The organism is Maribacter orientalis (assembly GCF_900109345.1).
Classification (GTDB): Bacteria; Bacteroidota; Bacteroidia; order Flavobacteriales; family Flavobacteriaceae; genus Maribacter; species Maribacter orientalis.
In genome coordinates this window covers 57,672-106,839 of the sequence record NZ_FNZN01000010.1, presented here as the reverse complement: position 1 = coordinate 106,839, position 49,168 = coordinate 57,672, and the positions used below count along the sequence as shown (strand labels likewise).

Here is a 49,168-nt window from a genome sequence, read left to right as displayed (position 1 = left end):
GGACCGGGTCGGACTGACCGCTGGTGCACCAGTTGTTCCGCCAGGAGCATCGCTGGGTAGCTATGTCGGGATCGGATAAGCGCTGAAAGCATATAAGCGCGAAACCGGCCACAAGATGAAATTTCTTTAAAGGGCCGTGGGAGATGACCACGTTGATAGGCTATAGGTGGAAGGGCAGTAATGTCCGTAGCCGAGTAGTACTAATTGCCCGTCAGGCTTGCGCACACGCCCGTCCCCTTCTTCGGAAGGGGACGGACGACGATCTTTACTTCTTTCTTTTTTATGATACGTTATTTAATACCATACGTGCTTTTTTCCTTTATAGGATCCTGTTCCATTCATGTCAACGATATTGCGGCGGAGGCCGCGATCGGGTACGTCCCGATCCAAAACTTAGGTGGCCATGGCGACGGGGCCCACCCCTTACCATTCCGAACAGGGAAGTTAAGACCGTTTGCGCCGATGGTACTGCTATACCAAGTGGGAGAGTAGGTAGCCGCCTTTTTCGAAAGCCCCTTACAGAAATGTAAGGGGTTTTTTTATGCCGTATTTTCAAATACCCTTTTTCGTATATTTAAGGAAAATCAATAGTATGCTGAAAAAGTTTTCACATTCTTGTTCTATCTGGTTGTAAAGAACAACATCAAATTATTGGACTTACTATATTTAACTGGACATAAGGTTAAGAGCGTGTTAGCCGTTTAAATTAACTTTGAAAAATGTCAAGAGAAAAAAGAAATTACACCGTAGAGTTTAAAGAAAAAGCTGTGGAACTTAGCTACGCACGTGGGAGCGTTGTGGAAATATGCAGGGAATTGGATATACCTACATCCGTATTGAGCCGCTGGCGCAGAGAATCGGATACTTATGGCAGGAACAGTTTTCCCGGCAAGGGAAATCCAAAACTGACGGACGAGCAACGTGAGATTGCCGAGTTGAAGAAAAGATTAAGGGATGCTGAACTGGAACGCGATATCCTAAAAAAGGCGATAGCCATCTTCTCCTAGGGCGACAGGAAAAATATAGGTTCATAAAACACTACAAATTTAAATTTCCAGTTGAGAAGATGTGCAAAATGTTCAAGTTAAGTAAAAGTAGCTATTATGATTGGTTGGTCAGGGGGCCATCCAAAAGATGGTCGGAAAACCAAACGATATCCTCGGTCATCCATGATATTTTCAAAGATAGCTTTGAGAGTTATGGGGCATCAAGGATCAAAGCGGAGCTCTCAAAAAAGGGATATAATGTTTCTAGACCTAGGGTAGCCAGGATAATGAGGGCCAATAATCTGTTTGCCAGAAGAAAGCGCAGGTTCAAGGTTACAACGGACAGCGAACACAACTATCCATTGGCCCGTAATATTTTGAACCAGAACTTTACGGTCTTTAGAAAGAACCAAGTCTGGGTTTCCGATATTACCTATATAGAGACTAAACAGGGATGGATGTATTTAACGGTAATCATAGATCTGTTCCATAGAAAGGTAATCGGATGGTCCATGAGCCAAACCCTAAGCACAGAGGGTACTATAATCCCAGCTTGGAACATGGCCGTTAAATCAAACGAAATCACAAAAGAACTCATATTCCATTCCGATAGGGGATCTCAATATGCCAGTTATAGGTTTACCGATATCCTGAAAAATCACAAGGCCCTTATAAAACAAAGTATGAGCAGAAAGGGTAATTGTTGGGACAATGCGGTGGCAGAATCATTTTTTAAGAGTTTAAAGGTAGAATGGGTCTACAAACATAGCTATAGCCTTAGATCGGAAGCTGAGCTATCTGTCTTTCAATGGATAGAAACTTGGTACAACAGAAGAAGAATGCACTCCACTTTGGGGTATAAAACTATAGAGGAATTTGAAACAGAAATGTACAATCAAAAAATAGCAGCATGACTCTTATCTAATTGTCCACTTTTTTGTTGCAAGTCGAAGATTTTGAGCCCAACCAAGATTGGTGGGAGAGTAAGGCTACAAAAGATAAGCTAATTGAGTTAAATAAAATGATAAGGCCGTCTTACAAGACGGCCTTATCATTTTATTAATTCCCACTGTAAATTACCTCTTCACGATTAAATGATGAAAATTTAGTAATTATTAAATGGGAAGTCCTGGTTTCTTCCATAGAACTTATATTGTGGGCCTTGTGTTGATGAATTTGTAAAAGAGTTAAACCAATCTGAAATATCAAGAATTTCGTTATTCTCTTTCAATACTTTTTGTATGTATGTATTGTAGTCAGCAATGTTTTCATATGTAAATAAAGAAACTGCAAAAATATTCAGAGTATTATTATCTTGCGCTTCTGTGACTGTATGGAATATATTATCCGGAATTTCCGGTATTATTACCTGGTTCAATTTTTTTGTATCATAAGTAATTGTCCAAGTATAGTTTGGGTTAAGATCTGTACTTTGGCAATATATTCGTCCTAATGTAGATTCTGAAAATTGGGTATTGATATACACTTTATTTCCTTCTAATGAATAATTTATTGAAACAGAAGGTATCTCATATGTTTCTATTGGAACTCCTCTTCTCTCCGTGTAAAAATTGTCCCATGCAAAAGTGTGCTTATACTTTAAAAAAGTTGTGTTTAAATCATAAGGTATGTTTTGATCATAGTTGAAAATATTCGGATTTGGGCTATATATTTGATGATAATTATTCATAAGATCATCTTGTAGCGTTGATGCTGCAAATATTTCTAAAATAAAATCATAAAATGTAAAATTTCCACTTGGAACATTTACATAATTACGTTCTATATTCTCGGTTGTAAAACTTGTTTTGTCCAAAAAACTACCTTCCGATATGGGATTGTCGAGCATTTTGTACTTGTATACACCGGAATCATTCATATATAAATAAAATATTTCGAAAGGTGATTGAGGACTCCATTCAGAGGTTGCAATTTCAAATTTTGTTCTCTCCGAATTTAGGTGTCCATAATAGGCTGAAGTCCTGGATGTGTTGTAGGTCTTACCATTAATGTATCTTCCTCCATTCGAAATTATATAATCATTCGAAAGAAAATTACTTGTAGGAATCTCAGATATATAGTCATCCTGTAAGTATTTGGGCGTTGCTAAGTTCAAAATTCCTGGATTAACCCGAGTAAGGTTTTGGTGTGTTGATATATATGCCGTATTGCTATAAGGGTTCTCCTCTAAATAAAAAGAAAGCATAAATTCCTGGTTATCCTCAAACTCTTCCTTAGTATTAAAAATAATTTGTCTGTCGTCCCTTAATATCTCCTTTGACTGTATTAGTGTACCATCCATTCTAGAAACGAATGCCACAGCAATTTTCATCCCATTATCAATTCTATTTTCCGGTATATTAATTGTAACTAATCGGCGGAATATTTGAATAGGTAACTCTAAAATCGACTCATTATCTAAGGAATCCTTAGCCGAAATTTTAATAAGTTTATCCCCTGTATCAAAATTTTCTGGATTAAAGTTCCATTCATAATCATTGCCATTTTCAAACGATAGTTGTTGTTCGTTATCAATGGAAAATGTAACATTTTTTATTGATGAATAATTATCTGTAATTTCAGGTTTAATAATTATGGTTTCATCAATTATTGAATTTACAATGAGGGATTCTATATTGATTTCTGGGCCTGCATTATCAATCAAAAATAGAACCTCAAAAGTCGCTATATTTTCAGCAAGGTCTACTGCCTCTATTTTGAGTATGTTTTCACCATCGGCTAATTCCAGTGTATTAAGATTCGTTTCAAAAACTTCATCGAAAATTTCTGAATACAGAATTTCATTTATATGAACATTGACTTTTAAAAGACCTTCATTATCACTTACATTAAATGTAATAATATTATCACTACCATTGATTAAAGAAGTGTTTTCCAGAGAAACATCTGAAATTAAAGGTAGTTCATTGTCTATATAAATTACTTGTTCTTCTGATGTTTCATTTCCATTGATGTCCGTAACAGTAATTCTAAGTATGTAATCTTTAAACTTAGAAGTTTGTGATATTTTAGAGTTATATCCTGAAACATCCACAATTATATTATATGGTGCAGTACTGTCTTCACCAACTTTTTCATCATTAATAAAGGCTTCTATTTTTGCGATACCACCATTATCCCTTGCATCAATTTTTATTTCAATTTGATTACTAACAACAATTGGTTCATTGGATGTCGAAGTTTTTGGGAATCCAACTATTGAAAACTCAACTTCCGGTGAAATGGTATCCATTTCTGATTCCTCAGTGTCTTGGGACTCGCTGGAACAAGAAATAATTACAAACGGAATTAGGGCAAAATAAAGATATTTCAGCATAGTTGGTGTAGGTTGTTTTAAACAAAGCTATAAATTTTAAAATTTATAGCTTTTATTTTTCGTTGAAGTGTTAATTTATAAACAAAAAAACACCCAATGTGGGTGTTTTACTCTTTATTGAATTATTGTTAAACTCGAGGCAAATCTCCATCCCCTTTTAAAGGTAAAGCAGATTCTCCCATAAGATACTTATCTACATGATATGCAGCTTGTCTTCCTTCTGAGATAGCCCAAACAATTAATGATTGACCTCTTCTTTGGTCTCCAGCAACAAATACACTAGGAATATTGGTTTGGTAATTGGCATCTGAAGCTTTTATGTTAGTTCTTGTATCCATTTCTAAACCAAGTTGTTGTGCTACTGTTTCTTCCGAACCGGTAAAACCTAAGGCTAATAATGCTAAATCACATTTCCATTCTTTCTCAGTCCCTTTTACCTCTTTTAATTGTGGACGCTGCCCTGGGGTTTTAATCCATTCTACTTCTGAGGTAATTAATCCTTTTAAATTTCCAGAAGCATCGCCAATAAATTTTTTAGTTGAAATACTAAAAAACCGTTCAGCTCCTTCTTTATGTGAAGAACTTGTTCGCAATCTCATTGGCCAAAATGGCCAAGGTTGACCTTCAGGTCTATCAACAGTACCCATAGGCATTATTTCGAAATTTGAAACTGATTTTGCTCCATGTCTAAAAGAAGTACCAATACAATCTGAGCCAGTATCTCCGCCACCTATAACAATTACATCTTTATCGGTTGCTTTTATTTCTTCACCTAAATCCTTTATACCATCAACACGTCTATTATTTTGACCTAAAAAATCCATGGCTTGAACCACACCTTTTAAGTCAGAACCTTCAATGGGTAGATTTCTTCTTATAGTCGCCCCTCCTGTTAAAACAATAGCATCAAAGTCGGCTTTTAAAGCATCTGCCTTAATATCTACTCCGATATGAACTCCGCAAGAAAAGATAATTCCTTCTTCTTTAAGTACATCTAATCGTCTATCAATTACACTTTTTTCCATTTTAAAGTCTGGAATACCATAGCGCATTAATCCACCTGGTTTTTCATCACGTTCAAAAACGGTTATAGTATGTCCTGCCCTATTTAATTGTTGGGCAGCTGCTAGTCCGGCAGGTCCAGATCCTACAACGGCAATTCTCTTACCAGTTTTAATTATTGGTGGCTCTGCAGTTATCCAACCATTTTTAAAAGCTGTTTCAACAATATTTTTTTCAATATTCTCAATACTTACCGGATCTTCGTTTATGCCTAGTACACAGGCCTCTTCGCAAGGTGCAGGGCATAGTCTTCCTGTAAATTCTGGAAAATTATTTGTAGAATGTAATATTTCACTTGCTTTTTCCCATTTACCACGATAAACTGCGTCATTAAAATCAGGAATTAAATTACCTAATGGACATCCACTATGGCAAAATGGAATTCCACAATCCATACAACGGGCGCCTTGGTCCTTTAGTTCTTTTTCAGGTATCGGTACGGTAAATTCTTTATAATTTTTTAATCGTTCTTCAACTGGTTGGTAATTTTCAATTTTTCTATCGAATTCCAAAAATCCTGTTATCTTTCCCATATTCCGATTTTAAATAGTTTGTAAATTTTCTTCCTCTAATCTGATCAAAGCCTGCCTGTATTCTTCAGGTAAGACTTTAATGAATTTTGGCAAATAAGATTCCCAATTCTCTAAAATTCGTTGTGCCAAGGGACTTGAGGTTGAGCTATAGTGACTTTCGATTAAATCTTTTAATTGCTTTATATCATTATCCTCGGTAACTTCTAATAGGTTTAAACCTTCAAGGCTGCAACGTTTTTTGAAAGTGTTATTGTTGTCAAGAACAAAGGCGATACCACCACTCATTCCTGCTCCAAAATTTCTTCCAACTTCACCTAAGATAACAGCAACACCGCCGGTCATATACTCACAGCCATGATCGCCAATTCCTTCCACGACAGCTTTTGCACCTGAATTACGCACGCAGAATCGTTCACCAGCTTTTCCATTTATATAAGCTCTACCCGCTGTAGCGCCATAAAGGGTTACATTACCTGTAATAACATTTTCCTCAGGAATAATAGTCGATTTTTCTGGAACTTTAATGACAAGTTTTGCTCCTGATAGACCTTTTCCTAAATAATCATTTGTATTTCCGTTCACGACCATTGTAAGTCCTCTTGTAGCGAAAGCACCAAAACTCTGACCTGCTGATCCAGTGAAATTAAGTCTTAACGTATTTATAGGTAAGCCTTCTGCACCATAGGTTTTTGAAATTTCATTACTTATTATTGCGCCAACAGCACGATCAGTGTTACAAATTGGGTAATCTAACGTTAGTTTTTCTTTTCTAAATAGCGAAGGATTAGCTTTCGCGATGATATCAAACTCAATAGATTTATAAATATCATGCTTTTGGTTTTCTGTATTATAAAATTTTGTTCCTTTTGGCACATCAACTTGATGCAGGATAGGTGTTAGGTCAATACCGGCAGACTTGTAATGGTCAATAGCTTTTTTACGATCTAATTTTTGAACTTGACCTACCATTTCATTAATAGTTCTAAATCCTAATTGAGCCATTATCTCACGTAATTCTTGAGCTACAAAATACATGTAGTTGACAACGTGCTCTGGCTTTCCTTTAAATTTCTTTCTTAGTTCTGGATTCTGAGTTGCAATACCTACTGGGCAAGTGTTGAGATGACAGACTCGCATCATTATACAGCCTGAAGCTACTAATGGTGCCGTTGCAAAACCAAACTCTTCAGCACCTAAAAGGCAAGCTATGGCAACATCTCTTCCTGTTTTTAATTGGCCGTCACATTCTAATACTATTCTATTTCTTAAATCATTAAGTACCAAGGTTTGTTGTGCTTCTGCAATACCAAGTTCCCAAGGTAGACCAGCATGTTTTAATGAGGTTAAAGGTGAAGCACCTGTACCTCCATCAAAACCAGAAACTAAGATAACATCAGCTTTTGCTTTTGCTACACCTGCAGCTACTGTACCAACACCAACTTCTGAGACTAATTTTACATTTATTCTCGCTTTTCTATTTGCTGATTTTAAATCGTAAATAAGTTGAGATAAATCTTCAATAGAATAAATATCGTGATGTGGCGGTGGGGAAATCAATCCAACATAAGGAGTGGAATTACGGGTCTTAGCAATTTCAGGGTTTACTTTTGGTCCAGGTAATTGGCCACCTTCTCCTGGTTTTGCTCCCTGGGCCATTTTTATTTGTATTTCTTTTGCATTGGTCAAATAATTTGAGGTTACACCAAATCTACCAGAGGCAACTTGTTTAATGGCGCTATTTCTCCAATCTCCAGTTGAGTTTTTATAGAATCGATTTTCATCTTCTCCACCTTCGCCAGAATTACTTTTTCCCCCAATTCTATTCATGGCTATAGCCAAGTTTTCATGTGCTTCTTTGCTAATAGATCCATAAGACATTGCGCCGGTTTTAAACCTTTTTACAATTTCTGTCCATGGTTCAACTTCTTCTAATGGTATTGGGTCGTAGTTAGAGAATTCAAATAGGCCTCTTATGGTCATTAAATTATGAGACTGCTCATTAACTAATTTTGAGTACTCCTTATATGTACCAGGTTCGTTATTTCGAACCGCTTTTTGAAGTTTTGCAATTGATACAGGATTGAACATATGTTTTTCTCCATCCCTTCTCCATCTATATTCACCACCAATTTCTAAATCTAAATTACCCGCTATTTCTTTTTTGCTAAATGTCTTATGATGACGAAGTGCAATTTCCTTTTCTATTTGATATAGTCCTATACCTTGTATACGTGTAGGCGTATTTGGGAAGTATTTTTCTACAACTTTGGTATTTATTCCAATACATTCAAAAAGCTGAGATCCACGGTAAGAGTTAAGTGTAGAAATACCAATCTTATTCATCACTTTTAAAATACCCTTGCCAACTGCCTTATTATAGTTTTTAATAGCCTCATCAAAGGTAATATCTGTAATATCGTGTTCTTCAATCTGTTCAGCAATTATTTCATTTACCAAATATGGATTTATTGCACTTGCTCCAAATCCAAATAGAAGAGCAAAATGATGTACCTCTCTTGGTTCTGCAGATTCAATAATTACACTTAATTTTGAACGTTTCCCAAGTTTTTGTAAACCACTATTTACAAAAGAGCATGCAAGAAGTGCAGGTATTGGCGCCATTTCTTCATTAATACTTCTATCTGATAATATGATAATATTAGCACCTTCATCAACAGCTTTCGATGCTTGGTCTAAAACAGATTGCAATGCATCTTCTAATCCATTATGGCCTTGCTTGATGGAGTATAAAATTGCAATAGAAACTACCTTATAATCTGGACTTACATCATAATTTTTAATTTTATCTAAATCTTCCTTTGAGATGACCGGATTTTGGATTTTCAATTTTCTACAATGTAATTCTGAAAATTCAAAAATATTATGATCACTACCTAGTGTTAAACTAATGTCAGTTATCAATTCTTCACGAATACCATCTAATGGTGGGTTGGTTACTTGTGCAAACAGTTGCTTAAAGTAATTATAAATTAATTGGGGTCTTTGTGATAATACAGCAATAGGCGTATCTGACCCCATAGATCCAATTGGTTCTTTTCCGGCTTTTGCCATTGGAAGTACAATGGTGTTTATATCCTCAAGTGTATATCCAAAAACAGATTTTCTTTTTTCTAATGTCTCCTCGCCAAGAAATAACGGGCAGTCATTATATGGTATATCCTTTAAATGAACCAGATTATCTTTTAACCATTTACTGTAAGGGTACTGTTTCGCAATTTTCTCCTTTATTTCTTCATCGTTAATAATTCTACCTTCTTCCATATTAACCAAGAACATTTTTCCTGGTTGTAATCTTCCGTGAAATTCTACATTCTCAGGGGTAATATCAACCACGCCTGTTTCTGAAGACATAACTACGTAATCATCTTTTGTAACTGTATATCTTGAAGGTCTAAGTCCGTTTCTATCCAAAACAGCTCCAATAAAGTTTCCGTCTGTGAAAGGTATAGATGCTGGCCCGTCCCATGGTTCCATCATGCATGAATGATATTCGTAGAAAGCTCTTTTAGCTTCTGACATTTCTGCATTTTTTTCCCAAGCTTCAGGAACCAAAATCATCATGACTTCAGGTAAAGATCTACCTGTCATTAATAATAACTCTACCACCATATCCATTGTTGCAGAATCTGATTTTCCAGGTAGTATAATTGGTAATATGTTTTTTATTTCATCACCGAACATATCGTTCTCTAACAATTCTTCTCTAGAGAACATACGCGAAACATTTCCTCTCAATGTATTTATTTCCCCATTATGACACATGTATCTAAAAGGTTGGGCCAAGTCCCAAGTAGGGAATGTATTTGTAGAGAATCGTTGGTGTACCAATGCCAATCTTGTAACAACTCTAGAATCCATTAAATCTGAATAATAAAGGCTTATGTCTAAAGGCATTAGTAAGCCTTTGAAGATGATTATTTTTGTAGATAAGCTAGGTACATAGAAAAATTTGCTTTCAGATAGTTTTGATTTTATTATCGTGTGCTCAGTAACCTTTCTTGCGATAAAGAGTTTTAGATTGAATTCAAAATAATCTTGCTCAGAATTTTCTTTGGCAACGAATATTTGTTTTACAAAAGGTTCGGTTTCTGCAGCAATTCTACCTGGAACCGAGCGGTTTACGGGAACATCTCTCCAACCCAATAATTTTAACCCTTGTTTTTTTATGTTTTCTTCAAATACCGAGATACAAAAATCACGCTGATTGGATTTTCTAGGAAAGAAAATATTACCCACGGCATAATCGCCGACTTTAGGCAATTCAAAACTGCAAACAGCTTGAAAGAAATCATGAGGAATATCTATTAAAATACCTGCTCCATCCCCAGTTTTACCGTCGGCACTTACAGCACCTCTATGTTCTAAGCGTTCAAGTATTTCTAACGCCTTATGAATAATGTCGTTAGATTTTTTTCCTTTAAGACTGCAAATAAACCCAGCCCCACAGTTATCATGTTCAAATTCCGGTAGATATAATCCTTGCTTCTTCAGTGTCATCTTTTGTGGTATTTCTTCAAAAATATCAATTTTATTGAATTATATTCAATGATTTGTAGTAATTCAAATAAAAAACTCAACGATTTAAATAAAATGCTAAAAAATCACTAATTCCGAATTTTTGAATGGTTCAATTTATCAGATTGATAAATTTAGGTTAAAATGTTTTAAATTTAGGAGTAAAATAGGGGGTGCCGGTGATTCATTTGAAGATTGTAACAATTTCACCCTTACTTATGAAGTGTTTAACAAAAAAATAGCGTCTATTAATTAATATCACCCCTATAATGGATAGGGGTGATTGGTAAAATTATGGTAATTAATTCAATATGCTTCTAGAAATAACAATTTTTTGAATCTCTGAAGTACCTTCATAAATCTGAGTTATTTTGGCATCACGCATTAGTCTTTCAACATGGTAATCTTTAACGAATCCATTTCCGCCATGTATTTGAACAGCTTCAACTGTGGTTTCCATTGCTACTTTAGAGGCGTATAATTTTGCCATTGCGCCGGATAGGTCATAATCTTTCCCATTATCTTTATCCATAGCTGCTTGATATACCAACAATCGTGCGGCTTGTATTTCGGTGTGCATATCGGCTAATTTAAAGGCAATAGCTTGGTGATTGCTGATTTGAGTGCCGAAAGCTTTTCTTTCCTGTGAATATTTCAAAGCTAATTCATATGCGCCTGCTGCTATTCCCAAAGCTTGTGCGGCAATACCTATTCGGCCTCCAGCTAAAGTTTTCATGGCAAATTTGAATCCGAATCCGTCTTCACCAATTCTATTTTCTTTAGGCACTTTAACATCGTTGAACATCAAAGAGTGGGTATCACTACCGCGAATTCCTAATTTATTTTCTTTCGGGCCAATTTCAAAACCTTCAGCACCTCGTTCTACAATAAGTGCGTTTATGCCTCGGTGTTTTTTTTCTTTATCGGTTTGCGCTATAACTATGTAAACACTTGCGGAACTTCCATTGGTTATCCAGTTTTTAGTTCCATTCAAAATATAATGGTCACCTTTATCAATCGCAGTTGTTTTTTGAGATGTTGCGTCGCTGCCGGCTTCAGGTTCAGAAAGGCAAAAAGCGCCAATTATTTCACCAGTAGATAATTTTGTCAAGTATTTTTCTTTCTGTTCTTCGTTGCCATATTGTTCCATTCCCCAACAAACCAATGAATTATTCACTGAAACGACTACCGAGGTAGATGCGTCTATTTTAGAAAGCTCTTCCATTGCCAAAACATATGATAGAGTATCTAATCCACTGCCACCATATTTTGGGTCGACCATCATGCCTAAAAAGCCTAATTCGCCAAGCTTTTCAACTTGTTCTTTTGGAAAACGCTGTGCGTCATCACGTTCTATTACCTCTGGTAATAGTTCTGTTTGTGCGAAATCACGTGCTGCTTGTTGAATAAGTTTTTGTTCTTCAGTTAATGAAAAATCCATGTACTTTGTGTAAAAGGTTATGGTAACAAATATAGAGATATACTAGTGAAATTATAAACTTTAAAATTCACTTTTGTTATATTTCGAACGAAAGTTTAATTGTTGTTGTGACAGTAAATGAATATTTAAGGTTTGGCTAAACGTTAAAATAGGGTCAATAAAATCCTGTTAAATATATAATTGGGTGATTTAAGTATTTGGATGTCAGATAACTTCGGTATTATTGTCAAATCATTAGGAATTCACATACAATTTTAAATATCTTTAGATGATTTAATTTTTTGGAAATTGAACCTATATTTGACACTTTAGTAGTTATTAAATAAACCAACGAACATGGAAACCATTATTATTATTGTTTTTTTGGCAGGATATCTCGCCATTACCCTAGAACACAACCTTAAAATAGATAAGCTTATTCCTGCTTTGGCCATGATGGCCATTCTTTGGGCTTTAATTGCATTAGATATTGATGGTTTTAATAGTTGGTTCGATACTGCCAAACAAGGCCTAGTGGAAGGTTTTGACAAGTTGAACCATGAGGGTAGAATGCATTTGATGGAAGAATCGCTTTTACATCATTTAGGTAAGACGGCCGAAATATTATTTTTCTTATTAGGTGCTATGACTATTGTGGAAATCATTGATTATTTCGATGGTTTTGCCACTATAAAGGGTTTTATTAAAACTAAGCAAAAAGGAAAATTATTGTGGTTATTTTCAATATTGGCTTTCGTGCTTTCGGCAATAATTGATAACCTTACGGCAACTATTGTGTTGATAACCATTCTTCAAAAGGTTATAAAGGATAGAGAAACAAAACTTTGGTTCGCAGGTATAATAGTAATTACAGCAAATGCCGGTGGAGCTTGGTCGCCAATTGGGGATGTTACAACAACAATGTTGTGGATTGCAAATAGGGTGAGTGCTGGTCAGTTGGTACTCCATGTACTTCTACCTTCATTGGTTTGTATGATTGTTCCTGTTATGATTGCAAGTAGGTTCAAAGTTTTTAAAGGTTTAGTGGATGGGGAATTAGATGATGAAAAATCAAAATCTAAATATAGCGGTGTTATGCTATATTTAGGGCTTGGAGCTATATTATTCGTTCCAATTTTCAAAACCATAACGCATTTACCTCCTTATGTAGGAATGATGTTGTCATTAGCAGTTGTAGCTACTTTTGCTGAAATTTATAGTAATAAGAAGTTTAGTATTTCTTCGATAGATCAGGAAGGGCAAGATAGCGAAGGGTATCATAGTCCTGTTCATCACTCTTTATCTAAAATTGAATTACCAAGTATTTTGTTCTTCTTAGGTATTTTATTGGCAGTTGCCGCTATGGAGTCTTTAGGTATTCTGTTTAACGCTGCAGGAGCCCTTAATGAAGCTATACCTAATACCGATATTGTTGTATTGCTATTTGGTTTAGGGTCTGCGGTTATAGACAATGTTCCATTGGTAGCAGCTAGTATGGGTATGTTCAGTGAGCCTTTAGATAGTCCGCTATGGCATTTTATCGCTTATTCTGCTGGTACAGGTGGTAGTATGCTAATTATAGGTTCTGCTGCGGGAGTTGTTGCAATGGGTATGGAAAAAATAGATTTTTTCTGGTATCTTAAGAAGATTGCATGGCTGGCATTTGCAGGTTTTATTAGTGGTGCCGTTGTTTTTATTTTGTTGAGAGATTTTGTGCTTAACGTATAATTTAATTTACTATTCATCGTTATAAAGGCAAATTCAATACTTAAAGAACATTATGTTATTATACCAGGATTTGGCTCAAAATGCGAGCGATGAAATATTGTCAGAAGAGAAAACCCTTTCAGTTATAGACTTAATCTTTAATGGAGGTACAGGTAGTGTAATTATAATTTCGGTGCTCTTCATAATGTTGGGTGTTGCATTGTATATATACTTTGAACGTCTTTTGGCAGTTAATGCAGCATCTAAAATAGATAAGAATTTCATGAACCAAATACGGGATCATGTAACATCAGGTAAATTAGAGGCGGCAAAATTACTTTGCGCCCAGACAGATTCTCCTGTTGCTAGATTGACCGAAAAAGGTATTTCGCGTATAGGAAAGCCACTTGATGATATCAACACGGCTATCGAAAATGCAGGAACTCTTGAGGTATATAAGCTTGAGAAGAACGTAAGTATTTTAGCGACCGTAGCTGGTGCGGCGCCTATGATCGGGTTCTTAGGAACTGTAATCGGTATGATTCTTGCCTTTCATGAAATGGCAAGTAGTGGTGGCCAAGCAGAAATGGGTTCATTGGCATCAGGTATTTACACTGCAATGACAACAACAGTGGCCGGACTTATAGTAGGTATCATTGCGTATGTAGGTTATAATCATTTAGTGAATCGTACCGATAAGGTTATTCATAAGATGGAGGCTAATGCAGTTGATTTTCTAGATTTATTAAACGAACCTCTTTAATTTTAGATTATGAAATTAAAAGGAAGAAATAAAGTCAGTCCTGACTTTAGCATGTCTTCAATGACAGATATTGTATTCTTGTTATTAGTATTTTTCATGCTAACGGCTAACTCGCCCAATGCATTAGATTTATTGTTGCCAAAGGCAAAAGGTAAGTCTACGAATACTCAAAATGTATCGGTAAGTATCGATAAGAATCTTCAATACTTTGTTAACGATCAAAGAATTAATGGGGAGTATATTGAGATTGAATTAAAGAAAGCTTTAGCAGGTCAAGATAATCCTACCATTATTCTAAGAGCAGAAGAGAGTGTAGCGATTAAAGAAGCTGTTAATGTTATGGATATCGCTAATAAAAATAATTATAAAGTTATTTTGGCAGTACGCCCCAATTAAATGGCATTTTTAGATACTAAACATAAGAAAAATTCTTTGACACTTACAACACTGTTGCTAAGTGCTCTTTTGTTGGTCTTGTTTTATATCGGTCTTACGTACATGGACCCTCCTGAAGAAAATGGCATTTCTATTAATTTTGGCACTACTGATTTTGGAAGTGGTCAGGTACAACCAAAAGAAAAAATTCAATCAGAGGCTTTGGATACGCCACCGGTAGAACCAACAAAACAAGAAGTTGCCGAGGCTATTGAAGAACCTGAAGAGATTGAGGAAGCTGCGGAGGAAAAAGAGGCACCAGCTGAAAAACTTTTGACAAAGGAAAGCGAAGAGGCTATAAAAATTAAGCAGGCAAAAGAGGTAAAACGAAAAGCAGATGAAGCTGCTGCTGATGCTAAAAAAAAGGCTGAAGAAGCGGAAAATAAGAAAAAGGTAGAAGCAGCTAAAATCGCTCAACAAAAGAAAGATGCCGAGGATAAGGCAAGACAAGAGCAAGAAGCGAAAAAGAAACGTTTAGACGAAATGATGGGCGGTCTTAATAAATCAGATGGAACGGCTACAGGTAGTGAAGGTGATGATAATAAAGTTGGTGATAAAGGTCAACTAGATGGAGACCCATATGCAACAAGCTATTATGGTAGTCCAGGATCTGGAAGCGGCACAGGAGGCTACGGGTTAAACGGAAGATCTTTGGTCAATAAAGGAAAAGTACAGCAAGAATGTAATGAATCTGGTATTGTAGTAGTTAAAATTGTGGTAGATCGAAATGGGAGAGTAACCAGTGCAACTCCTGGTGTAAGAGGTACTACCAATAATAATCCATGTTTATTGGAGCCTGCAAAGAAAACTGCATTTATGCATAAATGGAATTTAGATAGTAATGCGCCAAGTCAACAAGTTGGTTTTGTCGTTGTAAACTTCAAACTAGGAGAGTGACCTATAAGCAAACGCTAGATTGGATGTTTTTACAACTTCCAATGTATCAAAATAAAGGAAAAGTCGCCTTTAATTCAAAAATGGATGGCATCAATTCGTTAGCCGCCCATTTAAATAATCCACACAAAAAAATAAAGACTATTCATGTGGCAGGAACCAATGGAAAAGGTTCTAGCAGTCATATGTTAGCTTCTATTTTGCAAGAGGCCGGCTATAAGGTTGGTTTGTATACTTCACCGCATTTAAAAGATTTTAGGGAGCGTATTCGGGTTAATGGAAAAAAAGTAGAAAAAAAGTGGGTCGTCGATTTTATTGATGAAAATAAATCCTTCTTCGAAGGAAATAAATTATCCTTTTTTGAAATGACGGTAGGTATGGCTTTTTCATATTTTGCAAATGAAAATGTTGATATAGCGGTCATAGAGGTAGGTTTAGGGGGTAGATTAGATTCTACTAATATAATTACACCAGAAGTAAGTCTAATTACGAATATAGGGTTGGATCATACCGATATGTTAGGGGATACCCTCGCGAAGATAGCTTATGAAAAGGCAGGTATAATTAAAAGGAATATACCTGTAGTGATTAGTGAATTTAATGAGGAAACAGCTCCTGTTTTTAAGGAGACCGCTAGCGCGTTGAATGCTAAAATTGTTTTTGCTCAAGAGAAAACATTTTCTACATATAAAATAGGATTGCTTGGATCTTATCAGCAAAAAAACATCAAAGGGGTTTTGGCTGCCTTAAGGGAGCTTGTAAGTTTTAAAATTGAAGAGAAACATATTGTTAAAGGATTAAAAAAAGTGGTTGAAAACACTCATTTAATGGGTCGTTGGCAGCAAATTGGAACTAAACCAACTATAATTTGTGATACGGCACATAATAAAGAAGGTTTGGCAATAGTATTGGATCAATTACAAGAGCAAGAATATGAAAAGCTTCATGTAGTAATAGGTTTTGTAAAAGATAAAGATATCAGTGCAATTTTGCCCTTATTTCCATCAAATGCTACCTATTATTTTTGCAAGCCTAAAATTTCTAGAGGTCTTGATGAAAAAATATTATTAGACCGTTGTGTTCAGTTTAATCTGAATGGTAAAACATATAAGTCTGTTAATAAGGCTTTTAAAGCAGCGAAAAAACAAGCTTCTAAAAACGATTTCATTTATGTTGGTGGAAGTAATTTTGTGGTGGCAGAAGTTCTTTAATTTTTTATTGATTTTTCTTTTGCAGATTGTAAAACTATTATATATTTGCACTCCTTTTGGGGCTCTTAGCTCAGTTGGTTCAGAGCACCTGCCTTACAAGCAGGGGGTCACTGGTTCGAATCCAGTAGGGCCCACGTAGTAAAGACAAGGCTTCGCAGAAATGCGGGGCCTTTCTTTTTTGGCAGGGGTGAAACAAGGGTGAAACAAATATTTTTTGCATATATCTTCTTATCTTCATAAACGGCTCTCATGCGGTTATGAAATCTTCTACTAAAAATACGATTATTTCGCTTTTCCGGCGCATCGACAAAGCGGTTTTCGATATGCATCGAAAAGGCAGGGCATGGAAAACGAAGAAAGTTCCGCACTGGATCGTACTGGTCTTAGGGTTGGTATTATATCTATTGGTACTTTGGTTGTTGTGGCCGTTCCTGTCCGCTCAGGGAATACCCTACCTCAATTATTTTGGTTTTTTCTTGTTACTGGTTTTTACCATAGTGTTTTTGGTATTGTCTAAAATCTACGTTTCGCAGCTCCTGAACTATAAAAGCCCCTATTCAGTTCGAAAGGAAAGAACAGGCGCGAGGGAGGATGATAGGAGATATAGGGCACCTTTACGATTCGATCAGCTGGTCCATAAGATCGATTATGACAACTCGGACCTTTTTCAGGACTACTTAAAAACGAACCGGGAGGACTTCTCAAAACTCCTGTCGGGAAACCAAGTCTCCGAAAAATTGATCTGGCTTACTTTGACCGATAGGAAACTTCCCAACTTCAGGCTTTTATTCGAGTTTCTGAACCATATCTCCGAAGAGAACCTGGAAGGGTACTACGGGGAGAACCTTTTAAGGCTCTGTAACTACATCAAAACAACGTTCAGGTCAAAGAATAGCGAATGGACGGTAAAACAGCTTCAAAAGTCCCATTCGAGCTGGAAGAACTGTAACCCGAAAAGACGTATGGACCTAAAAATCGATATCGAGAACCAGCTTCTGTCCACGGGTAAAGAATAAAATGTAAATGAAACTAAAGGAAAGGGGAGGAGGGCTTTCCTTTACTTGATTTCATTAATGATTACCTTCAAATTGCTTTCAAATAGTTCCATGTACAAATCATGGAAAACAAGTGAAAACTTAAAGTGAAAGCATTATGAACAAACAGAACTCCTCCCTTGTACGATTACTCCTTGAAAAGATCGACCATCTCGATGAAGCCGCCCTGGTCAAGAAAAGGGTATTTAATGTCACCAACTTACAGATGTATAACGGTTGGAGCCTTTCCAAGATCTATAAGCTCACATCGGCGAGGTTGATCCCCTTTTCAAAGCCGACCAATGGTTCCCTGTTCTTTGAACGGGAGAAAATAGAGGAATGGCTGCTTCAAAATCCTTCCTATGGCGAAGCGGAACTCGAAGAAAAAGTGAATGCCCATTTGAAAAGACACCATCAGGGTAACCCATAAGAAAGCACTATGAAAGCCAGCGATAGAAATTTTCAGGGTATATGGATTCCCAAACGGATCTATTTGAATACAGAGGTCAATTGGTATGCCAAGATCCTATTTCTGGAGATCCACAGTTTTACGGAAGACGGAAAAGAATGCTACATGTCCAACAAGTACATATCCTCATTTCTGAAAATCTCCGAACGACAGGTCTCCAGATACATTAGCGAACTAAAGACAGTCGGCTGGATAGCCGAGGTCTCTTTTGACGGAAGAAGGCGGTTCCTTAAAAGCACATTGGAGTTCAGCTTTCGAACGTGCAAAGGAGATATGACAAAAGTGTCCAGGCAGCATGGACAGTTCTATCGTGTCAGCAACGTCAAAAATGACCATCATATAAAACAAGTAACAAAACAAGACATAAAATCAATTACTTTTTTAAAAGAAAATATTGAAAATAGAAGTCCAATATTAGAATAGGATACATGAAAAAGGAAATATCAGGGCTATTGAAAGAAGAAAAAGAAATAAAGGGGCCGCTTTGCGAGCCCGATGTTTTCAAAAAAGTTTTTTTCAAAATGGCCCAAGAATTTTATGCCAATACTAATCTGGACTTTGAGGTGGATGGTTCAAACAAAAGTTTCTTGCAACACTTCTGCAAATATTGGAACCGGGACATGGCCTTTGAAGTTTTGGAAAACATCTCCTTGAGAAAAGGGCTATTGGTATTCGGTTCTTATGGAACCGGAAAGACAACCAGTTTCAGGATTATCCAAAATTTGGCCAAGCAGTATCAAGTCAAGGAACTTTGGTTTCCTTCCATTTCGACACAGGAGGTAGTCGACAGGTTTAATATGGAAAAAAATAAGGAAGATGTTATACGGTATTTCTCTAAAGGTACCTTCCTGTTCGATGACCTTGGCTCAGAAACAGCGGGAAACAATATCTACCAATATGGCAAGGAAGACGTGTTCGTAAGGATACTGTTGAACCGCTATCGAAATTTTGAGAAACTGGGGACAAAAACACATATCACCACGAATCTTGGCCTAAAGCAGATAGAGGAACGCTACGGTAAACAGTTAGCAGACCGCTTTATTGAAATGTTCAATCTGCTAAAATTGGATGGGCCAAGTAGAAGAAAATAATAGGAAAAGGGAATATCGAATTAGCCTTGAATTTCAGCCTTTTCCTATAAAACGGAACAAGGTATTCCTGCACGAAGTAAAACGAAGAAAAGGAGTAGCAAGAGGGTAACACGCTAAAGCGATGTTACTTTGGTTAGATTGTTGATTATCAATGTATTGAAAATAGTTTTGTTTCGAGTCATCGGCTAAATTTGCGTCAAACGGACTTGCAGCCCCTAATAACGTTGAGATAATTTACAGTAACCGGTTTCTGTAAAACGAAGGCTATCTTCATTAAAGTGTTGAAATTCAATAGGTTGAAGATTATTTTGAATTATTGAGGATTTTCCATTGTGGCAAATTCTATTGAAAAATCTTCCAACTGCCTTTAAACGTTATAAAAAATTACTGTAATGGAAACAAAAACCAAACGAAATAATACTTTTTCGGCCATAAGCATCAATCGGATAACGGCCGAACGATTTCGGGCATACTCCAAGACTGTTTCCAGATCACATTCGGAAACCATTGATACGATGATCGATTTCTTTGAAAAAGCGCGGATATCACCAAAGAGCCAGGTGATGATCAGCTTTATCCGGTTTCAAAACTACATGATGGGGCGGTTCGATTACTTGGAAGAACTATTACGGACCATGGAACGGGAACAGCTAAGACCCACCCATGATATGCTCAAAAGCCTGTTCGAAGGAACGGCATTAAAGAAAAAGGAGCAACCCTTGCTTGTGGACAAAAAGAACCTAAGGATGACCAAAGAGGAATGGGATAGGGAGGACGGAAAAGTTTCGTTCGAGAAATACCATGATGTTATAAAGGCCAGGAGCAAGGACAGACGTATTTTTTCGAAGGTTCTGGACAGTATCGCCAAAGTAGAACCCACCTTTGGCAAACCCTATTTTAAAGTGGAAATGGATGAAACGGAATTGGAGCGTATTCGGCGTGAGCTAAACTGGAAATAGCGAAACAGAATTAGTTCCGAATAAGCAGAATGCGCCCTATTTCGATTTTACTTAACGCTTATCTACCGGAATGCTATAAAATCGAAACAGAATCCATGCGCAAAGTTTTGGGGTAAGTATTTGGGACGAGTTTAAATTTCATTTGACTAACTTCAATTCTTAGAAACACAAGATAACCTCTTTACTAGTTTAAAAATTTTTTAAAGTAAATCATAATTGATACCGAGTACCAACGTTAAAAAGGGTTCAAATATCAGAAGTAAAATAGTTTTATATTTTTCGCCATTTTCCTATTTTAAAATCCGAGAGGGATTCTGCCTTTTTATTAGAAACCTAAACTAGTACGAAATCTAAGAAGATTTCATTTTTAAAGTTTATTGAATGGCTACCATTTATTTTGACTCTATTTAAATGACTTACAATCTAAAAACAAACTATTATACTTAAAATTACTTTTCTACTGACCTATTTTTAGGGGTATACTAAAAAATCAAAGCGCAATTTTCATAGGGTTTTGAACAATCTCTTTTAATTTTTCTGTTTTTAATGGTTTAGATACGAAATCCTTTACGAACTGTGGGAAAGTTTTTGCCAGCCTTTTATCTTCGTCATAAATGGAAGAAGTTACCATCACTACATCAATATTGGTAGGAAACTCTTCAAGCACCATGAATTCTAGAAACTCAAAACCGGTCATTTCCGGCATATTAATATCTAAGAGAATTAGAATAGGTTCCGAATTTGTTTCCTGAAAACGTAAATGGTCCAAAGCCTTTTCTGGATTTGTAAATGAGATTATTTTATCCTCCAATTCCAATTTCCTAAGAAGGACCTGATGCATTAGGTTCACCAATTGAACATCATCAATTAGATAGATTTTTGAGTACATGATTTGTTATTTTGTAGGTTGCTAGTGAAAGTAAATGTTTCCAGCACTAAGTGGTGAAAAATGTTGTGTACTACTTGAATTTGTATGTGAAATACTAAAAAGTCTATGCATAATGTTTATTTGCAAATTCTTTCATTGAAAAAAATCACTTAATATTAGTGAGTTTCTAGAGGCAATACGACAAAATGAACAATTTTGGTTGCAACTATCCGTATTGGCAAAGTAAAGCTAATTGAGTACCTAAAGGTCCATGCTGTTCAATAGCCTGATTCTCTAGTTATGACCGGTACCTAAATATGGGAGGAAATCAAGAAATATAATGCTGTTCTTTCTCGCTAACATCTCCTTGGGTATTGGACATCAGGTCTATGAAACTCATAATCCTAGCTAAAGGAACTCTTACCATATGGGATTCAATCCATGCTATTTCTTTTAACCGTTCATTTTGACCCTTCATTTTTTCGATATATTTCATCATTTCCGAAACATCGTTTATCAAGGAGATTCTAATATTTTGAACAACTAATTTAAATTTCGGCCAATCGAAAACTGAAAGTAATTTGTTTTTATTAAAAGATAAAACGGATGGATAGCTGCTATTAAATGACTAACTTTAAAAATTCTTATCAAGATATTTCTCCTACTTTTTTAGTAGGCAAAATATATAGTATCCGACCGGATTGAGACCGCAAATCACCCATCATTACCATTGTATTTCCTGGTAGCAGCGTGCAAGTTAAAAAAGCATTGAAATATTTCTAAATTCAACAGTACTATTTACTCGCTGAAAATTGGTTACTGATTTTTACAATACCTTATTTTTTGTATCAGATGAAACAAAAATCAAATAGCAATAAAGAATCTCTTTCGATGGAGCTTAGACTGCAGTCTGCAGTCAATGAATTGTTGCTGCAAAAAGAGGCAATAGATAAACGAGCTGCAAAATTTGTCCTTGCCAACAAAGAACTTGCTTTTCAAAATAAAGAGAAAGAAAAACGAGCGGCAGAGTTGGTGATAGCCAACAAAGAACTTGCTTTTCAAAATAAAGAAAAAGATAAACGGGCAGAAGAGTTAATAATTGCAAATAAAGAACTTGCTTTTCAAAATAAGGAAAAAGAAAAAAGAGCAGCAGAATTAATCATTGCCAACAAAGAACTTTTATTTCAAACGGAGCTAAAAGCAAAGCGGGCCGAAGAACTGATCATTGCAAACGAAGAACTTGTTTTCCAAAACCAGGAGAAAGAAAAACGGGCCGCTGAATTAATGGTTGCCAACAAGGAACTGGCATATCAAAATGACGAAAAGGAAAAACGGGCAACAGAGTTGATCATTGCCAACAAAGAACTTAAAATATCAGAGGACCAGGTTAAAGAAGCGAACCAGGAACTGGAGGCGTTTTCCTATTCTGTTTCTCATGATTTACGGGCCCCTCTCCGTGCCATTGACGGGTATACAAAAATGCTTAAGGCAAATTTTGAAACACAGTTGGATCCTGAAGCTAACCGCCTGATGAACAATATTGTTTCAAATGCAAAAAAAATGGGGCTGCTTATTGAAGATCTGCTAACCTTTTCCCGTATTGGGCGCAGGGAATTGGTAAAAGTGAATATCCCCATGCTTACCATTGTAAACGATATATGCACTGAACTGGGAATTGAACAAAGTGATCGTAAGATTGTGTTTCATATCAATACATTGTTACCTGCCCTGGCTGATAACATGGCCATTAAACAGGTTTGGCTGAACCTGGTATCCAATGCTGTTAAATACACGAGGCTTAAGGATACACCCATCATTGAAATAAGTTCTGAAGAAAACGGAGATGAAATCATCTATTGTATTAAAGATAATGGTGCAGGTTTCGACATGCGGTATGCCGGCAAACTTTTTGGTGTATTTCAACGCCTGCATTCAGATGATGAGTTTGAAGGCAACGGCGTAGGGCTGGCACTGGTACATCGCATCATTTCAAAACACGGAGGGCGGGTATGGGCGGAGGCCAAAGTAAACGAAGGTGCAACATTCTTTTTTACATTAAATAAATCATAATAGCATGAACACAGGGATTGAAATATTATTAGCAGAAGACAATACCAGTGACGCAGAAATGACCATTGATGCTTTAAAAAAGAACGGATTAGGCAATAAACTTTTGCATGTTAAAGATGGCGCTGCGGCACTGGATTTCCTTTTTGCCGAAGGAGAATATGCCGGCAGGAATATAGAAAATAAACCGAAAGTAATCCTGCTCGACCTTAAAATGCCAAAGGTTAATGGGATAGAAGTGCTGCAAAGAATAAGAAGTGATGAACGAACTAAATATATTCCGGTTGTGATGCTTACTTCCTCCAGGGAAGATCCGGATATTAAAACCTGTTACGGCCTGGGGGTAAACAGCTATGTTGTGAAGCCGGTGGGATTTGATGAGTTTCAAAAAGCCATCACTGAACTGGGCTTATACTGGATGATTGTGAATCAACAACCTCAATAATGAAAAAACAGAATACTACCATAAAGATATTAATAGCAGAACATGATATACATGACCTGGCTATGATTGATAACGAACTTAAAAAGGGAGGGACTGATTTTGTTTCGGAAATTGTTCAAAATGAGGCGGGCTATCGCAAGGCACTCAAAAATTTTATTCCGGATATCATATTATGTGATTATAAGTTTCCCTCATTCGATGGACCAACTGCTTTTAAAATAAAGGAGCAATTAGCACCGGAAACTCCTTTTATCCTGGTATCGGGAGCAATAGGCGAAGAGTATTCTATTGAACTGATCAAAAATGGCGTAACCGATTTTGTGCTAAAAGATAAAATATTCACTCTTACTACAAAACTGCTAAGGGGATTAAAAGAAGCAAATGAACGAAAAGAGAAAAATAAAATTGAACAGGACTTCAAACAAACCGCAGCCCATTTGGCCGAAGCACAAAGCCTGGCAAAGCTTGGTAGCTGGGATTATGATTTCGCTGATAATAAACTTACTTGGTCAGAACAATTGTACAATGTATTTGATACAGATAAACAAACATTTAATGAAACACATGGCTCATTTCTACACCTGATTGATGAAGCTGATAGGGAATATGTAGAGAAGACCAGCAAACATACCCAGGAAACCGGTGATGCGTTTATAATAGAATACGCTATCACTACGCACAAAGCAGAAAAGCGGGTGATACAGGAGCATGGCTATGGTGTTAAGGATGCGAAAGGAGAAGTCATTCGATTATTTGGTACTGCACAGGATATTACCGAACGAAAAAAAGCAGAAAATGCAGTAAAAGAAAGTGAAGCCAAATACCGTGCTTTTTTTGAGAACAGTATGGACGGCATTTTACTAACTGTAACCGATGGAAATATTTTAGCGGCCAATCCTGCGGCCTGTAAGATATTCAATATGACGGAGCAGGAAATATGTGATGCCGGAAGATTCGGACTGGTTGATCTCTCTGACCCAAGGGTTGAAGATCTTATTAAGGAACGCCAGCTAACGGGTAAAGCACAAGGCGAGCTAACTTTTCTAAGAAAAGACAGAACTACTTTTGCGGGAGAGATCAGTTCAGTACTGTTTACCGATTCCTTTGGGCAGGAAAGAACATCAATGATAATACGGGATATTTCTGCAAGAAAAGAATCAGAAGAAAAACATAAAGAATCTTTTGCGCTGTTGCGCATGGCAGGAAAAATGGCCAAATTAGGTGGATGGAATGTGAATTTAGAGGAAAATCGTGTGTATTGGTCAGACGAAGTTGCCGCAATTCACGAAATGCCTGCCGGCTATGCTCCATTGGTGGAGGATGCTATTGAATTTTACGCACCTGAATGGCGTGATAAGATCACGGAAGTCTTCACCAATTGCATGCAGAAAGGAATTTCTTATGATGAAGATACGGAGATTCTTACCGCTACCGGGAAACGGATATGGGTAAGAACTAATGGGGAAGCCGTAAGGGACCAAAATGGAAAAATAGTTAAAGTTCACGGCACTTTTCAGGATATTACCATAAGAAAAAATATCGAGCTTCAATTAAAGAAATCCAATTCCTCCCTCACAGAAAGAGTTAAAGAGCAGAATTGCTTATATGAGATATCAATCCTAAAGGAACATGAACTTAGTATAGAAGAACTATTACGCAAAGCTGTAGAACTAATTCCACCTGGGTTTCAATTCATTGAAATAGCGAAAGCAAAAATTATTTGGAAAGGGCAGGCCTTTAAAACAGATAAGTTCAGGAATTCAAAAATTAAATTAACAGAAAGCGATGATCGTTTTGGGAAAAAAGCGCTGCAGGTTGCAGTGCATTATGTTGATACTAGTCAATCCATTGAAGGGGTCTCCTTTTTAAAAGAAGAAAAACAGCTGCTCAAAGCCATAATCAATCAGCTTTCTCAAAAAATTGAACTGATTGTTTCTTCCAATGAACGTCAACGCGCCCTAAAGGACCTTACTAAAATAATGGACTCATCACTGGATGTCATTTGTGCGGTTGATGCGAACGGAAATTTTCTGAAGGTAAGTGCTGCAAGCGAAGCCGTTTGGGGCTATAAGCCCGAGGAACTTATTGGCAAACCCCTTATCAATTTTGTTTATCACGAAGACAATGAGAAAACGCAGTTAACAGCCGCTCATGTAATGACAGGTAACAGCCTTAACCATTTTGAAAACCGGTATGTACGTAAAGATGGGTCATTGGTACCGATTGAATGGACTGCTCGCTGGGATGTAAAAGACCAGATAAGATATGGGATTGCAAGAGATATTACCGAGAAAAAAAGATTGGAAAAAGCTTTTGAAATTGAGCGGCAGCAATTCTTCGATTTGTTTTCTGAAGCTCCAACCAGCATGGGCGTATTAAGCGGACCTGATCACAGGTTTGAAATGGCAAACCCTCCTTACTTAAAATTAATTGGCAAAAAGGATATTATTGGCAAATCTGTAAAAGACGTATTGCCCGAAGTTGCAGAGCAAGGATTTATTGACATATTAGATAGCGTTTATCGAACGGGTAAAACGTTTTCGGCTATTGAAATGATCATTAAATTAGATATAAAGAATAGTGGAGAACCTGTTGATAGGTATTTGAATGTTTTGTACCAACCCCACAGAGACAATGACGGAAAAACTGATGGCATTCTTTTCTTTGCGGTGGATGTATCAGAACAAGTGCTGTCGCGAAAAAAGATAGAGGAAAGCGAAGCCAGGTTAAAAGAAGCGCAGGCGCTTTCACATATAGGTAACTGGGGAATAGATTTAACTACGGGAGTAAACACTTGGTCAGATGAGTTTTATAAAATCTGTGGAATTAAACCCGGGGATAAAGAGATTTCTTCTGAAGGGTTTTTATCCTTCATTCATCCGGAAGATGCTGCCTACGTAAAGGAAGCAATCCATAAAACTTTTGAAACGTTCGTAGCATCACATTTCTATTCCAGGATATTCACAAGAGATGGTATTCTAAAATATGTTTATAGTGAATGGAGATTTGAAATGGATGAAAATGATAACCCCATCCGTCTTTATGGAGTATTGCAGGATATTACTGAACGTACTTTGGCAAAGGAGAAGTTGGAATTAACCCAGTTTACTTTTGACCATGCAAGTGATGCCATTTTTTGGATGACCTCTGATGCCCGAATTGTTGATGTTAATGACGCAGCCTGTCATTCACTTGGGTATACTCGTCAGGAATTGCTAAGGCTATCAGTACCAGATATTGACCCGGACTTCAACGTTGAAACGTGGTCTGGTTTTTTTCCGGAACTGCGTAAAAAGCTTACCATCCCCATTGAAGCCAAGCATCTAAGAAAAGACGGCTCTTTGATACCGGTAGAAATTAGGGCCAATTATATAAAATATGGAAATAGAGAACTTAGTTGCGCTTTTGTTCGCGATATTTCTGAGAGAAAGCTTACGGAAGCGGCCCTCATTGAAAGTGAACAGGAAGTAAGAGCTATAGCTGAATCAATGCCTCAAATCGTTTGGGCAACCACAGCAGAGGGCAAAAACATTTATCTCAATCAACAATGGGTGGATTATACCGGCCTTAGCCTGGAAGTAAGCTATGATGACGGATGGTTAATTCCATTTCATGAGGATGATAAACCAATTCCCTGGGAGGCATGGAATAATGCTGTGGCAAATCAGGTGGAATATAATATCGAATGCAGGCTGCGAAAGTATGATGGAACCTATCATTGGTATTTATTAAGAGGTGTGCCAAAGATGAATGAAAAAGGGGAAATCCTTAAGTGGTATGGCACATGCACTGATATTGAAAAAATAAAACAAGCGGAAAACCAAATAAGAAAAAGCGAAGTGTTTAATCGCAGCGTGGTCAACTCATTAAGCGCCCACCTGGCAGTAGTGAATGACAAGGGAGACATTGTCTCGATAAATGAATCCTGGACTAATTTTGCTCTCCAGAATGGAGAAACTTCCATGGAGAGAACAGGCGTAGGAAGTAATTATTTTGAGGTATGTGAAAAAGCGTTTATTGAAGGTGATAAAATCGCCGGGCGGGTATTGCAGGGAATGAAGAATGTTTTAAATAAAAAAATAGAGAATTTCTATTTGGAATATCCATGTCATTCCACATCAGAGCAGAGATGGTTCGGTCTTCGGATTGCTAAATTTGAAGGTGATGAACCCTTGATTCTTTTGGCTCATACCAACCTCACCGATCGAATACTTGCTGAACGTGAGCGGGAAAAAATCACTGACGATCTTATACAACGTAACCAAGAGCTGGAGCAGTTCACCTACATTATATCGCACAACCTTCGTGCACCTGTGGCAAACATTAAGGGGCTTTTGCAGTGGCTGGAAGATGATTCATTATCCAAGGATGATGCGGAGATTGTTGCGAATGGGCTTTCCTCATCCATCAATAAACTTGATACTGTAATCATCGACCTCAATCATATTCTTCAGTTGAAAAATGGTATCAGTGGCGCTAAAGAACGAGTTTTGTTTGCAGAATTGGTCGATAGCATAAAAGAGAGTATTTCTTCGAAGATCTTACAGGAAGACATCAAAATTATAACTCAATTTGACGAAGTACCTGAAATGGTGACGTTAAAAAGCTATATGTATAGTATTTTTTACAATCTTATCAGCAACAGCATTAAGTATAAAAAACAGGATATTTATTCAGTTATTGACATAAAAAGCCATTTAAAAAATGATAAAATCGAATTGATATTTAAAGATAATGGAAGAGGGATTGATTTGAAAAAGAATGTAGACCAGGTATTCGGTTTATACAAGCGCTTTCACCGGGAAATTGACGGCAAAGGTATGGGCTTATTTATGGTTAAGACCCAAGTTGAAGCCCTGGGAGGAAAAATATCTATAGAAAGCGAAGTTGATAAGGGAACAGAATTTAAAATTGTATTTACAAACGATAAAAAACATGGAAACTAATACCTTACATTTTATTATTGTGGATGATGACGACATTAGTAATTTTATTACTAAAAGTGTAATTATGGAAAACAGCCCTCAGGCTGAAGTAATATCATTCACTGAGCCTGAGAAAGGGCTTGAATACGTACTGTCATTATTTAAGAAACAGAAGGAGGGTAAAGCTATACTTCTACTTGATATTAATATGCCTTCTATGACGGGTTGGCAATTTATGGAGGTTCTTGAACAAAAAGAACCTGCAGTTAGCGAAAGGCTATTAGTTTATATATTATCTTCTTCAGTCGAACCTGCAGATCAAGAAAGAGCCAGAGTAAATCTTCAAATCAGGGATTACATCATGAAGCCCTTGACGCATGATGCTATTATTTTCAATTCCCTCAATTAAGGCCTTGTGATTTTTGCTTCATGAAAAAGCTCTGTTCTTTTCTTAAAAGGCATAAGTAGAGCAATAAATAAGAAAGACATAAGGCCTTCTTAATTTTGGCATATACGGATTGCTATGGATTTAAGTACTTTTTCAAAACGGACAATGACGGCAAGGAATTTTTGGCTGATCTGAAGGCATAAATGATTAGTGCGGCTATATCACCTACCAAAACACGAAGGACCTCTCCTGGGTCTACAACTTATGTTCCTATATCAAGTCGGCAATGACTAAGACCCCTTTGCAAAAGTGGACTTGCAATAGAAAATGGTAAAAGGAGATACGATAAATCAGAAAGAATTAATAGGTAACTAACTATTGATCACTAAAAAATTATTTTAATTCCAATAGTTCAACAGTTACATTATCTGTTCCTCCAATAGCTTCATATGATTTAAGTACAACTAGTATTTGTTACCAATGCTTTATTCCATAAGGAACTTAACCTTCACTTTAAAAAGTGAAATATTATTTTACTCCATCCATCACCATAGTAGAACCTCTACAGCCTCATCCAAAACATCTACACCAAATTCACGGACATACGCCTTAGTAGTTAATACACTTTGGTGACCAAGGGTCTCTCCAATTATATCAATGCTAACCCCTTTCTCGCGCAAGCACATGGCAAAACTATGTCTTGCAACATAGCTAGTGACATTTTTTGTTATACCTCCTTGCTCTGCCAGTATTTTTAAGCTTTTATTGTAAAGCCCAAGTGTTTTGTGTTTGCGATTCTCAATTTGCGTAGGTGTCATATAATCATATAACAAAATAGGGAAGACGTAGTTTGTATCTGTCCTGTTCTGATTGTAATAATCCAAAATCTCCTTGACAGGAGGCATAATCTTTATAGAAAAGTTGCCTTGTGTTTTAGCCCTAGCGTAGGTGATTCGTTTCTTGTTAATATCAGACCATTTTAGTCGCATCATGTCTGCAAAGTTCATACCTCTGGTATAAAAGCTGAATAAAAAATAGTTCTTGGCATTTATTAGTTGAGTATCCTCTCCACAATCCAAAGTCTTGAATGTTTCAATTTCTGCCATTGTAAGGGCATGCTTGATTCGTTTACCTTTGAGTTTAGATATTTTATATTTATGGAAAGGGTATAGGTTTTGCTTAATTAAATCTCTACGAATCGCCAAGTTGAAAATCGTACGAAGGCTTCTCATGCGTACAGAGATACCTCCGTTTGAACCACCTCTGCTTCTTAGGAAGACTTCATACTTGTCCAAGAATGTCACATTAACTTCGCGCATATGTAATGTGGGTCTTTTGTGAAAGATTTTTAAAGAGTTTATAGTATCTCTATTTGTACGGGCATAACCCATTCTTCCAGATAATTCTAAATCTCTGACCACGGAATTCCAAAATTCAAACAAATCGATTCTACTTCTTTTTGAACCAAATCGAAAACGGTTTTCAAATTCGTTAAGGGTAAAATCGATATCATCGATTTCAAATTCTGAAATAATATTCCGCGCCTTTATTTTAATGGTGTCCAACAAACGATTGTTCTGCATCGCATTCGGATGTCTTGTTTTGAAACAGTGTTCTTTTTCATCCCAAAATATTTTTTTGACCAAAAGTCCAGTAGCGATAATTTTTTTCTGCCTATCTTTCAGTACTTGTAAAACAATGGAATGTTCACCTTCAGAATTTACTTTTGTTTTAAGTTTTAGTTTAATACTTACCATGCTTTTTTCTTAAGGGGTGAAACATAGGTGAAACAAATCTCACCTTTTTTGAAAACGCATGAAAGCAAGTAAAAATAAAAACCCAATAAATACAAGGGTTTCCAGAGATTGAAGAAAAATGAAAATAAATGAAAAGACAAATATTCGCGCTTACAAGCAGGGGGTCACTGGTTCGAATCCAGTAGGGCCCACAGGTAAAAAGGCTTCCATGTAAATGGGAGCCTTTTTTTAATTTTTAGATGTTTTGGTTATAGATAAAAAGCATCTTTTATCTTATCTTAGTTTTATTGGGATATTAGCTCAGTTGGTTTAGAGCGCTGCCTTGACAGGGCAGAGGTCACCGGTTCGAATCCAGTATATCCCACAAATGAAAGGTTTTAGTGGGCTTATAGGTAATCCAAAACTCTTTCAAGAGCCATGCCTCTTGAGCCTTTTATAAGTATAGTTGAATTGGCTTGTAAATTATTTTGCGATAAATAAGCTTTTAATTCTTCAAAGTTTTTCAACTTAATAGAGCTGGTTTGTGTGCGGTAAAAGTTTTCACCTATGAACAGAACATTTTTAAACTGTAGTGTTTCCGTCAAATCTGTAATGGCTTGATGCTCTTCTTCGGCTGAATTGCCCAATTCGAACATATCCCCTAAAATTAAAACTTTATTAGTTTTTTCTAGTGAATTGAAATTTTCTAAAGCTACTTTCATGCTTGATGGGTTGGCATTGTATGCGTCTAAAATAATATAATGATCATTTTTTTGAATAATCTGTGATCTATTATTTTCGGGAGTATACTTTTCCAGTGCCATTTTAATTTCTGGTAATTCGACGTTGAAATATTTCCCTATCATAATTGCTGCGCAGCAATTATGAAAATTATACGCACCAATGAGATTAGATTTTATGATGGAATCTTCAACTTTAATGATGACAAAGGGTTGAGCCTCTTCAAGCTCAATTTTATAATACTTTGGGTTGACAGAGCTAAAACCATATTTTTTGGTATAGGTTTTCAGTTTGTCTAATTGAATTGAATCATCTGCATTTAAAAAAATCGACTTTTTGTTTTTTATGAGATATTCATATAATTCGCTCTTGCCTTTTATAACCCCATCAACGCCTCCAAAACCCTCTAAATGTGCTTTTCCAAAGTTGGTTATATAACCAAAGTCGGGCTCTGCAATTTCGCATAAAAACTGTATTTCTTTTTGATGATTTGCACCCATTTCAACGATGGCAATTTCGGTGTTGGGTAGAATGGACAAAAGGGTTAAAGGAACTCCAATGTGGTTGTTTAGATTGCCAACAGTGGCAATTGTTTTATATTTTCTAGAGAGTACTGCATGTATTAATTCTTTTGTAGTGGTCTTGCCATTGCTTCCGGTTAGGCTTATCACTTTTGCACTGCAGAAATTTCGATGGTAATTTGCTAGTTTTTGTAGCATGACCAAAGTGTCTTCGACAAGAATAGTTTTGTCGTTAACGTAGTATTCTTCCTGGTCGATAATAACATAGCTAGCGCCATTATCAAGAGCTTGCTGCGTGTAAGTATTTCCATTAAAATTATCACCTTTTAATGCGAAGAAAATATCGTTTTTCTTAATTTTTCTAGTGTCTATATTAACAGATGGAAATTCTAAAAAAATTGAATGTAAGTCTTGAACGTTCATGAAATCGAAGATAAAAAAAAGCCCTTTAAGAAAAGGGCTTTTTTAAATTCGTATGTAGAAAAATTATTTAGCTTTTTTTCCTCTAACCGTTTTATTTTTAGTTTTAGATTTTGAGCCAACTCTAGACATTGCACATCTAAAGCCTATATAGTCTGTAGCCATGTACTGTGGTAGGTATCTTCTTTGCGCTGGATCTAACCAGTAAGCTCTATCTCTCCAAGAACCGCCTTTGTAAACTCTTACTTCGTCATTAATAAGTGTTGTTCTGTTGTTTGAAATATCGTATCCTTTAATAAGGGTTCCTAAAGAATCCCGTTCAACTGAATGCTTAGGGGAATTGTACATCTTTTTACTTGAATCTTCTTCTTCATCATCACTGAATCTGTCATAGAATCTAGAAGAACCTGCATCACCATCTCTATAGCCTCTATTATCGCTAGATGAGAAATTTGTCCTTAAATAAGTCTCTTCTTCATCTACAGGAACCATTTTAATTTCCCCTGGTAAGTTTACGGCAACAACTTTTCCATTTGGTAGGGTGTCAAAAACTATAGAATCTCTAAGAATTTTAACTTTTCCATCGTCACCAATGGCACTTTTCATGTAAATGTTACCTCTGTAATAATTGAAATCACTTATTTCGTCATCAACTATTGGTCTGTAAACATCAGCCGTCCATTCAGCAACGTTACCAGCCATATCATAAAGACCTAAATCATTTGGCTTATATGACATAACTTCAGCCGTTATATCAGCACCATCATCAGACCAACCTGCAATTCCACCGTAATCACCTTTGGCTTGTTTAAAGTTTGCTAATTGATCACCTCTACCTACACGTTGTCCGTTTCTGGTGTAATCACCTTCCCATGGATATTTTTTTCTACCGCGGTAGTTATTGTACTCTCTTTGGCCTACTTGGGCCTGAGCAGCATACTCCCATTCTGTTTCGGTAGGAAGTCTGTATTCTGGCATAATAATACCACTACTTCTTTTTGCGAAAGCAGAAGTGCTATCTTTCTTCATTTTCCCTTGAAGAGAATCAATTTGTCCGTTATAAACCGATTCTGGTCTGTTTAAGTATGCTTCAGTGCTAAAAGTTCCTTGTACTTCTCCGGTTGCCGCTTGGTATTTTGCGTCTTCAGATAAATAACCTTCTCTTTCTAACATCACTTCATTTACACGGTCGGTTCTCCATTTGGCAAATTGATTAGCTTGGATCCAATTTACACCAACTACAGGATATTCTGCATATGCTGGGTGTCTTAAATAGTTATTTGTCATGGTTTCATTGAAGCCCAACCTATTTCTCCATACTAAAGTGTCAGGTAATGCACCTACATAAATATTCGTATACTTTGGATTTTCTGGAGGATAAACACTCTTAAGATAATCTAAGTATTCTAAGTACATTACGTTGGTAACCTCAGTCTCGTCCATGTAAAAAGATTGAACATGTTGAGAGGTAGGTGTGTTGTTCCAATCATGCATAACATCATCTTGTACCTTACCTTTGGTAAACGTACCGCCTTCAACAAACACCAATCCTGGAGCAGTCTCTTGCTCTTTAAAGTCAGTATTGTATTGAAAACCACCTTCCTTGGCATTTATTTTCCAACCTGTAGCTCTAGACGTGTTTTTTGAAGATGAAGATTTAGAACAGCTATTGACTGTGAAACCTCCTACTATAACAGTGCATGAGAGTACAACTTTTATTAAATGTTTTTTCATAATTAGGACTTGAGTTCAATTTTCATATACTATAGTTGTTTGGTCGCTATAATAATATGATACTATGTTTTCTTTTAATTTGTTTGTCACTTTCGCTCATTAGAACGGTGTTTTTGCGAGATTATTTTACAATTCAAAATAATTTTAATCATCTCTAATCGAACCAGCAATAAATTTAGGTCCACTTAAATAGGTTAACGGTTAAAACAATTAAATAGTATGGTTTTGAAGATTTCTTTTAAGTTGAAAATTTTAACTTCGGCATTCATTCGAATAAATGTATGGGAAGGTAATGGCTTATGGTTAAGCTAATATTTTTTATAAAAAAACCTATTATTAATGCAAGATAACGGGAAAAAGGACGTTTACATGTAAAATATTAAAGATGATATAAGGTAAACGCTATATTTCACCTTTTAAAATTTAAAGAACTATTCTATAATGAGAAAAATTTCAATAATTTTCTTTGTACTTGTAATTGGTAAGGTTGTCGCTCAAGATAATCAACGTGTAATTACAACGGCTGTGCCGTTTTTAACGATTGCTGCCGATGCAAGGTCTGCTGGTATGGGTGATATGGGTGTTGCAACATCAACAGATGCTTTTTCTCAACAATGGAACCCTGCTAAATTTGCTTTTGCAGAACGTAAAATGGGTATAGGTATAAGTTATACTCCTTATTTAGAAAGTATAATAACAGATATATCATTGTTAAATGCCAGTTTCTATAATAAACTAGACGATCAGAGTGCATTTGCATTGAGTCTAAGGTATTTTACTTTAGGTGAAATTGAATTAAGACAATTTGCAAACGACCCAGGAACCATAGCTAAGCCTAATGAATTGGCATTAGATGGTTCTTATTCACTTAAATTAAGCCCTACTTTTTCAATGGCAGTAGGTGGTAGATATATAAGGTCAAATTTAAAATTACCTCAAAATGGATCTGAAGATTCACAAGCTGCAGGTTCTTTCGCAGTTGATGTTGCAGGGTATTATAGGTCTGATGAGATAGCCTACAATAATTTTGATGGTCGATGGAGAGCAGGTTTTAATCTTTCAAATATTGGCGGTAAAATTCAATATGATGCTGGTGGGCAAGAAAATTTCTTACCTAGTAAACTTAGTTTTGGAGGTGGCTTCGATTTTATTTTAGACCAGGATAATGTTATAGGTTTAACAACAGAATTCAATAAGCTCCTTGTTCCTACTCCACAAGATTTTGATAATGATGGTGATGTTGATTCTGCGGATAATGATATTTATCAAAATGAAAGTGGTTTCAGTGGTATATTCAATTCTTTTACTGATGCACCAGATGGTTTCAGCGAAGAGTTAAAAGAATTTACATGGGCATTAGGCGCAGAGTATACTTATCAAGATGCGTTCATGCTTAGAACTGGTTATTTTAATGAAAGCGAGGATAAAGGTTCTAGAAAATTCTTTACCCTGGGTGCTGGTTTTAAATTTAAGGCAGCTCAAATAGATTTATCTTACTTATTTTCAACCTCTCAAGTTAGAAATCCATTAGAGAATACGTTACGGTTTTCTCTAACCTTTAATTTAGGAGAAGAGTTTTACAATGATTAAAGGGTTAAAAAATATTTTTATTTAAAAAAACCTGCATCATCGCAGGTTTTTTTGTGCCTTAATGTAGCAGGCATATTTTTTTTAATTCAACTCAAAGATAAATTTGTAGATTAACATTTAAATGATGCATATGGCTATTAAAAAGAGTATAAGCTTTGATATTTCTATACATAATAACCTTGAAGAATTACCGAAAGAAGATAGAGCATTAATGAATGCGGCAGTGAGTGCACGAAAAAGGGCTTATGCCCCATATTCCGAATTTTATGTAGGTGCTTCTGTATTGTTGGATAATGGTGAGATAGTTGAGGGTAATAATCAGGAAAATGCATCATATCCATCTGGACTCTGTGCTGAAAGGGTTGCTGTTTTTTATGCCGGCTCGAAATATCCGGGAATGAAAATAAAGGCGATTGCAATTTCTGCAGCATCTTTAAATCACGAAGTTAGTGAGCCAGCTGCTCCCTGCGGTAATTGTAGACAATCGATTTCAGAATATGAATTTAGGCAAAAAGATTCCATAAAGATACTGTTAATGGGTGAGACAGGTAGTGTTATAGAATGTGATTCTTTGGCAGATTTGCTTCCGTTGGGTTTTAATAGTAGTTATTTAAATTGATTTTTATGAAATGAAAGGTTGGGAATAAACACGTTATGGGGTTTATTTGTTAAGCATATAATTTCTTGATTGATTTGCTTCTATTATTTTTATCGATTCATTTATATGTGTATTTTTGTTCTTCTGCGATACCTAGGTGAATCAAACCTTTGGGATCTATAAAGAATTAAAACCTTTAGTTAAAATTGATGAAAAAAATCACCAAGGAAACGTATTTAAAATGGTATGCCGACATGCTGTTTTGGAGAAAATTTGAGGACAAATTGGCCGCTGTTTATATTCAGCAAAAGGTAAGAGGATTTCTTCATTTGTATAATGGTCAAGAAGCAGTTCTTGCCGGAGCTCTACATGCAATGGATCTTACTAAAGATCGTATGATAACGGCTTATAGAAATCACGTTCAGCCAATAGGAATGGGTGTAGACCCTAAAAGAGTAATGGCTGAGCTTTATGGTAAGGTAACAGGTACTTCCAAAGGAATGGGAGGGTCAATGCATATTTTTTCTAAAGAGCATCGCTTTCATGGTGGCCACGGTATTGTAGGTGGTCAGATACCATTAGGTGCAGGTATGGCATTTGGTGATAAGTACCATGGTAGAGAAGCTGTTACTTTATGTTATATGGGTGATGGTGCCGTTAGACAAGGTTCTTTGCATGAAACATTTAATTTAGCCATGTTATGGCAACTACCTGTTGTATTCATTTGCGAGAATAATGGTTATGCAATGGGAACTTCTGTAGCAAGAACTTCTTTTTCAACTGAAATTTGGAAACTTGGCTTAGGTTATGAAATGCCATGTGGACCAGTTGATGGTATGAATCCTGTTACTGTTGCGCAAGAAATGAGCAAGGCAATTGATAGGGCTAGAAGTGGAGGCGGACCAACTTTTCTAGAAATGAAGACGTATAGATACAGAGGTCATTCTATGTCTGATGCACAACATTATAGAACAAAGGATGAAGTTGAAGAATATAAAAAAATAGATCCAATAACTCAGGTGTTGGATGTTATAAAAGAAAATAAATACGCAACTGATGCCGAAATCAAGGAAATTGACAAAAATGTCAAAGAAATGGTTAAAGAGTGTGAGAAGTTTGCAGAAGAATCAGATTATCCACCAGTGAACCAATTGTATGATATGGTTTACGAACAAGAGGATTTTCCATTTGTTCAACATAAATTTTAAGTAGATGGCTATAGTAGTAAATATGCCCCGTTTAAGCGATACCATGGAAGAAGGTACGGTAGCTAAATGGTTAAAAAGCGTTGGCGATAAAGTTGAAGAAGGTGATATATTAGCTGAAATCGAAACAGACAAAGCGACGATGGAATTCGAATCATTCAATGAAGGTACTTTATTATATATAGGTATTGAAGAAGGTGAGGCAGCTCCTGTTGATACCTTATTGGCTATTATTGGTGAAGAAGGTGAAGATATTTCCAGTTTAATTAGTGGAGGTAATGCAGTGGCTTCAGAAGTTAAATCATCAGAAAGCGAGGATGCGATAGAAGTAACATCTGACGACTCTGAAGGTGGTGCTGAAATTCCTGAAGGAGTAGAGGTTATTAAAATGCCACGATTAAGTGATACCATGGAAGAAGGTACTGTGGCAAGTTGGTTAAAGAAGGTCGGTGATGATGTTGAAGAAGGTGAAATTTTAGCTGAGATTGAGACAGATAAGGCTACTATGGAATTTGAGTCATTTTATTCTGGTAAGTTGTTGTATGTTGGTCTTCAAGAAGGTGAATCTTCTCCTGTAGATCAAGTTTTGGCAATTATTGGTCCAGAAGGTACAGATGTAAATGCTGTTTTAAGTAGCGTAACGGGAGGCGGTAAAAAGAAATCAACTACTACGCCTAAAGACGCTGAAAAGAAATCTGAAAGTTCAACTGAGAAGAAAGAGGTTTCTAAATCAGTATCTGATGGAGAAAGAATATTTGCATCTCCTTTAGCTAAAAAAATAGCAGAAGATAAGGGTATCGATTTAGCAAAAGTTTCCGGTTCTGGAGATAATGGTAGAATTACGAAAAAGGATATTGAAAATTATACACCTAGCGCAACTGCGGCACCGGCTGTAAGTACTGTAGTTAAGGCTGAGAGTGGCGTAGCTTCACAACCAGTATCTATGGTTTTACCTTCGGGTGAAGAAGGTACTGAAGAAGTTAAGAATTCTAACATGCGTAAGGCAATAGCAAAAGCGCTTGGAAATTCTAAATTTAATGCACCACATTTTTATCTTACCATTGAGGTAGATATGGATAATGCGAAAGAATCTCGTGCTCAAATAAATAGTTTGCCTGATACAAAAGTGTCCTTTAATGATATGGTGTTAAAAGCATGCGCAATGGCGCTTAGAAAGCATCCGCAAGTAAATACATCATGGAATGGCGATACGACTAAGTATCATCAACATATTCATATGGGTGTAGCAGTAGCTGTAGATGAAGGCTTAGTAGTGCCAGTGGTGAAACATGCAGATTTGTTGGGATTAATGCAAATTGGAAGTGCAGTAAAAGATTTAGCAGGAAAAGCTCGGAACAAGAAAATATCACCTTCAGAAATGGAAGGTAGTACCTTTACCGTATCAAATTTAGGTATGTTCGGTATACTTGAATTTACAAGTATAATAAATCAGCCAAATTCGGCTATACTTTCGGTAGGTGCAATAGTAGAAAAACCTGTTGTTAAGAATGGTGAAATCGTAGTTGGTAGTACCATGAAATTAACCTTGGCCTGTGACCATAGAACGGTCGATGGTGCTGTAGGAGCCCAATTCCTTCAGACATTACGTTATTTTGTAGAAAACCCGGTTACTATGTTAGCATAGAAATCCGATTGTATAAATAGAATTACTAAAGCATCCTTTCAACGGGATGCTTTTTTTATCTTTAGATTTTAAATTTGATACTACTATGAAATATGTAATTATGATTACGCTCTGCTTTTTGGTTTTAAGTTGTGGAGGGGCCAATATTGACCAATCAACAGTATTGAATCCTACCAATCCGATAGGAGGTAAGAGAGAAGCATTAATAAATACAAGCGAAAAAGAGAATATTGGTGAGCTAGCAGGTTTAAAATCAAAAATTAAGGGATTCAGTGCTCCAGAGGATATTGAATCTATGATGACATTTTTAACATCAGATGAATTACAGGGAAGGGATACCGGTAGTGAAGGGATAGCGAAGGCAGCCGATTTTATACAGAATATCTTTGAAGAAAACAACATTAAACCATATTTCGAGTCATATAGAGATACCCTAGATAATTATAGTGAAGGTGTTGCATATAATGTAGTAGGTTATTTGCCTGGAAAAGATCCTTTACTTAAAAATGAGGTTGTAATAATTGGTGCGCATTATGACCATATAGGCTTATTAGGTGGGAATGTGGACGACAATATAGCCAACGGGGCAAATGATAATGCATCTGGTACGACCACCGTTTTGGAGTTTGCCAAGTATTTCGGTAATCTAAAAGGTAATAAGCGAACAATCATTTTTGCATTGTTCACTGCTGAGGAAAAAGGATTGATGGGGTCTAAGCATTTGGCCGATAAATTAAAAGATAAGAATATAGATTTGTATACAATGTTGAATTTCGAAATGATTGGCGTGCCAATGGTCGATAAGAATCATAGTCTTTACTTAACCGGTTATGAATTGTCTAATTTGGCAGAGGTGAGTAATAAATACGCTAAAAAGAATCTAGTGGGCTTTCTTCCCAAGGCAAAGGAATTTAATCTATTTAGACGATCAGATAATGCTCCTTTTCACGATGCATTTAATGTTCCATCACAAACCTATAGCTCTTTTGATTTTACTAATTTTGGAGAATACCATAAAGTGGGAGATGAAGCTTCATTAATGGACTATATATTTATGGCAACAATTATTAATGAAACTATACCAATGCTTACAGGTATTATAAATTCATCTATTAAAGAAGTAAAGTATAATTAATGGAATACATTATTGTTACAGGCACCAGTAGAGGAATTGGCTTTGAATTAAGCAGATTGTTGGCAGACGCAGGCTATAAGGTTTTGGCATTATCTAGAAATGACAAACCGATTAAAGACCTTAAACACAAGAATATTCAAACATTTTCCTTCGATGTATCTTCAGTTCCTGACCGTGAAAAATTGGCAAACTATTTAAAAGATAACGGAAAAGTAAGGGCATTAATAAACAATGCAGGAAGATTATTGAACAAGCCATTTTTAGAAACTACTGAAGAAGAGTTCAAATCGGTATATGAGGTCAATGTTTTTGGTGTTGTTGCCATAACCAAATTAGTTATTCCATTTATGTCAAATAGGGGACACGTATTAACGATCAGTTCTATGGGTGGTATTCAAGGTAGTGCCAAGTTTCCTGGTTTATCGGCATATAGCTCAAGTAAAGGAGCGGTGCTTACATTAACCGAATTGCTAGCGGAAGAATTTAAAGAGACCGGACCATCTTTTAATGCCTTGGCATTGGGAGCTGTACAGACTGAAATGCTTGAAGAAGCATTTCCAGGGTATAAAGCACCAGTATCAGCAACCGAAATGGCTGAATACATTATGGATTTCGCCTTGAACGGTCAAAAATTATATAACGGTAAAATTTTACAAGTCAGTAGTAGTACTCCTTAGAATGCAACAAACTTTAGCGAAATATCTTCCTGAAACCGCAGTCATGCCTTGTTTTGAACTTATTAGAAGTAGTCATGTTCATTTGAAAATCGTTAATGAACGAGTAACACGGCATGGAGATTATAGAAGAAGACAAGATGGCAATCATCAAATTACGGTAAACGCATCACTCAATAAATATAGATTTTTAATTACCCTAATTCATGAAATTGCACATTTAGTAGCATTTGAAAAGTATGGGCGGAATATTAAACCACACGGATTAGAGTGGAAAAGAACATTCCAATATTTAATGCTACCTTTTATTCGGCCAGAGGTTTTTCCTTCTCAACTACTTCCATTATTGGCAAGACATTTCAAAAATCCAAAGGCAAGTAGCAGTACCGATGCGCACTTATCTATTGCTTTAAAACAATACGACGAACAACAATCAGAAAAATCTTACGTTTACGAATTACCGATAGGTAGTGTTTTTCGTATTTATAATGGTAAACTTTTTAAAAAAGGTAACAAGCGAACGAAGCGCTATGAGTGTGCAGAAATATCAACTGGCAAGATGTTTTTGTTTCAACCAAACGCCGAAGTAGAATTAATAAAAAGCTGACATGAATAAAAATTATTATGCCGTTTTAATGGCTGGTGGAGTAGGATCCAGATTTTGGCCAATAAGTACAAGTGAAAATCCAAAGCAGTTTCATGATATGTTGGGTACGGGTAGCACACTCATACAGAAAACATTTCAAAGATTGAACAAGTTTGTACCTGCCGAGAATATTTTAATTCTTACAAATGAACGCTATAATGATTTGGTCTTAGAGCAATTGCCTATGGTAAAACAAGAGCAAGTAGTTCTTGAGCCTGCAATGAGAAACACGGCACCTTGTATATTATATGCTGCAATGAAAATTCAGAAAATGAATGAAGATGCAGTTATGATAGTAGCGCCTAGTGATCACTGGATCGAAGATGAAGAAGCTTTCGCCAAAGATGTTATTGCTTGTTTTAAAAAATGTGAAACTGAAGATGTATTATGCACCTTAGGCATTAAGCCTTCTTTTCCAAATACAGGTTTTGGGTACATAGAATATAATAAAGCAGATACTGCACAAATTAAAAAAGTAAATCAGTTTAGAGAAAAGCCTGATTATGAAACTGCAAAGGATTTTCTTGCACAAGGTAATTTTCTATGGAATGCAGGTATTTTTATGTGGAGTGCAAAAACAATTGTAAATGCTTTTCAGGAATATCAGCCAAAGCAGTACAAATTATTTAGAGATGGACTAGTTTGCTTCAATACTGAAGACGAAAGAAAATTTATTTCAGAGAACTATCCTAAAGCTGAAAATATTTCTATTGATTATGCTATTTTAGAAAATTCAAGCTCAATCTTCGTGTTAGAAGCTAGTTTTGATTGGAACGATTTGGGTACCTGGGGCTCTTTGTATGACAAGCTTGACAAAGAAGAAAATAATAATGCCATAGTAAATGCTAGAGTATTAACTCAAGATGCAAGTGGTAATATGATTAGATCAAAGGCGGGTAAAGTAGTTGTAGTAGATGGTTTAAATGACTATATTATAGTAGATAAAGATGAGGTGCTATTAATTTATCCTAAAGCAAAAGAACAAGATATTAAACAAGTTCTTAATAAGGTGAAAGATACCTTTGGTGATGAATTTGCATAAATAAGTATGGAGAATAATTTGAATCAAGATAATATCACCCCAACTAATAATGAGGGGAATGGTAGTGAGGAAGTAAAAAAAGACTTTCAAGGCCTTTTAGGTAGCGTGAAAAAGTTTCTTTCTGAGTTGTTGGATATTCGTACGAATACAGATCAACAGGCAACAAAAGAAGCGATTATAGCCGATATACCGTTTAAGGGACATACATCTTGGATTTTAATTTGTTCTATTTTTATTGCCTCTATCGGTTTGAATGCGAATTCAACTGCGGTAGTAATAGGTGCGATGTTAATTTCCCCTTTAATGGGTCCTATTTTAGGTATAGGTATGTCTGTGGCAATTAATGACATAGATACCTTAAAAAGGTCTTTGAAGAATTTTACGGTCATGGTAATTCTTAGTGTAATTACGGCCTATCTATTTTTTAATTTTTTCCCTTTACGTGATGAATCTTCTGAGCTTTTGGCCAGAACTGAGCCAGATATTAGGGATGTATTAATTGCATTTTTTGGTGGATTGGCATTGGTTATTGCTCGCGCTAAAAAAGGGACTATCGCAAGTGTTATTTTTGGTGTTGCGATTGCTACTGCTTTAATGCCACCATTGTGTACTGTAGGTTTTGGTTTGGCAATAGGAAATTGGTCATATGCTACCGGTGCGTTATATCTTTTTACGATTAATACAATATTTATTGCATTAGCAACATTTCTTGTTATTAAGTTGTTGCGTTTTCCAATGGTGCGTTACGTCAATTCTCAAAGAAGAAGATTAATTGGTAGGTTAGCTTCTTTACTTGCTATTTTAGTTATGATACCTGCGGGATTTACTTTCTATAACGTATTTCAAAAATCACTATTTACTAGAGACGCAAATAATTTTATAGTTGAAAAAATAGCACCTTACCAATTTTCGGGTGAAGGTAAATTTTTAAAAGATTTTAGTGATATTGAGTTTAATGATGGGCAAAATCCAAAAGTTGAATTATTTTTTATGGGTAATGAGGCGATACCCGATAATGTTATTGCGACATGGAGAAATCAAATGTTAGATTATAAGCAGTTGAAAAATTGCGAATTAAGTATTGTTCAGGGTTCAAGAAGCGATGAGGCGAATGAGTTAAAGTATGTGAATGAACTTTATGAATCACAAAAAACTATTTTAACGAGTAAGGATGAAAAGATTCAACTTTTAGAGAGTGAACTAACTCGGTTAAATCAGATTTCTTCAAATCAAATTCCATTTAAGGAAATTAGCCTTGAAGCTAAAACGAATTACGAAAATTTAGAACGACTAGGATATGCATATTTAATATCTACCGATTTTACTAAAACTGATAGTATTCCATTATTTGAAGTGACCTGGAAAAAGGATGCTAATAGAGCTCAGACTGTAAAAGATATGAATAAACTACAGGACTGGTTGCGATTGAGGCTGAATAATAAAAGTATTCAAATAAAGGAAATGCCCAAAGATTAATTTTGTTCTTGTATATACATCTGGCGTACTTTCTTAAATAGGTCAGATGAGTATACGAAATTGGTCACTGCTTCATTATCGGTTTTAAAAATTTCATTTTTTGTTCCTTCCCATTCTAGGAGTCCATCTTTTAGGAAAATAATTTTTTCTCCAATTTGCATTACAGAGTTCATATCATGAGTATTGATGACCGTTGTAATGTTATATTCTTCGGTAATTTCTTTGATGAGGTCATCTATTAAAATTGCAGTTTTTGGGTCAAGACCAGAATTTGGTTCATCGCAAAACAGATATTTAGGATTCATTACTATGGCACGGGCAATAGCAACTCTTTTCTGCATACCGCCGGAAATTTCAGAAGGAAATTTGTGATGTGCATCAATAAGGTTTACTCTTTTAAGCACCGCATCGACGCGATCTTTCATTTCTGATTTAGATTGCTTGGTAAACATTTCTAATGGAAACATTACATTGCCCTCTACAGTCATACTATCAAACAAGGCACTGCCTTGGAAAACCATCCCCATTTCTTGCCTCAAATCTCTTTTTTCATCATCAGAAAGTTCAGCATATTTTTTTCCATCGTAAACGATGTTGCCTTGTTCAGGTACAAACAAACCTAATAAGCATTTAAGAAATACGGTTTTACCCGAGCCACTTTGACCAATGATTAAATTGGTTTTTCCTTTTTCAAAGGTGGTTGATATGCCTTTAAGGATATGAGCGTCACCAAATGATTTGTGTATGTCTTGAACGTCTATCATTATCCTAATAAAAGTTGGGTTAAAATATAATTCAATATGATGATTACAACACTAGTCCAAACGAACGACGTTGTACTGGCCTTGCCAACTTCTAAGGCCCCACCCTTCATGTAAAATCCATGAAAAGAAGGTATCGTTGCAATAACAAAAGCAAATATTAATGTCTTTACAAAAGCATATGCGATATGAAAAGGTACAAAATCTGTTTGTAGTCCGGTAATAAAATCGGTACTCGTCAAGAATCCACCGAATACACCGGCCATCCATCCACCAAAAATTCCAACATACATAGAAATTGCTATAGCAAAGGGATAAAAAAGCATGGCGATTATCTTAGGGAATACTAAATAATTTAATGAATTGACCCCCATTACCTCCAACGCATCTATTTGCTCGGTTACCCGCATTGTGCCAATACTCGACGTTATATAAGAACCTACTTTACCTGCCATAATAATAGATACGAAGGTAGGTGCAAACTCTAGTATAACAGATTGCCTAGTGGCAAAACCAATAAGATTACGCGGAATTAAAGGGTTCGTTAAGTTAAGTGCAGTTTGTATAGCAACAACGGCACCAATAAAGAAAGAAATGAAAATAATAATACCCAGAGAGCTGAAAATCAATTCGTCTATTTCTTTATAAATAAGGGATTTCATTATTCTCCATTTGGTTGGTTTTTTAAAAACCTCACGGATCATAATTGCATAGCTTCCTACAGATGCTAAATAGTTCATTGATTAAAAATAGAATTCTTACCGTAAAAATAACAATAAAGGACTTGATTTAACCTCGGTTTAATCTTTAAAGGTGTAAATTATTTACTTTTACACTTCAAATGGATAAGTATGAAAATGAGATTTTATTTTATTATTACATTGTTTTTTGGAACACTTCTATTTGCTGCAGATTTATCGGCTCAAAATAGGGGAAAAGACAATAATAGTGATGAGCTGTTAAAGTTTAAGCCGAAATTAGTTGTAGGTATTGTGGTGGATCAAATGCGTTACGATTATTTAACACGTTTTTATGACCATTTTGGTGAAGATGGTTTTAAAAGATTGGTCGAGCATGGATTTAACTGTAAGAACAATCATTTCAATTATGCGCCTACAAGCACTGGTCCTGGCCATACATCTGTTTATACGGGATCAACCCCTTCTGTGCATGGGATTATAGGAAATAATTGGTATGATAAAGAATTGGATGCTGATGTGTATTGCGCGTCTGATGATTCATATACATCTGTAGGTACAACTTCTAATGCCGGCCAAATGTCTCCTCATAGAATGACGGTTACCACAATCACAGATGAATTAAGGTTAAATAATCAAATGCGAGGTAAAACAATAGCCATAGCTTTGAAAGATAGAGGTGCTGTTTTGCCTGGTGGGCATACCGCCAATGCTGCGTATTGGTTTCACGGAGCAAATGAGGGTAAATGGATTACTAGTTCTTATTACATGGAACAACTTCCAAAATGGGTGATGGATTTTAATTCGTCAGGTAAGGCCCAATCTTATAAAAAAGCATGGAATACACTAAAAGATATTAAGGAATACAAGGAGAGTGGAACAGATGATAACGCATATGAAGGCTTGTTTGAGGGAGAAACATCCCCTACTTTTCCACATAGTACAACCGCACTTTTAAATAAAACTCAAGATTTTGATATTATAAAAGGAACGCCTTTCGGAAATTCCCTTACAGCTGATTTTGCAATAGAGGCCCTGAAACAAGAAGGCTTGGGTGAGGATGAAATAACCGATTTCCTAGCGGTAAGTTTTTCCAGTACCGATTATGTAGGTCACATGTATGGGGTTAACTCTAAAGAAATTCAGGATACCTATTTGAGATTGGATGAAGATTTAGCAAGATTATTTAAAGCACTGGACAAGAATGTCGGTGAAGGTGAATACACATTGTTCTTGACGGCAGATCACGCAGCGATTGAAGTTCCTACTTATTTAAAAGATCAAAAAATACCTGCCGGTTATATCGATAATGCATCTAATAAAAAAAGGCTTGCAGAATTTTTGAAATACACTTATGGTACAGAGGATATTGTAAAAAACTATTCTAACAATCAAATATTTTTAGACCATAAAATAGTAAAGAATCTAGATCTTAATTTAACCGATGTTGAAGTTGAAATCGCTCAAGAATTTTTAGGGTATGATAGTATAGATAGGGTGTATACAGCAAATCAAATGTGGAACAATGAATACACCACAGGTATCCCTTACATTTTACAGAATGGGTACAATCAGAAAAGATCAGGCGATGTTTTAGTAGTTTTAAAACCAGGATTTATTTCATACGGTACTACAGGTTCAACACATGGTTCACCACAAATTTATGACACTCATGCCCCATTATTATTTTATGGAAAGGGCATAAAGCCTGGGTCAACCGTTAACCGAACCGAAATACCAGATATTGCTCCAACCATATCAGCTCTTTTAGGAATTTCTTTTCCAAGTGGTACAAATGGTAAACCTATAACAGCTGTATTAGAGTAATATGGATAGTAGGCCAATAGGTATTTTTGATTCCGGTATTGGAGGCACATCCATTTGGGGTGAACTTCAAGAACTTTTACCCAATGAAGATTTTATTTATTTGGCCGATAGCAGGAATGCTCCATATGGTGAGAAATCTGAAGAACGAATTTTAGAGCTCAGTATTAAGAATACAGAATTTTTATTGGGTCTTAAGTGTAAACTCATTGTAGTTGCCTGTAATACGGCAACAACTAATGCCATCGATTATCTACGTGAGAATTATAAAGTACCTTTTATAGGTATTGAACCAGCACTAAAACCTGCTGCAATAAACTCAAAGTCAAAAATAGTAGGAGTACTTGCTACAAAAGGAACCTTGTCAAGTAGTTTGTTTCACAGTACCACAAAAAATCATGCAGCGGGTATTACCGTATTAGAACAACGCGGTACTGGTTTGGTTGAATTGATTGAACAAGGACATTTGCAAAGTGATGAATTGTATGCGCTTTTAGAAAGCTATATCTCACCTATGCTTGAAAAGGGGATGGATTATTTGGTATTGGGTTGCACACATTACCCTTATTTAATTCCGATATTAAAAAAAATACTCCCAGAAAATGTCACAATCATTGATTCTGGCCAAGCGGTTGCTCGACAAACTAAATCGGTTTTAGAGAAATTAGATTTGTTATCTAATTCTTCTGTATGGGGAACTCATCAATTTTTCACTAATAAAAACGAAAAAATATTATCTAATATATTGCCTTCCAGTAAATTAAACTTAACCGTTTCTTTTAAAGATTTTTAAGGGAATTGTTTTTTCTTTCGTAAGTGATATAGGTGAATGAAAATTTGTGCCGCTCATCTGTTGGGTGGAATTCTTGTTTCGTCATCATCCAGCAATCTTCATCAATTTCAGGAAAGAAAGTGTCCGCATCATTAAAGTTTGCGTGTACTCGTGTAAGCTCTATTTTGTCTGATTGTTTTTCAGCTAGTTTATAAATTTCCCCACCACCGATTATGAATGCAATTTCATTTTTCACTAGAGCAAGTGCTTCATCTAATGAATGAACGACAATAACATCTTCAAAGCTTACGAAGTAATCCTTGTCTCTGGTTATTATTATATGGGTTCTATTGGGTAGGGGCTTTGGAAAACTTTCATAGGTTTTTCTTCCCATTATTATTTTATGGCCAGTGGTCAGTTGTTTAAAACGTTTAAAATCATCTGGTAAGTGCCATAGAAGTTCATTGTCTTTTCCAAGAGCATTATTTTCTGCCGCTGCGGCAATCATTATAAGCGTCCTCAAAGCAGTTTTTTTTTAGTTTCCGATTCAATCATAGTGGGTAATTCGATTTCTTTCTTCATTTCATTTATTCGTTGCTTTTGCTTTTGCACTAATTTTTCACGCTCAGAACGTTCCCAATCTTTACCCATAAATTTATGGGTAATGAAAACATTAAAAATGTGAAGAACAAAAAGAAAAGCCCAGAAGGTAATAGCCCAAATGAACCAATTATATTCCTGACCGTATTTTAAAATTTTATTAATAAGCACCAAAAAAACACTACCGACTAAAAAAACCACAAAATGTGTATAAAGTCGT

Annotated in this window: 40 protein-coding genes, 2 tRNA genes and 2 rRNA genes (1 of these 44 running past the window's edge); 31 read left to right on the top strand and 13 right to left on the bottom strand. The window is 36.0% G+C overall.

Annotation, left to right across the window (positions count from 1 at the left end):
- The 3 genes from BMY56_RS16705 to BMY56_RS16695 all read left to right on the top strand — a co-directional run.
- Positions 1-225 (top strand): 23S ribosomal RNA (locus BMY56_RS16705); the annotation flags it as partial.
- A 168-nt stretch (positions 226-393) separates the two neighbouring features.
- Positions 394-505: ribosomal RNA gene (gene rrf / locus BMY56_RS16700) — 5S ribosomal RNA — on the top strand.
- Between the two features lie 214 nt (positions 506-719).
- Positions 720-1,900, top strand: a protein-coding gene (locus BMY56_RS16695; RefSeq protein ID WP_091626880.1) for an IS3 family transposase whose coding sequence is annotated in 2 segments (ribosomal slippage) — positions 720-978 and positions 978-1,900 — 1,182 coding nt in all. Because the reading frame shifts where the segments join, the coding sequence is not laid out codon by codon here.
- Positions 1,901-2,091: 191 nt separating this feature from the next.
- Here the strand turns inward: BMY56_RS16695 and BMY56_RS16690 are convergent.
- From BMY56_RS16690 to BMY56_RS16675, 4 genes are all read right to left on the bottom strand, one after another.
- Positions 2,092-4,323 (bottom strand): Ig-like domain-containing protein, encoded by a 2,232-nt coding sequence (locus BMY56_RS16690; protein ID WP_091626878.1) that lies wholly within the window; start codon positions 4,321-4,323, stop codon positions 2,092-2,094.
- A gap of 128 nt (positions 4,324-4,451) precedes the next feature.
- Entirely contained in the window at positions 4,452-5,918 is a 1,467-nt protein-coding gene (locus BMY56_RS16685) for a glutamate synthase subunit beta (RefSeq protein ID WP_091626875.1), read from the bottom strand.
- Positions 5,919-5,927: 9 nt separating this feature from the next.
- Entirely contained in the window at positions 5,928-10,436 is a 4,509-nt protein-coding gene (gltB, locus tag BMY56_RS16680; protein WP_091626872.1) for a glutamate synthase large subunit, read from the bottom strand.
- A 319-nt stretch (positions 10,437-10,755) separates the two neighbouring features.
- Entirely contained in the window at positions 10,756-11,895 is a 1,140-nt protein-coding gene (locus BMY56_RS16675) for an acyl-CoA dehydrogenase family protein (RefSeq protein WP_091626869.1), read from the bottom strand.
- Between the two features lie 336 nt (positions 11,896-12,231).
- On the opposite strand from BMY56_RS16675, the gene nhaD reads away from it, so the two are divergent.
- From nhaD to BMY56_RS16615, 12 genes are all read left to right on the top strand, one after another.
- Positions 12,232-13,602, top strand: a complete 1,371-nt coding sequence (gene nhaD, locus BMY56_RS16670) for a sodium:proton antiporter NhaD (protein WP_091626866.1) — start codon at positions 12,232-12,234, stop codon at positions 13,600-13,602.
- A gap of 52 nt (positions 13,603-13,654) precedes the next feature.
- Positions 13,655-14,344 (top strand): MotA/TolQ/ExbB proton channel family protein, encoded by a 690-nt coding sequence (locus BMY56_RS16665; RefSeq protein WP_091626864.1) that lies wholly within the window; start codon positions 13,655-13,657, stop codon positions 14,342-14,344.
- A 9-nt stretch (positions 14,345-14,353) separates the two neighbouring features.
- On the top strand, positions 14,354-14,740 hold the full coding sequence (locus BMY56_RS16660; RefSeq protein WP_091626861.1) for an ExbD/TolR family protein: 387 nt from the start codon (positions 14,354-14,356) through the stop codon (positions 14,738-14,740).
- Positions 14,741-15,676, top strand: a complete 936-nt coding sequence (locus BMY56_RS16655; protein WP_091626859.1) for an energy transducer TonB — start codon at positions 14,741-14,743, stop codon at positions 15,674-15,676.
- Positions 15,673-16,884 (top strand): bifunctional folylpolyglutamate synthase/dihydrofolate synthase, encoded by a 1,212-nt coding sequence (locus BMY56_RS16650; protein WP_091626856.1) that lies wholly within the window; start codon positions 15,673-15,675, stop codon positions 16,882-16,884. Before BMY56_RS16655 ends, BMY56_RS16650 begins: the two co-directional genes overlap by 4 nt.
- A gap of 59 nt (positions 16,885-16,943) precedes the next feature.
- Positions 16,944-17,018 (top strand) — tRNA-Val (locus BMY56_RS16645).
- 209 nt (positions 17,019-17,227) lie between these two features.
- Positions 17,228-17,401 (top strand): hypothetical protein, encoded by a 174-nt coding sequence (locus BMY56_RS18715; protein ID WP_177170992.1) that lies wholly within the window; start codon positions 17,228-17,230, stop codon positions 17,399-17,401.
- Complete coding sequence (locus BMY56_RS16635) at positions 17,394-17,900, top strand: hypothetical protein (protein WP_143057838.1); 507 nt, start codon at positions 17,394-17,396, stop codon at positions 17,898-17,900. The genes BMY56_RS18715 and BMY56_RS16635 overlap by 8 nt, the downstream gene beginning before the upstream one ends.
- A 136-nt stretch (positions 17,901-18,036) precedes the next feature.
- Positions 18,037-18,348 (top strand): hypothetical protein, encoded by a 312-nt coding sequence (locus BMY56_RS16630; protein WP_091626848.1) that lies wholly within the window; start codon positions 18,037-18,039, stop codon positions 18,346-18,348.
- A gap of 9 nt (positions 18,349-18,357) precedes the next feature.
- Positions 18,358-18,810 carry a helix-turn-helix domain-containing protein gene (locus tag BMY56_RS19140; RefSeq protein WP_091626845.1) on the top strand — a complete coding sequence of 151 codons (453 nt, stop codon included), beginning with the start codon at positions 18,358-18,360 and terminating at the stop codon, positions 18,808-18,810.
- 5 nt (positions 18,811-18,815) lie between these two features.
- Positions 18,816-19,478 (top strand): P-loop NTPase family protein, encoded by a 663-nt coding sequence (locus BMY56_RS16620; protein WP_091626843.1) that lies wholly within the window; start codon positions 18,816-18,818, stop codon positions 19,476-19,478.
- A 392-nt stretch (positions 19,479-19,870) separates the two neighbouring features.
- Positions 19,871-20,437 (top strand): BfmA/BtgA family mobilization protein, encoded by a 567-nt coding sequence (locus BMY56_RS16615; protein WP_091626841.1) that lies wholly within the window; start codon positions 19,871-19,873, stop codon positions 20,435-20,437.
- Positions 20,438-20,927: 490 nt separating this feature from the next.
- Here the strand turns inward: BMY56_RS16615 and BMY56_RS16610 are convergent, their stop codons facing one another.
- Positions 20,928-21,326 carry a response regulator gene (locus BMY56_RS16610; RefSeq protein WP_091626838.1) on the bottom strand — a complete coding sequence of 133 codons (399 nt, stop codon included), beginning with the start codon at positions 21,324-21,326 and terminating at the stop codon, positions 20,928-20,930.
- Between the two features lie 307 nt (positions 21,327-21,633).
- Positions 21,634-21,804: a hypothetical protein gene (locus tag BMY56_RS18710; RefSeq protein ID WP_177170991.1), complete on the bottom strand. Its 171-nt coding sequence runs from the start codon at positions 21,802-21,804 to the stop codon at positions 21,634-21,636.
- Between the two features lie 353 nt (positions 21,805-22,157).
- Here BMY56_RS18710 and BMY56_RS18755 point away from each other — a divergent pair, with 353 nt between their 5' ends.
- Genes BMY56_RS18755 through BMY56_RS16585 form a run of 4 tightly spaced genes read left to right on the top strand, consistent with a single transcriptional unit; the run spans position 22,158 to position 29,151 of the window.
- Complete coding sequence (locus tag BMY56_RS18755) at positions 22,158-23,375, top strand: sensor histidine kinase (RefSeq protein ID WP_218144577.1); 1,218 nt, start codon at positions 22,158-22,160, stop codon at positions 23,373-23,375.
- Between the two features lie 4 nt (positions 23,376-23,379).
- The gene (locus BMY56_RS16595) at positions 23,380-23,817 is read left to right on the top strand and encodes a response regulator (protein ID WP_091626835.1); all 438 of its coding nucleotides are present in this window, start codon (positions 23,380-23,382) and stop codon (positions 23,815-23,817) included.
- On the top strand, positions 23,817-28,763 hold the full coding sequence (locus BMY56_RS16590; protein WP_091626833.1) for a PAS domain S-box protein: 4,947 nt from the start codon (positions 23,817-23,819) through the stop codon (positions 28,761-28,763). The genes BMY56_RS16595 and BMY56_RS16590 overlap by 1 nt, the downstream gene beginning before the upstream one ends.
- Positions 28,753-29,151 carry a response regulator gene (locus tag BMY56_RS16585; protein ID WP_091626830.1) on the top strand — a complete coding sequence of 133 codons (399 nt, stop codon included), beginning with the start codon at positions 28,753-28,755 and terminating at the stop codon, positions 29,149-29,151. Before BMY56_RS16590 ends, BMY56_RS16585 begins: the two co-directional genes overlap by 11 nt.
- 524 nt (positions 29,152-29,675) lie before the next feature.
- Here the strand turns inward: BMY56_RS16585 and BMY56_RS16580 are convergent.
- Positions 29,676-30,887: a site-specific integrase gene (locus tag BMY56_RS16580; protein ID WP_091626827.1), complete on the bottom strand. Its 1,212-nt coding sequence runs from the start codon at positions 30,885-30,887 to the stop codon at positions 29,676-29,678.
- 289 nt (positions 30,888-31,176) lie between these two features.
- On the opposite strand from BMY56_RS16580, the gene BMY56_RS16575 reads away from it, so the two are divergent.
- A tRNA-Val gene (locus tag BMY56_RS16575) sits at positions 31,177-31,251 on the top strand.
- Positions 31,252-31,273: 22 nt separating this feature from the next.
- Here the strand turns inward: BMY56_RS16575 and BMY56_RS16570 are convergent.
- Positions 31,274-32,551, bottom strand: coding sequence for a UDP-N-acetylmuramoyl-tripeptide--D-alanyl-D-alanine ligase (locus BMY56_RS16570; protein WP_091626824.1), 1,278 nt, complete (start codon positions 32,549-32,551; stop codon positions 31,274-31,276).
- 63 nt (positions 32,552-32,614) lie between these two features.
- Entirely contained in the window at positions 32,615-34,282 is a 1,668-nt protein-coding gene (gene gldJ / locus BMY56_RS16565; protein ID WP_091626822.1) for a gliding motility lipoprotein GldJ, read from the bottom strand.
- 441 nt (positions 34,283-34,723) lie between these two features.
- Between gldJ and porV the strand changes: the two genes are divergently transcribed.
- From porV to BMY56_RS16520, 9 genes are all read left to right on the top strand, one after another.
- A complete protein-coding gene (gene porV / locus BMY56_RS16560) occupies positions 34,724-35,872 on the top strand; it encodes a type IX secretion system outer membrane channel protein PorV (protein WP_091626819.1) in 1,149 nt (382 codons plus the stop codon).
- Between the two features lie 130 nt (positions 35,873-36,002).
- On the top strand, positions 36,003-36,491 hold the full coding sequence (cdd, locus tag BMY56_RS16555) for a cytidine deaminase (RefSeq protein ID WP_317040638.1): 489 nt from the start codon (positions 36,003-36,005) through the stop codon (positions 36,489-36,491).
- 188 nt (positions 36,492-36,679) lie between these two features.
- Entirely contained in the window at positions 36,680-37,678 is a 999-nt protein-coding gene (gene pdhA / locus BMY56_RS16550; RefSeq protein WP_091626814.1) for a pyruvate dehydrogenase (acetyl-transferring) E1 component subunit alpha, read from the top strand.
- A gap of 4 nt (positions 37,679-37,682) precedes the next feature.
- Positions 37,683-39,320, top strand: a complete 1,638-nt coding sequence (locus tag BMY56_RS16545; protein WP_091626811.1) for a pyruvate dehydrogenase complex dihydrolipoamide acetyltransferase — start codon at positions 37,683-37,685, stop codon at positions 39,318-39,320.
- 85 nt (positions 39,321-39,405) lie between these two features.
- Positions 39,406-40,455, top strand: a complete 1,050-nt coding sequence (locus BMY56_RS16540; protein WP_091626895.1) for a M28 family metallopeptidase — start codon at positions 39,406-39,408, stop codon at positions 40,453-40,455.
- Positions 40,455-41,132 carry an SDR family NAD(P)-dependent oxidoreductase gene (locus BMY56_RS16535; RefSeq protein WP_091626808.1) on the top strand — a complete coding sequence of 226 codons (678 nt, stop codon included), beginning with the start codon at positions 40,455-40,457 and terminating at the stop codon, positions 41,130-41,132. Before BMY56_RS16540 ends, BMY56_RS16535 begins: the two co-directional genes overlap by 1 nt.
- Position 41,133: 1 nt before the next feature.
- Positions 41,134-41,736, top strand: coding sequence for a SprT-like domain-containing protein (locus BMY56_RS16530; protein ID WP_091626806.1), 603 nt, complete (start codon positions 41,134-41,136; stop codon positions 41,734-41,736).
- Between the two features lies 1 nt (position 41,737).
- Positions 41,738-42,817: a mannose-1-phosphate guanylyltransferase gene (locus BMY56_RS16525; RefSeq protein ID WP_091626803.1), complete on the top strand. Its 1,080-nt coding sequence runs from the start codon at positions 41,738-41,740 to the stop codon at positions 42,815-42,817.
- A gap of 6 nt (positions 42,818-42,823) precedes the next feature.
- The gene (locus BMY56_RS16520; protein ID WP_091626800.1) at positions 42,824-44,293 is read left to right on the top strand and encodes a DUF389 domain-containing protein; all 1,470 of its coding nucleotides are present in this window, start codon (positions 42,824-42,826) and stop codon (positions 44,291-44,293) included.
- On the opposite strand, the gene BMY56_RS16515 is transcribed toward BMY56_RS16520, so the two are convergent.
- Positions 44,290-45,057 (bottom strand): ABC transporter ATP-binding protein, encoded by a 768-nt coding sequence (locus BMY56_RS16515; RefSeq protein WP_091626796.1) that lies wholly within the window; start codon positions 45,055-45,057, stop codon positions 44,290-44,292. The two genes, BMY56_RS16520 and BMY56_RS16515, sit on opposite strands and share 4 nt — an antisense overlap.
- Positions 45,057-45,794 (bottom strand): MlaE family ABC transporter permease, encoded by a 738-nt coding sequence (locus BMY56_RS16510; RefSeq protein ID WP_091626794.1) that lies wholly within the window; start codon positions 45,792-45,794, stop codon positions 45,057-45,059. Before BMY56_RS16510 ends, BMY56_RS16515 begins: the two co-directional genes overlap by 1 nt.
- Before the next feature lie 111 nt (positions 45,795-45,905).
- On the opposite strand from BMY56_RS16510, the gene pafA reads away from it, so the two are divergent.
- Both pafA and murI read left to right on the top strand, forming a co-directional pair.
- The gene (pafA, locus tag BMY56_RS16505; protein ID WP_245737267.1) at positions 45,906-47,579 is read left to right on the top strand and encodes an alkaline phosphatase PafA; all 1,674 of its coding nucleotides are present in this window, start codon (positions 45,906-45,908) and stop codon (positions 47,577-47,579) included.
- Between the two features lies 1 nt (position 47,580).
- Positions 47,581-48,369: a glutamate racemase gene (murI, locus tag BMY56_RS16500; protein WP_091626792.1), complete on the top strand. Its 789-nt coding sequence runs from the start codon at positions 47,581-47,583 to the stop codon at positions 48,367-48,369.
- Here murI and BMY56_RS16495 read toward each other — a convergent pair.
- Together BMY56_RS16495 and BMY56_RS16490 are read right to left on the bottom strand one after the other, a co-directional pair.
- Positions 48,356-48,871: a dihydrofolate reductase gene (locus BMY56_RS16495; protein WP_245737265.1), complete on the bottom strand. Its 516-nt coding sequence runs from the start codon at positions 48,869-48,871 to the stop codon at positions 48,356-48,358. The two genes, murI and BMY56_RS16495, sit on opposite strands and share 14 nt — an antisense overlap.
- Positions 48,868-49,168, bottom strand: partial view of a 2TM domain-containing protein gene (locus BMY56_RS16490; protein WP_091626787.1) — the 3' portion only. The gene runs 89 nt beyond the window's last position; the window shows 301 of its 390 coding nt (coding positions 90-390); the start codon falls outside the window, past its right edge; it ends in the stop codon at positions 48,868-48,870. The genes BMY56_RS16495 and BMY56_RS16490 overlap by 4 nt, the downstream gene beginning before the upstream one ends.

What these genes read in the sequence shown, in the direction of transcription:
- BMY56_RS16510 (WP_091626794.1), bottom strand. Translation starts at nt 45,794, where the DNA reads ATGAACTATTTAGCATCTGTAGGAAGCTATGCAATTATGATCCGTGAG.
- pafA (WP_245737267.1), top strand. Translation starts at nt 45,906, where the DNA reads ATGAAAATGAGATTTTATTTTATTATTACATTGTTTTTTGGAACACTT.
- pdhA (WP_091626814.1), top strand. Translation starts at nt 36,680, where the DNA reads ATGAAAAAAATCACCAAGGAAACGTATTTAAAATGGTATGCCGACATG.
- BMY56_RS16665 (WP_091626864.1), top strand. Translation starts at nt 13,655, where the DNA reads ATGTTATTATACCAGGATTTGGCTCAAAATGCGAGCGATGAAATATTG.
- BMY56_RS16630 (WP_091626848.1), top strand. Translation starts at nt 18,037, where the DNA reads ATGAACAAACAGAACTCCTCCCTTGTACGATTACTCCTTGAAAAGATC.
- BMY56_RS18755 (WP_218144577.1), top strand. Translation starts at nt 22,158, where the DNA reads ATGAAACAAAAATCAAATAGCAATAAAGAATCTCTTTCGATGGAGCTT.
- BMY56_RS16655 (WP_091626859.1), top strand. Translation starts at nt 14,741, where the DNA reads ATGGCATTTTTAGATACTAAACATAAGAAAAATTCTTTGACACTTACA.
- BMY56_RS16525 (WP_091626803.1), top strand. Translation starts at nt 41,738, where the DNA reads ATGAATAAAAATTATTATGCCGTTTTAATGGCTGGTGGAGTAGGATCC.
- BMY56_RS16660 (WP_091626861.1), top strand. Translation starts at nt 14,354, where the DNA reads ATGAAATTAAAAGGAAGAAATAAAGTCAGTCCTGACTTTAGCATGTCT.
- BMY56_RS19140 (WP_091626845.1), top strand. Translation starts at nt 18,358, where the DNA reads ATGAAAGCCAGCGATAGAAATTTTCAGGGTATATGGATTCCCAAACGG.
- BMY56_RS16530 (WP_091626806.1), top strand. Translation starts at nt 41,134, where the DNA reads ATGCAACAAACTTTAGCGAAATATCTTCCTGAAACCGCAGTCATGCCT.
- BMY56_RS16520 (WP_091626800.1), top strand. Translation starts at nt 42,824, where the DNA reads ATGGAGAATAATTTGAATCAAGATAATATCACCCCAACTAATAATGAG.
- BMY56_RS18710 (WP_177170991.1), bottom strand. Translation starts at nt 21,804, where the DNA reads ATGATGAAATATATCGAAAAAATGAAGGGTCAAAATGAACGGTTAAAA.
- BMY56_RS16515 (WP_091626796.1), bottom strand. Translation starts at nt 45,057, where the DNA reads ATGATAGACGTTCAAGACATACACAAATCATTTGGTGACGCTCATATC.
- BMY56_RS16535 (WP_091626808.1), top strand. Translation starts at nt 40,455, where the DNA reads ATGGAATACATTATTGTTACAGGCACCAGTAGAGGAATTGGCTTTGAA.
- BMY56_RS18715 (WP_177170992.1), top strand. Translation starts at nt 17,228, where the DNA reads ATGGAAAACGAAGAAAGTTCCGCACTGGATCGTACTGGTCTTAGGGTT.
- BMY56_RS16690 (WP_091626878.1), bottom strand. Translation starts at nt 4,323, where the DNA reads ATGCTGAAATATCTTTATTTTGCCCTAATTCCGTTTGTAATTATTTCT.
- BMY56_RS16615 (WP_091626841.1), top strand. Translation starts at nt 19,871, where the DNA reads ATGGAAACAAAAACCAAACGAAATAATACTTTTTCGGCCATAAGCATC.
- murI (WP_091626792.1), top strand. Translation starts at nt 47,581, where the DNA reads ATGGATAGTAGGCCAATAGGTATTTTTGATTCCGGTATTGGAGGCACA.
- BMY56_RS16590 (WP_091626833.1), top strand. Translation starts at nt 23,817, where the DNA reads ATGAAAAAACAGAATACTACCATAAAGATATTAATAGCAGAACATGAT.
- gldJ (WP_091626822.1), bottom strand. Translation starts at nt 34,282, where the DNA reads ATGAAAAAACATTTAATAAAAGTTGTACTCTCATGCACTGTTATAGTA.
- BMY56_RS16595 (WP_091626835.1), top strand. Translation starts at nt 23,380, where the DNA reads ATGAACACAGGGATTGAAATATTATTAGCAGAAGACAATACCAGTGAC.
- BMY56_RS16585 (WP_091626830.1), top strand. Translation starts at nt 28,753, where the DNA reads ATGGAAACTAATACCTTACATTTTATTATTGTGGATGATGACGACATT.
- BMY56_RS16580 (WP_091626827.1), bottom strand. Translation starts at nt 30,887, where the DNA reads ATGGTAAGTATTAAACTAAAACTTAAAACAAAAGTAAATTCTGAAGGT.
- BMY56_RS16620 (WP_091626843.1), top strand. Translation starts at nt 18,816, where the DNA reads ATGAAAAAGGAAATATCAGGGCTATTGAAAGAAGAAAAAGAAATAAAG.
- nhaD (WP_091626866.1), top strand. Translation starts at nt 12,232, where the DNA reads ATGGAAACCATTATTATTATTGTTTTTTTGGCAGGATATCTCGCCATT.
- BMY56_RS16610 (WP_091626838.1), bottom strand. Translation starts at nt 21,326, where the DNA reads ATGTACTCAAAAATCTATCTAATTGATGATGTTCAATTGGTGAACCTA.
- BMY56_RS16545 (WP_091626811.1), top strand. Translation starts at nt 37,683, where the DNA reads ATGGCTATAGTAGTAAATATGCCCCGTTTAAGCGATACCATGGAAGAA.
- cdd (WP_317040638.1), top strand. Translation starts at nt 36,003, where the DNA reads ATGGCTATTAAAAAGAGTATAAGCTTTGATATTTCTATACATAATAAC.
- BMY56_RS16570 (WP_091626824.1), bottom strand. Translation starts at nt 32,551, where the DNA reads ATGAACGTTCAAGACTTACATTCAATTTTTTTAGAATTTCCATCTGTT.
- gltB (WP_091626872.1), bottom strand. Translation starts at nt 10,436, where the DNA reads ATGACACTGAAGAAGCAAGGATTATATCTACCGGAATTTGAACATGAT.
- porV (WP_091626819.1), top strand. Translation starts at nt 34,724, where the DNA reads ATGAGAAAAATTTCAATAATTTTCTTTGTACTTGTAATTGGTAAGGTT.
- BMY56_RS16540 (WP_091626895.1), top strand. Translation starts at nt 39,406, where the DNA reads ATGAAATATGTAATTATGATTACGCTCTGCTTTTTGGTTTTAAGTTGT.
- BMY56_RS16685 (WP_091626875.1), bottom strand. Translation starts at nt 5,918, where the DNA reads ATGGGAAAGATAACAGGATTTTTGGAATTCGATAGAAAAATTGAAAAT.
- BMY56_RS16675 (WP_091626869.1), bottom strand. Translation starts at nt 11,895, where the DNA reads ATGGATTTTTCATTAACTGAAGAACAAAAACTTATTCAACAAGCAGCA.